The sequence below is a fragment of the uncultured Roseibium sp. genome, assembly GCF_947499295.1.
Lineage (GTDB): Bacteria > Pseudomonadota > Alphaproteobacteria > Rhizobiales > Stappiaceae > Roseibium.
On sequence record NZ_CANMNP010000007.1, the window covers coordinates 171,064 to 227,089 of the forward strand.

General features: G+C 54.7%; 58 protein-coding genes, 1 tRNA gene, 1 pseudogene and 1 riboswitch (2 of these 61 running past the window's edge). Of the genes and pseudogenes, 16 read left to right on the plus strand and 44 right to left on the minus strand.

Annotated elements, in window-relative coordinates; all coding sequences use genetic code 11:
- Positions 1-233 carry the end of a MarR family transcriptional regulator gene (locus tag Q0835_RS13280; RefSeq protein ID WP_298961896.1) on the plus strand. Its footprint begins 496 nt before the window's first position, so 233 of the gene's 729 nt are visible here — the last part of the coding sequence; the start codon falls outside the window, past its left edge; it ends in the stop codon at positions 231-233.
- A 29-nt stretch (positions 234-262) separates the two neighbouring features.
- Here the strand turns inward: Q0835_RS13280 and Q0835_RS13285 are convergent, their stop codons facing one another.
- Entirely contained in the window at positions 263-868 is a 606-nt protein-coding gene (locus Q0835_RS13285; RefSeq protein ID WP_298961899.1) for a TetR/AcrR family transcriptional regulator, read from the minus strand.
- 49 nt (positions 869-917) lie between these two features.
- Between Q0835_RS13285 and Q0835_RS13290 the strand changes: the two genes are divergently transcribed.
- Positions 918-1,358 (plus strand): DUF1330 domain-containing protein, encoded by a 441-nt coding sequence (locus tag Q0835_RS13290; protein WP_298961902.1) that lies wholly within the window; start codon positions 918-920, stop codon positions 1,356-1,358.
- 75 nt (positions 1,359-1,433) lie between these two features.
- Here the strand turns inward: Q0835_RS13290 and mgtE (Q0835_RS13295) are convergent, their stop codons facing one another.
- The 9 genes from mgtE (Q0835_RS13295) to Q0835_RS13335 all read right to left on the minus strand — a co-directional run bounded on the left by mgtE (Q0835_RS13295) (position 1,434) and on the right by Q0835_RS13335 (position 9,255).
- Positions 1,434-2,849: a magnesium transporter gene (gene mgtE, locus Q0835_RS13295; protein WP_298961905.1), complete on the minus strand. Its 1,416-nt coding sequence runs from the start codon at positions 2,847-2,849 to the stop codon at positions 1,434-1,436.
- A 180-nt stretch (positions 2,850-3,029) separates the two neighbouring features.
- Positions 3,030-3,338 carry a hypothetical protein gene (locus Q0835_RS13300; RefSeq protein WP_298961908.1) on the minus strand — a complete coding sequence of 103 codons (309 nt, stop codon included), beginning with the start codon at positions 3,336-3,338 and terminating at the stop codon, positions 3,030-3,032.
- A 69-nt stretch (positions 3,339-3,407) separates the two neighbouring features.
- Positions 3,408-3,986, minus strand: a complete 579-nt coding sequence (locus Q0835_RS13305) for a hypothetical protein (RefSeq protein ID WP_298961910.1) — start codon at positions 3,984-3,986, stop codon at positions 3,408-3,410.
- Between the two features lie 195 nt (positions 3,987-4,181).
- A complete protein-coding gene (locus Q0835_RS13310) occupies positions 4,182-4,598 on the minus strand; it encodes an ankyrin repeat domain-containing protein (protein ID WP_298961913.1) in 417 nt (138 codons plus the stop codon).
- A gap of 263 nt (positions 4,599-4,861) precedes the next feature.
- Positions 4,862-5,443 carry a cupin domain-containing protein gene (locus Q0835_RS13315; RefSeq protein WP_298820302.1) on the minus strand — a complete coding sequence of 194 codons (582 nt, stop codon included), beginning with the start codon at positions 5,441-5,443 and terminating at the stop codon, positions 4,862-4,864.
- Complete coding sequence (locus Q0835_RS13320) at positions 5,443-7,332, minus strand: TRAP transporter fused permease subunit (protein ID WP_298961916.1); 1,890 nt, start codon at positions 7,330-7,332, stop codon at positions 5,443-5,445. The genes Q0835_RS13315 and Q0835_RS13320 overlap by 1 nt, the downstream gene beginning before the upstream one ends.
- Before the next feature lie 50 nt (positions 7,333-7,382).
- Complete coding sequence (locus Q0835_RS13325) at positions 7,383-8,315, minus strand: TAXI family TRAP transporter solute-binding subunit (RefSeq protein WP_298961917.1); 933 nt, start codon at positions 8,313-8,315, stop codon at positions 7,383-7,385.
- A gap of 456 nt (positions 8,316-8,771) precedes the next feature.
- Positions 8,772-8,858: transfer RNA gene (locus tag Q0835_RS13330), tRNA-Leu, on the minus strand.
- Positions 8,859-8,988: 130 nt separating this feature from the next.
- Positions 8,989-9,255 carry a FliM/FliN family flagellar motor switch protein gene (locus Q0835_RS13335; RefSeq protein WP_152501420.1) on the minus strand — a complete coding sequence of 89 codons (267 nt, stop codon included), beginning with the start codon at positions 9,253-9,255 and terminating at the stop codon, positions 8,989-8,991.
- Between the two features lie 96 nt (positions 9,256-9,351).
- Here Q0835_RS13335 and lipB point away from each other — a divergent pair, with 96 nt between their 5' ends.
- On the plus strand, positions 9,352-10,053 hold the full coding sequence (gene lipB / locus Q0835_RS13340; protein ID WP_298961920.1) for a lipoyl(octanoyl) transferase LipB: 702 nt from the start codon (positions 9,352-9,354) through the stop codon (positions 10,051-10,053).
- Between the two features lie 20 nt (positions 10,054-10,073).
- Here lipB and Q0835_RS13345 read toward each other — a convergent pair whose 3' ends face one another.
- The 4 genes from Q0835_RS13345 to Q0835_RS13360 all read right to left on the minus strand — a co-directional run bounded on the left by Q0835_RS13345 (position 10,074) and on the right by Q0835_RS13360 (position 13,540).
- Complete coding sequence (locus Q0835_RS13345) at positions 10,074-10,940, minus strand: SDR family oxidoreductase (protein WP_298961923.1); 867 nt, start codon at positions 10,938-10,940, stop codon at positions 10,074-10,076.
- A gap of 12 nt (positions 10,941-10,952) precedes the next feature.
- Positions 10,953-11,807 carry a glycosyltransferase gene (locus Q0835_RS13350; RefSeq protein ID WP_298961926.1) on the minus strand — a complete coding sequence of 285 codons (855 nt, stop codon included), beginning with the start codon at positions 11,805-11,807 and terminating at the stop codon, positions 10,953-10,955.
- Between the two features lie 8 nt (positions 11,808-11,815).
- Complete coding sequence (locus Q0835_RS13355; protein WP_298961929.1) at positions 11,816-13,036, minus strand: NAD-dependent epimerase/dehydratase family protein; 1,221 nt, start codon at positions 13,034-13,036, stop codon at positions 11,816-11,818.
- 216 nt (positions 13,037-13,252) lie between these two features.
- Positions 13,253-13,540 (minus strand): acylphosphatase, encoded by a 288-nt coding sequence (locus Q0835_RS13360; protein ID WP_298820289.1) that lies wholly within the window; start codon positions 13,538-13,540, stop codon positions 13,253-13,255.
- A gap of 391 nt (positions 13,541-13,931) precedes the next feature.
- On the opposite strand from Q0835_RS13360, the gene Q0835_RS13365 reads away from it, so the two are divergent.
- Entirely contained in the window at positions 13,932-15,500 is a 1,569-nt protein-coding gene (locus Q0835_RS13365) for a bifunctional diguanylate cyclase/phosphodiesterase (RefSeq protein WP_298961931.1), read from the plus strand.
- Between the two features lie 56 nt (positions 15,501-15,556).
- On the opposite strand, the gene Q0835_RS13370 is transcribed toward Q0835_RS13365, so the two are convergent.
- The 3 genes from Q0835_RS13370 to Q0835_RS13380 all read right to left on the minus strand — a co-directional run bounded on the left by Q0835_RS13370 (position 15,557) and on the right by Q0835_RS13380 (position 19,585).
- Positions 15,557-16,462, minus strand: coding sequence for a DMT family transporter (locus Q0835_RS13370; protein ID WP_298820285.1), 906 nt, complete (start codon positions 16,460-16,462; stop codon positions 15,557-15,559).
- An 82-nt stretch (positions 16,463-16,544) separates the two neighbouring features.
- Positions 16,545-16,693, minus strand: a riboswitch (FMN riboswitch).
- Between the two features lie 115 nt (positions 16,694-16,808).
- On the minus strand, positions 16,809-17,474 hold the full coding sequence (locus tag Q0835_RS13375) for an HAD family hydrolase (RefSeq protein WP_298820283.1): 666 nt from the start codon (positions 17,472-17,474) through the stop codon (positions 16,809-16,811).
- Between the two features lie 98 nt (positions 17,475-17,572).
- On the minus strand, positions 17,573-19,585 hold the full coding sequence (locus tag Q0835_RS13380; protein WP_298820281.1) for an acetyl/propionyl/methylcrotonyl-CoA carboxylase subunit alpha: 2,013 nt from the start codon (positions 19,583-19,585) through the stop codon (positions 17,573-17,575).
- A 250-nt stretch (positions 19,586-19,835) separates the two neighbouring features.
- Here Q0835_RS13380 and Q0835_RS13385 point away from each other — a divergent pair, with 250 nt between their 5' ends.
- Positions 19,836-20,306 (plus strand): hypothetical protein, encoded by a 471-nt coding sequence (locus Q0835_RS13385; protein WP_298961934.1) that lies wholly within the window; start codon positions 19,836-19,838, stop codon positions 20,304-20,306.
- 401 nt (positions 20,307-20,707) lie between these two features.
- Positions 20,708-21,022, plus strand: coding sequence for a hypothetical protein (locus Q0835_RS13390; protein ID WP_298961937.1), 315 nt, complete (start codon positions 20,708-20,710; stop codon positions 21,020-21,022).
- A 75-nt stretch (positions 21,023-21,097) separates the two neighbouring features.
- On the opposite strand, the gene Q0835_RS13395 is transcribed toward Q0835_RS13390, so the two are convergent.
- Complete coding sequence (locus Q0835_RS13395; protein WP_298961941.1) at positions 21,098-22,630, minus strand: acyl-CoA carboxylase subunit beta; 1,533 nt, start codon at positions 22,628-22,630, stop codon at positions 21,098-21,100.
- 272 nt (positions 22,631-22,902) lie between these two features.
- Between Q0835_RS13395 and Q0835_RS13400 the strand changes: the two genes are divergently transcribed.
- From Q0835_RS13400 to mgtE (Q0835_RS13425), 6 genes are all read left to right on the plus strand, one after another.
- Positions 22,903-23,904 carry a hypothetical protein gene (locus tag Q0835_RS13400; RefSeq protein WP_298820272.1) on the plus strand — a complete coding sequence of 334 codons (1,002 nt, stop codon included), beginning with the start codon at positions 22,903-22,905 and terminating at the stop codon, positions 23,902-23,904.
- 110 nt (positions 23,905-24,014) lie between these two features.
- Entirely contained in the window at positions 24,015-25,439 is a 1,425-nt protein-coding gene (locus Q0835_RS13405) for a circularly permuted type 2 ATP-grasp protein (RefSeq protein WP_298961944.1), read from the plus strand.
- Entirely contained in the window at positions 25,440-26,390 is a 951-nt protein-coding gene (locus Q0835_RS13410; protein ID WP_298820269.1) for an alpha-E domain-containing protein, read from the plus strand. It begins immediately after the preceding gene.
- A 21-nt stretch (positions 26,391-26,411) separates the two neighbouring features.
- Positions 26,412-27,230 carry a transglutaminase family protein gene (locus tag Q0835_RS13415; RefSeq protein ID WP_298961947.1) on the plus strand — a complete coding sequence of 273 codons (819 nt, stop codon included), beginning with the start codon at positions 26,412-26,414 and terminating at the stop codon, positions 27,228-27,230.
- A 68-nt stretch (positions 27,231-27,298) separates the two neighbouring features.
- Positions 27,299-28,030, plus strand: coding sequence for a proteasome-type protease (locus Q0835_RS13420; protein WP_298820265.1), 732 nt, complete (start codon positions 27,299-27,301; stop codon positions 28,028-28,030).
- A 74-nt stretch (positions 28,031-28,104) separates the two neighbouring features.
- Positions 28,105-29,529, plus strand: coding sequence for a magnesium transporter (gene mgtE / locus Q0835_RS13425; RefSeq protein ID WP_298961950.1), 1,425 nt, complete (start codon positions 28,105-28,107; stop codon positions 29,527-29,529).
- A 3-nt stretch (positions 29,530-29,532) separates the two neighbouring features.
- On the opposite strand, the gene Q0835_RS13430 is transcribed toward mgtE (Q0835_RS13425), so the two are convergent.
- Positions 29,533-30,306, minus strand: coding sequence for an ATP12 family protein (locus Q0835_RS13430; RefSeq protein WP_298961953.1), 774 nt, complete (start codon positions 30,304-30,306; stop codon positions 29,533-29,535).
- Positions 30,306-30,986, minus strand: coding sequence for an HAD-IA family hydrolase (locus Q0835_RS13435; RefSeq protein ID WP_298961956.1), 681 nt, complete (start codon positions 30,984-30,986; stop codon positions 30,306-30,308). Before Q0835_RS13435 ends, Q0835_RS13430 begins: the two co-directional genes overlap by 1 nt.
- 416 nt (positions 30,987-31,402) lie before the next feature.
- Between Q0835_RS13435 and Q0835_RS13440 the strand changes: the two genes are divergently transcribed.
- The 3 genes from Q0835_RS13440 (at position 31,403) to Q0835_RS13450 (ending at position 33,428) form a co-directional block, all read left to right on the plus strand.
- On the plus strand, positions 31,403-32,638 hold the full coding sequence (locus Q0835_RS13440; RefSeq protein ID WP_298961958.1) for a tlde1 domain-containing protein: 1,236 nt from the start codon (positions 31,403-31,405) through the stop codon (positions 32,636-32,638).
- A gap of 73 nt (positions 32,639-32,711) precedes the next feature.
- Positions 32,712-32,882 (plus strand): hypothetical protein, encoded by a 171-nt coding sequence (locus Q0835_RS13445; RefSeq protein WP_298820255.1) that lies wholly within the window; start codon positions 32,712-32,714, stop codon positions 32,880-32,882.
- Positions 32,883-32,936: 54 nt separating this feature from the next.
- Entirely contained in the window at positions 32,937-33,428 is a 492-nt protein-coding gene (locus Q0835_RS13450) for an ATP-binding protein (protein ID WP_298961961.1), read from the plus strand.
- Positions 33,429-33,638: 210 nt separating this feature from the next.
- On the opposite strand, the gene Q0835_RS13455 is transcribed toward Q0835_RS13450, so the two are convergent.
- The 7 genes from Q0835_RS13455 to Q0835_RS13485 form a co-directional block, all read right to left on the minus strand.
- Complete coding sequence (locus tag Q0835_RS13455) at positions 33,639-34,484, minus strand: hypothetical protein (protein WP_298961963.1); 846 nt, start codon at positions 34,482-34,484, stop codon at positions 33,639-33,641.
- Positions 34,485-34,719: 235 nt separating this feature from the next.
- Positions 34,720-35,739, minus strand: coding sequence for an RluA family pseudouridine synthase (locus Q0835_RS13460; protein WP_298961966.1), 1,020 nt, complete (start codon positions 35,737-35,739; stop codon positions 34,720-34,722).
- Between the two features lie 117 nt (positions 35,740-35,856).
- Entirely contained in the window at positions 35,857-36,240 is a 384-nt protein-coding gene (gene crcB / locus Q0835_RS13465) for a fluoride efflux transporter CrcB (RefSeq protein ID WP_298820247.1), read from the minus strand.
- Positions 36,241-36,382: 142 nt separating this feature from the next.
- Positions 36,383-37,171 carry a sterol desaturase family protein gene (locus tag Q0835_RS13470; RefSeq protein ID WP_298820245.1) on the minus strand — a complete coding sequence of 263 codons (789 nt, stop codon included), beginning with the start codon at positions 37,169-37,171 and terminating at the stop codon, positions 36,383-36,385.
- 57 nt (positions 37,172-37,228) lie between these two features.
- Positions 37,229-38,008, minus strand: a complete 780-nt coding sequence (locus Q0835_RS13475) for a sterol desaturase family protein (RefSeq protein ID WP_298961969.1) — start codon at positions 38,006-38,008, stop codon at positions 37,229-37,231.
- Positions 38,005-38,787: a sterol desaturase family protein gene (locus Q0835_RS13480; protein WP_298820242.1), complete on the minus strand. Its 783-nt coding sequence runs from the start codon at positions 38,785-38,787 to the stop codon at positions 38,005-38,007. The genes Q0835_RS13475 and Q0835_RS13480 overlap by 4 nt, the downstream gene beginning before the upstream one ends.
- A gap of 100 nt (positions 38,788-38,887) precedes the next feature.
- A complete protein-coding gene (locus tag Q0835_RS13485; protein ID WP_298961971.1) occupies positions 38,888-41,278 on the minus strand; it encodes a patatin-like protein in 2,391 nt (796 codons plus the stop codon).
- Positions 41,279-41,767: 489 nt separating this feature from the next.
- Between Q0835_RS13485 and Q0835_RS13490 the strand changes: the two are divergent.
- Positions 41,768-42,610: pseudogene (locus Q0835_RS13490) on the plus strand (adenylate/guanylate cyclase domain-containing protein); the annotation flags it as partial.
- A 25-nt stretch (positions 42,611-42,635) separates the two neighbouring features.
- Here the strand turns inward: Q0835_RS13490 and Q0835_RS13495 are convergent.
- From Q0835_RS13495 to rplE, 17 genes are all read right to left on the minus strand, one after another.
- Complete coding sequence (locus Q0835_RS13495) at positions 42,636-43,940, minus strand: replication-associated recombination protein A (protein ID WP_298820238.1); 1,305 nt, start codon at positions 43,938-43,940, stop codon at positions 42,636-42,638.
- Positions 43,941-43,948: 8 nt separating this feature from the next.
- Positions 43,949-45,334 (minus strand): Do family serine endopeptidase, encoded by a 1,386-nt coding sequence (locus Q0835_RS13500; protein WP_363324514.1) that lies wholly within the window; start codon positions 45,332-45,334, stop codon positions 43,949-43,951.
- A gap of 204 nt (positions 45,335-45,538) precedes the next feature.
- Positions 45,539-47,716, minus strand: coding sequence for a methyl-accepting chemotaxis protein (locus tag Q0835_RS13505; RefSeq protein ID WP_298961974.1), 2,178 nt, complete (start codon positions 47,714-47,716; stop codon positions 45,539-45,541).
- A gap of 185 nt (positions 47,717-47,901) precedes the next feature.
- Positions 47,902-48,327 (minus strand): 50S ribosomal protein L17, encoded by a 426-nt coding sequence (gene rplQ, locus Q0835_RS13510; protein WP_298820233.1) that lies wholly within the window; start codon positions 48,325-48,327, stop codon positions 47,902-47,904.
- A gap of 85 nt (positions 48,328-48,412) precedes the next feature.
- Positions 48,413-49,435: a DNA-directed RNA polymerase subunit alpha gene (locus Q0835_RS13515; RefSeq protein WP_148632511.1), complete on the minus strand. Its 1,023-nt coding sequence runs from the start codon at positions 49,433-49,435 to the stop codon at positions 48,413-48,415.
- A gap of 89 nt (positions 49,436-49,524) precedes the next feature.
- Positions 49,525-49,914, minus strand: a complete 390-nt coding sequence (gene rpsK / locus Q0835_RS13520; RefSeq protein ID WP_006936427.1) for a 30S ribosomal protein S11 — start codon at positions 49,912-49,914, stop codon at positions 49,525-49,527.
- 71 nt (positions 49,915-49,985) lie between these two features.
- Positions 49,986-50,354 carry a 30S ribosomal protein S13 gene (rpsM, locus tag Q0835_RS13525; protein WP_152501386.1) on the minus strand — a complete coding sequence of 123 codons (369 nt, stop codon included), beginning with the start codon at positions 50,352-50,354 and terminating at the stop codon, positions 49,986-49,988.
- Positions 50,355-50,534: 180 nt separating this feature from the next.
- Positions 50,535-51,131 carry an adenylate kinase gene (locus tag Q0835_RS13530; protein WP_298820225.1) on the minus strand — a complete coding sequence of 199 codons (597 nt, stop codon included), beginning with the start codon at positions 51,129-51,131 and terminating at the stop codon, positions 50,535-50,537.
- A complete protein-coding gene (secY, locus tag Q0835_RS13535) occupies positions 51,128-52,459 on the minus strand; it encodes a preprotein translocase subunit SecY (protein ID WP_298820223.1) in 1,332 nt (443 codons plus the stop codon). The genes Q0835_RS13530 and secY overlap by 4 nt, the downstream gene beginning before the upstream one ends.
- A 49-nt stretch (positions 52,460-52,508) precedes the next feature.
- A complete protein-coding gene (gene rplO, locus Q0835_RS13540; protein WP_298820221.1) occupies positions 52,509-52,976 on the minus strand; it encodes a 50S ribosomal protein L15 in 468 nt (155 codons plus the stop codon).
- 22 nt (positions 52,977-52,998) lie between these two features.
- The gene (gene rpmD / locus Q0835_RS13545; protein ID WP_006936433.1) at positions 52,999-53,196 is read right to left on the minus strand and encodes a 50S ribosomal protein L30; all 198 of its coding nucleotides are present in this window, start codon (positions 53,194-53,196) and stop codon (positions 52,999-53,001) included.
- A 41-nt stretch (positions 53,197-53,237) separates the two neighbouring features.
- Positions 53,238-53,804, minus strand: coding sequence for a 30S ribosomal protein S5 (gene rpsE, locus Q0835_RS13550; RefSeq protein WP_298820219.1), 567 nt, complete (start codon positions 53,802-53,804; stop codon positions 53,238-53,240).
- Positions 53,805-53,845: 41 nt separating this feature from the next.
- On the minus strand, positions 53,846-54,208 hold the full coding sequence (gene rplR / locus Q0835_RS13555; RefSeq protein ID WP_152501381.1) for a 50S ribosomal protein L18: 363 nt from the start codon (positions 54,206-54,208) through the stop codon (positions 53,846-53,848).
- Between the two features lie 12 nt (positions 54,209-54,220).
- Positions 54,221-54,754: a 50S ribosomal protein L6 gene (gene rplF, locus Q0835_RS13560; RefSeq protein ID WP_298820216.1), complete on the minus strand. Its 534-nt coding sequence runs from the start codon at positions 54,752-54,754 to the stop codon at positions 54,221-54,223.
- A 41-nt stretch (positions 54,755-54,795) separates the two neighbouring features.
- Positions 54,796-55,194 carry a 30S ribosomal protein S8 gene (gene rpsH, locus Q0835_RS13565; protein ID WP_152501379.1) on the minus strand — a complete coding sequence of 133 codons (399 nt, stop codon included), beginning with the start codon at positions 55,192-55,194 and terminating at the stop codon, positions 54,796-54,798.
- A gap of 12 nt (positions 55,195-55,206) precedes the next feature.
- Positions 55,207-55,512, minus strand: coding sequence for a 30S ribosomal protein S14 (rpsN, locus tag Q0835_RS13570; protein ID WP_298820213.1), 306 nt, complete (start codon positions 55,510-55,512; stop codon positions 55,207-55,209).
- A 21-nt stretch (positions 55,513-55,533) separates the two neighbouring features.
- Positions 55,534-56,026, minus strand: partial view of a 50S ribosomal protein L5 gene (rplE, locus tag Q0835_RS13575; RefSeq protein WP_298820211.1) — the 3' portion only. 65 nt of this gene lie beyond the right edge of the window; only the last 493 of its 558 coding nucleotides appear in the window; its start codon lies off the right edge, out of view — the gene reads right to left on this strand; it ends in the stop codon at positions 55,534-55,536.

A 56,026-nucleotide genomic window follows, 5' to 3' on the forward strand; every position in this document is an offset into this window, starting at 1 on the left:
TGCTGAAACGGCTGGAAGCCATGGGGCTGGTCACCCGGACACGTAACGTCAAAGACGAACGTCAGGTCATCCTCAAACTGACACGCAAGGGACGCGCCCTTGAGAAGAAAACCGAACATTTCGGCTCCTGCATTTTTGCATCAACCGGATTGAACCTTGAAGAAATTACAGATCTCCAGTCCAGGATCATGAGGCTTCGGGACAATTTAAGGGATAAAGATGCAGGCACCTGACATCGTTCAAAAAGTCTGATTTCGGAAAACTAGTCAGGTCTTGTTGTGGGGCGCAACAAGGCTTGACAAATCGTACGTGTCAGAACGTCCTGAGCAGCCTCCCTTTGCCAGCCGCAATCCTGCGTCAGCAGTCCCCACATCTGAACGCTGAAGGACGCCCACAAATATTCTGAGGCTTCTTTCGAAGACCATGCCGGTTGCAAAGCCTTGTCTTCTTCCAGGGTTCGCGTGAGTTCAAGCAGCCATTCACGCAGTTCCGACATTCTGTCTTCCCAGGCAAGAGAGGCGTCTTCGTCGGTCGCTCTCAGCCGTATCAGATCGGTCGCTACGGGAAAAATCTCCTGAACGAAGTGGATCCAGACACTGACGGTTGCCTTCAGGCGATCTTCCGGATCTTCGGTCTTAAACGCTGAAAACAGTTTCGCTTCAATATCAAGCCGCTCATCGGCCCTGCGCACCAATGCCAGGATCAACCCTCCTCTCGATCCGAAATGGTCGTAGACGGACTGCCGACTGTTGCCTGAAGCCTTGGCAATTTCAGCAATTGAGACCTCTGTTCCCCTCTTTGAAATCAGGGTCCAGGCACTGTCGAGAATTTCTGCGCGTGTTCGCTGTAACCTAGCTTGACTTGACACGTGTAAAGTTTCCTGCAATTTGACACATGTAAAGTTATGGAGATTGCTCATGAACGTCAACCAACAGGTTACCCAATTCACGTCTTGGTATGGATCCGGCAGCGATGGTGCCTGCCCGACCGAAAGCCAATGGTCTCAACTCCTGCAAAGGCCTGCTGATCAACCAATAACCCTGATCAACTTCTTCAAGTTGCGGGCGAACGCCGAATACTCCGAGGGCCACGCCGCTCCGACCGGCCAAGAGGCCTTCTCGGACTATGCATCCGTCAGCATGCCCGCCATGGAACAGGCTGGCGGGAGTTTCCTTTATGTTGGCCCCTATCAGGGGATGTTCATGGGTGAAGACGAAGACTGGGACCTGATCGCAATCGGGTCCTATCCGAACCTTGATGCGTTGATCGCCCTATATTCCGACGAAACCTACCGCGGTGCGTTTCACCACCGCACAGCCGCCTGCGAACGCCAAAAGGTGCTGGTGTGCGGCAACTGATAAAGAAAGGCTGCGTTCACCAGAGCGCAGCCTTTTCCATTGATCGCACCAGTGCATAAGCAACGTGAATGATGGCTAAAGCGGCAATCCAAACCACAGCGCCGCAATTCCGAGAAAAGCAAAGAAGCCGACAACATCCGTCACGGTGGTGACGAAAACGCTGGACGCAATTGCCGGATCGACCTTCATCCGGTCAAGCACAATCGGGATCAACAGTCCGGAGAAACCGGCAAACAACATGTTTATGATGATGGCACCGGCGATCACGACCCCAAGACCGGGACTGGCAAACCAGAGCCATGCAGTGATGCCAATGAGGAAGGCCAATGCCAGCCCATTGACCGCGCTCACAAGGATTTCGCGATTGAGAACGCGCAGAAGATTTCGCGCGCTGAGTTCCTGGGTGGCAATACCACGCACTGCGACAGTCATGGTCTGCGTTCCAGCGTTCCCGCCCATGGACGCCACAATCGGCATCAGAACGGCAAGAGCGACCATGGCTTCGATCGTTTCCTCAAACAACGCAATAACCACAGACGCCAGGACGGCGGTTCCAAGATTGACAACCAGCCAGGCAAGGCGAGAGCGCGCAATCGTGACCACGTCGTCGGATATTTCCTCATCACCGACACCCGCGAGCGCTCGAAGGTCTTCTTCTGCCTCCTCTTGAATGACGTCGACAATGTCATCGACCGTCAGCACCCCGACCAGGCGGTCGTTTTCATCCACCACAGCTGAAGAAACAAGATTGTAACGCTCGAACCGCCTGGCAACTTCCTCCTGATCCTCTGTCGCGAGAACCGCCTGACGGTTCTCTTCCATGATATCTGTCACCTTCCGCGCCCGTTTGGTGCGCAGGATCTTGTCCAGATGAACCGATCCAAGCATTTTGAAAGCAGGATCAACGACATAGATTTCATAAAAGCTGTCCGGAAGATCCCTGGCTTCGCGCATGTAGTCGATGGTCTGACCGACGGTCCAGAACTGTGCAACCGCGATGAATTCGCTTTGCATGCGTCGGCCCGCACTGTCTTCAGGATAATCCAGCGCCTTTTTCAGCTGGGCTCTGTCGGCGTAAGGCAGTTCTTCCAGAATTGCCGCCTGATCGTCCTCATCGAGGTCTTCCAGAATGTAGACGGCGTCATCTGAATCGAGATCTTCCAGACCTTCTGCGATAACCTCGTGCGGCAGGTCCTCCAATACCTGCAAGCGAACGGCTTCATCGGTTTCCGTCAGCGCAGTGTAGTCGAAATTATCTCCGAGCAGTTGAATGAATTCCGCCCGGTCGTCGCCGTTTAGCGTCTCCAGCAGGTCGCCGGTATCAGCCTCATGCAAATCGCCTGCAAGCTGTCTCAGGTCATTGGCATCACGCGCCTTGATGGCTGCTTCGACGGCAACGATAAAATCAGGATTAAGGCGCTCGTCCCCGTCGCGAACAGGAATGGCAGGAACGGGTGAGGTTCGAACGTCAAGCTCAGCTGCGTCACTCATCCAGCGCCTCCCACTCCTTAGACGAACTGCCCGCAGCGCCCAGCGCCGCACTGCCGTCAAGAACTAGCGTCAGACGGCACGAAGCGCCACCGCAAAAACTCAACCGGTCCACAGACTTGGACAGAAATTCATGAACGGCTCGGCGTGAAACGGCACTTTCAGCAACAGATCTTTTCAGCTTTAAAAGCCGCGGCAACTCTTGCCTCGCGCCAAACTTCTGAGGTTCTCCAGATAGTCTCGCGCTTTAGTCGGCAAGATGTCCTCATCATTTGAAATACAACGCTCGGCCCGGCTGAATGCGCGTCGCGCCCTTTGCGTTTTCAGACACACGCGCCCTTCAGCCAGAACTTCCTGCTCCACGTACCAGAGCTGCTGACAGGTCATTGCACCGAAACGCCCTGGATTGGTCGACAGGCTCTGGGCAATCGCCGACGAGCCTGCTGCGAGACCTGTCAACAGGACAAGGGACCGTGCCAGAGACCGCCGCATCCGCTTTGCCTGCATTGGGCTTCTTCTTTCAAAGATTGTGGACCTCAATCTGTCGCTGGAAGCAGAACCTTAGTTTTCGTTACATTCAGGCGGCCTGGTGTCCATCGTCCACTCTTCAACCGGCAGGGCTTTCAAACTCGTTCGAAAGGTCTTGTCATTCAACTCGCCTTTGCCTGTCAGCAAATTGACATCGCAAATGCCGTTACTTTCCGGATCCAGCGTATCGTAATACGTATAGGTGTAGCCGGCGACCAGAAACCGGCCTTTGCGATAGGCGATGGTCAGGATCTGTTCCCAGCGGTTGCGCCCAATTGAACTGTTCTCCGAATAGACCTTGAGTGCACCTTTCTCGGTCGTCTCGATCCAGGGTTCTTGCCCGATGCCACCGCGCCATACGATGTCCTTTGCGTAGACATCCTGCGTCCATCCATCCCCTGCATCCGTGAAGATATAGAGATCAGCTCCCTCTTCACTGTCTGCCAGCACTGCCTTGTAGCGATAAATGTCACCATCCACGGGAGCCGTTTCCATGCCCGAAACAGCACTTGGAGCGATCGCCCCGGTCTCAGCACCAGCGTGCGAAGCAAACGCAAATGAGGAAACAGCAAGCACAACGGACAGAACCGTCCAAGAAACAGAGTTGGGCATAACGACCTCCTAAAAAAACGCACCTTCAAGTGGCTTTGAAGTCCCTATTGCAGGGCGATACTAAACACAAGAAAGCCTCGCACCAAAACCCGGCAAGAATGAAGCTGCACTGGTCATTCGCCACGTCGCCGTTTTCAAGGCAACCGTCCCGTTCGCATTGACGGAAATGCGTGGCATGCCAAAGGAGCCAAACCACTATTCCCCTTGGCCGACAGACCCGGCACCGGCTTTTTGCCTCATCAAGGCTCTAAACTCGCCACCGAGATCATTTGCGATACTCAGAGGTGATTGGTCGAACTCCGAGACCAACGAGACGACTGCGCCTGCATTCAGAAGCAATTCAACCGCAACAAGGTTTTTCTGATGCAAGGCGACATGCAGTGGCGTCTCAGACATGTCACCGATCGCATTGACGTCGGCACCTGCCTCAATAAGCCTTTCAAGGCCGTAGTTGTTTCCACGCCGAGCCAGTACATGAAGGGGTGTATCCCCATCGGCATCGCGGCTGTCGACCGTCACCGGCGCAGCGCCAAGATCCGCGGGAAAGAGTGTATCGGAACAAGACGCCAGGATTTCTTCCAGGGACTGCCTCCGCTTCAATTTCTTGCTCACAGAACCCACCTCGTTATTTTGACTGTTTCAAGCCTTAAGCAGGCAGTCCTTTTCACAACGTGAATCTTGTTATCTCAATTCTAGGAAAGCGGCACTGGAATTGGAACTTGAGTTTGCTGAAACTTGATGGTGGCCGCGCAAATCATTGAGGAAGTCAGGAACGCTGTGTGCTTGACGGCTATCGCTCCCGCAACTGACATTCAAGGAAACATCAGCGTCCAGAATGGCCTCTCCCAGTGAAAGGCAACTCGCATCTTGACCATTCAACGCGGCGGAATACCCTTTCCCTCACCGGCTTTGGTGACACCATCGATCAGGATGAACATGATCGTGCACGGCTCCGTCCCGCGGTTGGCCCAGGCGTGATTGGTTCCACGCTGCACAACGACATCACCGGCCTTGAGAAGAACATCCTCTTTTTCCTCATCCATCAGCATCCAGATCTCACCGGACAGAACGATCCCGTAGTCCACTGAATCGGTGCGATGCATCCATGGATGACGCCCTCCTTGCACAACATTGGCGCCTGCACCCATCTCCGCAAAGGCCGCTGCACCATCCTCGCTGGAGAGCCTTGCCATAACCTCCGGGTCTTCCGGCATGAACTCAACACAACGAAAAACCGTGCCGTCCTTGGGTGGGTGCAGAATGAACGGTCCCGTACACGTCTCGGTCGACCCGTCATATTCTGCCGGTGTCTGATCGGTCAGCCAGAAGTTGGTCAGACGCACGCCAGGGCGATTTGGCCGCTCAAGGATCTGTGTGGCGATCTCGTCGCTCTCAATGACGGCAGTACCATTGGCATCATGCCCGGTGACAACGCGTCGAAACTCTCTGTGCTGCATCAGGTTCTCTTCGGATTTGAGGTTGCAGGATGAGCGCGGTCTATTGCGACAACCGCAAGGAACAGAACAATACCGATGGCGGCGCTGAGCCACCCCTGGAACAAAAGGCAAAGCCCTGCAACGGCAGCCAATGCGCGAACCGAAGCTGATAGTGGCCGACTGAGTGTGCCTATGATGGCAACCGCAATAGCAAAGGTTCCGATCGCTGCAGTGACGACTGCGATTGCATTGGCACCCAATGAACCGTTCATCAGGAGCCCTGGGCCATAGACAAACGCAAACGGCAGAACAAAGGAAGTCGCAGCGTAGCTTGCCGCGGTCCAGCCAACCTTGTTGACGTCCGCTCCGGCGATACCGCCTGCCACGTACGAAGCAAGGGCCACAGGTGGCGTGATGGTTGAAATGCAGCCGTAGTAGAACACAAAGAAATGGGCCGTCAGGACCGGCACACCAAGTTTCACCAGGGCTGGCGCGACAACTGTCGCCAGGATCAGGTATGCCGCCGTCGTCGGCAACCCCATCCCGAGAATGATGGACGTCACCATGGTGAAGAACAATGCCAGAAGGAGATACCCGCCGGACGCAAGATCGATCAGCGTGGCGATCTTCGATCCAAGCCCTGTCACGCCCAGCACTCCGGCAATGATTCCAGCAGCGGCACAGGCAGCCGAAATGGTGACCACCGAGCGTGCGCCTTCGGAAATGGAGGTGACGACCTTCCAGGCAAAGACCTTGTCGATCCGGCGATTGCGAACGATATCGCCGGTAACCAGGACAAGCATCGCCCAAAGAGAGGCCATGAACGGCGAAAAGCCCATCAGCATCATTGTGATCAGCGTACCAAAGGCTGCGATGAACGGCGCGCCCTTCAACACCACGTTCAACAGTGGCTCTTCACTCGCTGTTGTGCCCGTGTTCGGTGCTATCCCGGACTTTACCGCCTGTAGGTGTACAACCACAAAGGCCGATCCAAAGAACAAAAGCGCCGGTAAGATCGCAGCTGCCATTACTGAGGTGTATGGCACTCCCACGATCTCAGCCATGATGAATGCCGCCGCCCCCATCACCGGTGGCATGATCTGCCCGCCCGTGGAAGCAACAGCTTCGATCGATGCTGCCTGATGGGGCGCATAGCCTTCGCGTTTCATGATTGGGATCGTTACGGTACCCGTCACTGCAACATTGCCCGCAGCCGACCCGCTGACCATGCCAATGAGCGTCGAGAATAATACAGCGGCCTTGGCGGACGCTGCTCGAAGGCCGCGTGTGCAGCGCACCGACAATTGAAAGAAGAAGTCGCCCGCGCCAAAATTCGACAGAAGCGCACCAAAGATCGTGAAGACGATGATATAGGTCGCCGCCACACCGACCGGAATGCCATAGATGCCGGCCGTATCGGTCGTCAGGACCACAACGATCCGTTCCAGTGTCGACCCGCGCCCTTCCAGCACTCCCGGCAAATACGGCGCGGCAAAGGGATAAAGGAAAAAAATGAAAGTGATCGCGGCCAGGATCAGCCCGATCCCGCGCCGGGCAGCCTCGAAGACAATGATCAGAAGCACCACACCGGCAGCAAAATCAGCGTCGGTGGTTATGCCACCGCTGAAAGCAATCGCTTTCCAGCGGGCCAACATCCATAGACTTGCCCCGATCGCTGCAACAACCAGTACCGCAGTGAAAACGGCATTGACCTTGGTCCCTGCCAGTTTCCGGCTAGCTGGTTTGATGACGAACAGCAATGACAGGGCGAGCATCACATGCGTCACGCGCATCGGCATGGTCGAGATCGCAATCACGCCCGAGACGACGAGCAAATGATAGGCCCCAAGCGCGAAGCCAGCGGCAAAGACGCCGTTCTGCACGGTCAAATAGCGGGATAGCCAAGTCAAAGCTGGATCCTGACTGGTTGGGGGCACTTCCCCCAACCATTGATGAGAGACTACTTGCTGTCGAAATAAGCTTTGGCACCCGGATGCAGCGGGATTGCCAGGTTCAACGACATTGCCGGATCAATCTGACGTGCGTTGGCGTTTTCAGCCTTCAGTTCATCAAGATTTTCGAAAATCGCCGAGGTCACTGCCTGAACGGTCGCGGCATCCATGTCGTTGGGTGCGATCAGCATATTGTTGACACCGATCACGGTTCCCGGCTCAGCTGTACCGTAGACATCCGTCGGCACTTCAACCTCCACAAATGCTCCGTTTGCTTCAAGCGCCTTGTCGAGCATTCCTTCAGAGAACGAAATGAAACGGAGATCTGCACCGGCTGTAGCCTGCATTACCGCGCCTGCCGGAAAGCCGGAAAGAGCCAGTGTGGCATCTACCGTGCCATCGGTGAGTTGGCTGAAACCGTCGGAATAAGAGACGAAGCTTGGCGTAATGTCATCGATGGACATGCCATGCAGCGGGAACAGAAAGTTCACAAATCCTAGCGTGCCACCACCGGCCGGACCAACTGCAACGCGCTTGCCCTTCAGGTCCTCAAGCGTCTGAATGTCGCTGTCGGCAAGAACCATCATGTGCAGAACAGACGGGTGAAGCGCAGCCACCGCGCCGATGTCGATCGGTCCGGCCGCCTTGTAGGGTCCAGCCCCTTTCGTCGCAAGGACCGCCAGATTGTTGTTCGTGATGGCAATCTCGACTTCACCGGAAGCGATCAGATTGGGGTTCTGCACCGAACCGCCAGTCACGATCGGAACCATCGAAATCCCCTCGCCGGCATGCTTGTTGACGACGTTGGAGATGGCTTGCCCCATAGGATAAAACGCACCGCCCAGCGACGCAGTGCCAATGCGCAACTCTTCGGCCACCGATGCCGAGCCTATGAGCGATACCGCAGCAGCGGCTGCGACTGTCTTCAGTGATTTGATCATGGAATCCTCCCTGGTACCGAAACCATTATTACGGTATTTTAGCAAAGAATCCAAAAAAATCGATATTATAAGTATAAATTAAAAAAAACGGGTTTTCGCACTTCCTTGGCTTCCGACCATTCAAGGCAATGCATGCAGGTTAAAGTAGGCACTTGAGATATGGATCGGTTGAGAGAGTTGGCGCGCTTTCCGTGCACAATTGAGGAATCGGAAAACTTTGTCGCCCCCCAATCGGAGACCAAGAGGAGCTTGCACGTAGCATGACGCATTCCCAATGCCTGCTCGCCCGATCGCTGTGACATCACATCACCGGCTGTTGCACAGTGACTGGCAATAATTGTCCTGACATTGCTTCTGAGAGACTTGGTCTGAAAATAGTGTGCCTGAAACCGGCGTAACAACCAAAAAAGGCGCCCCGAGGGACGCCTATTCATCAATCAGTAGCCTGATTGTCTTTGGTGCGGTCGAGAAGACTCGAACTTCCACGGGTTTTACCCCACAGCGACCTCAACGCTGCGCGTCTACCAATTCCGCCACGACCGCATATTCGATTGTTTTCGGCGCCTGTCAGCGTCGAGGCGCTCCATGTAGCAAAAGGGCTTTGGGCGCGCAAGGGCCGAAGTGACATTAATTCACAAGGGCATGGAAATATTCTTGAGGCCTGTCCGGAAGCCTAAAGCGGACCGTCGGTCCTCATCGGACGGACTTCAGGCGGACGCATCAGAACCTCGGTGATTGAGATCCCGATCCTTTCGCCCAAAAGCACCACCTGCCCCTTGGCGACAAGCGTGTTGTTGGCGTAAATCTTGACGTCGTCATCTTCAGCAACGTCGAGATCGATGACCGCGCCACGGCCCATGCGCAACAGCTGATGGACAGGCATCTCGGACTCGCCGAGAACAACGGATATATCGACTTTGATCTCATCAAAGGTGGTCATCAGACACATCGATCCTTAAATAGGGCGAACGCCGCCAGCGCTTAACCATACCACGGCACGGCCAGCCAGCTCAAAAAACAAAGAAGTGTCATCCACATGTCACCTGCCGACCGCGACAGCCTCGCATTGAAATTTCTGCCAGAATCGGGCTCAGCACCCGTCGAATGGACAATCTCCGACAAGCTCGTCGACTACGAAACCGCGCTCGCCGCGATGAACGAACGTGTTGAGAGAATCATTTCAGGCGACGCACCCGAACAAGTATGGCTGCTCGAACACCCGCCGCTTTACACCGCCGGTACCAGCGCGGACGACGGCGACCTCGTTTCGCCCGACCGGTTTCCTGTTTACCGCACCGGTCGTGGCGGCCAGCACACTTATCACGGGCCGGGCCAAAGGGTCGCCTATGTCTTGCTGGACCTGAAAAGGCGGCAACAGGACGTCAGAGCCTTTGTCGCGGCCTTGGAAGCCTGGCTGATCAACAGCCTGTGGCACTATCATATTCGCGGCGAAAGGCGCGAAGACCGGGTCGGTGTCTGGGTGCGCCGGCCGGACCGCGGTGCGCAGGTCGAGGACAAGATCGCTGCCATTGGCATTCGCGTGCGCAAATGGGTGACTTTTCACGGCGTCAGCTTCAACGTCGAGCCGGACCTGGAGCATTTTTCCGGCATCATTCCCTGCGGCGTGGAGGAGCATGGCGTCACCAGCCTCGTAGACCTCGGTATCCCTGTTGGCCTTGCAGAAAACGACAGCGTGTTGCGGGCGGAATTTGAAAAGATCTTCGGTGACACCAGGTAGCTGCGCTGACTTGAAACCTTTCAGCTGAGCGAACCGATAAACGCCTGAAGGCGCTCCTTGCCGCCCGGTGTCCAGCCGAGTGCTTTCAGCTTGCCAGGCTCCATCACACCTACGGGTCCCTCAGCACGCGGCGGCAAGGCTGCTCCTTTCACTCCCTTGTGCTCGGCATAGAGTTTTATGAGGTCCTGACGGTCGAGCAGCAGGTCGGAAACATTGTAGACCTCAAAGGGTCTTTTCCTTTGAGAACCATTGTCCAGAATTCTGGCAAGGCCGTCGGCAAGGTCTTCACCGTAGACTTCCGTTCCTAGCCTTGGACCGATGCTTTCGCCGCGTTCAAACGCCGCGAAAAGGTCAGACCATTTGTGCCGTTGGGTTCCTGGCGCCTTCCCGTAGACACCCGTCGCTCGCAAGGATGTGCCCTTGAAACGGTCATCGCACAGAGATTGAAGCGCCTGTTCACAGACCAGTTTCACCTGGCCATAAAGGGTGTTCGGTTCTGTTTCAGCTGTTTCGCCAAGCACAGCCCAGTTGACAACCTCGGAGTAGACAGCCCTGCTCGACAAGAACACAAAGTGAGAAATTCCAGCCGCCTTTGACCTTTCCAACAGGCGCACAGTTCCTTCCGCGTTGCGTTCGATGAAGCCATGCGGGTCATCACCCTCACCGTCCCTGTACTTGCCGGGTGCATGTGACAAGGCGCAATGGATCAGGACATCGGCTTGTGGCACCACAAACTGCGTCTCTGAAAGGCTCCAGGATTGGTAACCTGCCTGAAGCCAATCTAGCGGCTGACGGCCCAGCGCAGTCAGTTGATGGCCGTCGCGGTGAAGACGATCAGCGATGAAACGGCCGACAAGACCGCTTCCACCGGTTATCAGAACGTGCATTTAAACAGCCTGTCAGGTTGCAAGTACCGCAGGCCCGCGCAAACACCCAATGTCTTCCGGTATTCCCGTCCCGCTCGCAAAGGCCTGCCACAGATCAATGAGCGGACGCAACAACTCAGCCTTGGGATGATCGGTTTGCCACGGTTTTTCATACTGGAAATGCAGAACGTGAATTTGGTTCCAGTCCCATAGCTCAGGCAGGTTGAACCAGACATATTGCAGCATGTTGTAGAAAACCGGCAGGCCGTGCCAGTCAGGAAAATAGCTTTCCAGGAACGTCTGGTCGGTCCGCCGCCAAAACACATCCGGCCGGTCCAGCGCAGCTGCCATTGCGGAAAAGGTCGCGGCGCTCGGCGTGGCCGTGAAAACCCCACTGTTCAGGCGATGAAAATCTGCAAGACTCTCATAGACATTTGGCGCGGCGCAGAACTCCGGATACTCGAACAGCTTGTCACAGTTTTTCAAGACCAATGCATCCGCGTCGATAAAAACAATTTTTTCATAGTCGCGCAGTTGCCAGAGCCGCAGTTTGACGAAATTGTCCAGCGGCGTGTGAAACTGGGGTTTGCCGCCCTTTGAAAACGGTGCTGCCTTGTGAAGGCGTCCCCTTTCGTGGCGTTCGTTGAAGGCTGCAGAGGTTGCAAGCCTTTCACAGCGGCCAAGCCTTGGTTTAAAGTTTTCAAGCTCGGCGAGATCCGCCTCGTCGACACCAGGTGTGTGAAGCACCACCAGGTCGGCTTCGGTCCCGGTTCGGCGAAGCGAGCGCAACAAGGCGCCCGCTCCCAGAATGTAGTCCTGATTGGTCACCAAAGTGACATAGGCAACTCTGGCTGAGGGCGCCCGGTTGAACGCAGGAGCATCGTCCATCGGTCTGGTCAGGAAACTGACTTCAGCCGAGGATGTTCAGGATCATGCTCGACTTCATCGGCAATCTCCTTTGTCCAGGCAGAAACGGCAGGTACACGGCTGCGGTCGACCCGGTAGGCGTAAGCTTTGGCAACATCGACGACTTCATCGAGCAACCCCTCTTCCAGGGTAATCGGATCCAGGCCCAGTTCGAGAAACTGCTTGTTCTCGACAACAAGATCGTTCTCAGCTGCCTCCTTGCGCGGATTTGGCAGATAGGCAACCTTGGCCCCTGTCTGGCGCGAGATCATTTCCGCAAGATCGCGCACACGGTGGGTTTCAGTCATCTGGTTGAAGACCTTCACCCGATCGCCACGCACAGGCGGGTTCTTGAGAGCCAGTTCGATACAACGAACCGAATCTTGAATGTGAATGAAAGCTCTTGTCTGTCCACCCGTACCATGAACCGTGAGCGGGTAGCCGATAGCCGCCTGGATCAGAAACCTGTTCAGGACAGTGCCATAATCACCATCGTAATCGAACCGGTTGATCAGCTGTTTGTGGCGCAGTGTCTGCTGCGTGTGTGTGCCCCAGACGATCCCCTGATGCAGATCGGTGATCCTCATGCCGTCGTTCTTTGCGTAGAACTGGAAGAGTAACTGATCCAGACACTTGGTCATGTGATAGATGGAGCCCGGGTTTGCCGGATAAAGGATTTCCTGGTTAGCCTTGTACCCGGCAAGGGTGTCCACATCCACCGACAGATATCCTTCGGGGATTGCGGCACCGACATTGGAATAGCCGTAAACACCCATTGTGCCGAGATGAATAAGGTGCGCATCCAGATCCAGCTCCACCATGGCGTTGAGCAAGTGATGGGTGGCGTTGACGTTGTTGTTGACCGTGTAGTTCTTGTGCTGATCGGATTTCATCGAATACGGCGCTGCGCGCTGTTCGGCGAAATGAATGATTGCGTCAGGCCGGTTATCCGCAAGCCAGCCTTTGAACACCTCGTAGTCTTCGGCAATATCGATCAGATGAAAATTGATGGTATTGCCGGTTTCCTGTTTCCAGATACGTGTTCGTTCCTGAATGGAATCCATCGGCGTCAGTGACTGGACACCCAGCTCGGCGTCGATCCAGCGACGGCTGAGATTGTCGACAATGTGAACCTCGTGGCCTTTATCCGACAAATGCAAGGATGTAGGCCAGCCGACAAAACCGTCACCGCCAAGTATCGCAATTTTCAAAAGTCATCTCCCCGAGTTACACAATTCGGCACAAGAGTGTTTCACTCAAATTGTGCTATATGAGAGATCAGATCATTGCGATGTTTCCGTGACAATTCAACGGTGAATTTACAGATTGATACACTATACCGCAGCGCCATGGATTTCTCGGATGCATCCGATCCAAACGGGGGCGAAGACGGTCCAATGTGACCTTCGCAACATGTTTGACGGCAGTTAGGCCGTTTCACGCATTTCAAAACCGCCGCTACAGGGACTGACAGGCGCAAGGTCCTTGAGGGAGCGAACACGCGCTAAGGACGGACCTTTCCAAAGCGCATCCAGCATATCGACGACCGTATCCGAAGGGCCTGAAAAAACGGCTTCTACAGCGCCTGTTCTCAAGTTTCGCACCCAACCGGAAAGCTGACGTCGCTCAGCTTCGGCTGCGCACCACGCTCGATAGCCGACACCTTGCACCCTTCCCTCGACCAGAACATGAACGGTCAATGGATCACTCGTCATTCGAACCTCATTTCACCCGCAGTTGAATGAAGCACAATCATGACGGCGGTTCCACTGAAGGATCGAGGAATTCGTGGACAATCCAAAGGCCACGACCACAGCCGGTGCAATTGAAACTGATTCGAACGGACGAAGCCGCACTCTACCTTAAATTGAAGTGCGGTTGTATTTTATTCGACATAAACAAATAGTTCATCATAACCCGCCCAATAAAACCAAATAAAATAGAAAAGTTGATCAATTAGCTAGATCCTACAATGCAACTAATAATTTAGTAACATTTGCCAATAAGATTTACTGTCAAGTAATTCTAGGCGAGTCCTTCCAAATGCCTTTCAGACAAAGAGCCTTCGCGTCTAACATACGCAAAAGACTATTGCCGGAAGTTGCAATGACACTGGCTGGTCTTGCAGCTTTGACGCTCATTCTTGCGGAGCTGGATGCATTTGAGCGGATTTACGGTTTTTCGCGGGCACATGAAGACTACGAACTTGATGAGATCATTACGGCGCTGTTTGCGTCTCCCGTCATCTTGCTGGTCTTCACTTTCCGGCGCCTAAATGACCTTAAGAAAGAAATTAAACGCCGTGTAACCGCAGAAGCCGATTTAAGGCATCTTGCACAGACAGATTTGCTGACAGGATTGCCGAACCGCCACTTCTTCTTCGATGCGCTTCAAAAGCGATTAAACCCGCAAACACGTTCAAGCCTCCCGTTTGCACTCATTCAAGTGGATCTGGATCGCTTCAAACACGTCAATGACAGGTTGGGCCCTGCCTTCGGTGATCACATTCTCAAACAAGTAGCGCATCTACTTGCTGAAAACACTTCGAAGGACTGGATGCTCGCGCGTATCGGCGGGGACGAATTTGTTATCGCCGCAGACGTGCAACAAGAAGCCGACGCCAAGGCGATCGCCACAGAGCTCGCTACAACCCTCAAAAGGTCCTTCATTTATCAAAACACCGAGTGCACGATCGGCGTCAGCATTGGTGTGGCTGTTCACGACATCAATTCGCGCGGCGATGTTACCGACCCGGAAACCCAGCTCATGAATGCCGATATCGCGCTCCATAGAGCCAAAGTCGGTGGGCGCAACCGGATCGAAGTGTTTGAACCTTCTTTCCGGTCCGATTTCGAAAAGAACACGGTTCTCTCCAACGATCTGCTGCGGGCCATTGCAAACAAGGAATTTTTTCCTGTTTACCAACCGCTGGTGGACTCATCGACGAAAAAAATCGTTGGAGCTGAAGCGCTTGTGCGATGGAGACACCCAACACGCGGCGTGCTGCCGCCTGCCGTTTTCATGGATCTGGCTCAAACTCTTGGTGTGCTTGCCGATATCGACCAGGCCATGTTCGAAGAAGCTGTAAAGAAGAGAAAGACCTGGGAGCGGATGCTGCAAAATCCGCCGCGCATTTCGGTCAATATTTCAGCGGAGAGACTAAAGTCGCCAAGTTTCCTGAGTACGGTTCAAGCCGCGGGCGTTCAACCGAACACAATCATTTTTGAAATAAGCGAAGCGGTGACGTTTGAAGAACTCGACGACGTTTCGAAATACAATTTGGATGCCCTGGAAGGGCTTGGTGTTGAAGTTGAGATCGATGATTTCGGGTCCGGACGCGCCTCTATCCTGAGCCTTTTGGAAATGAAACCTCGCCGATTGAAAATCGACAGAAATCTGACAGCGCCGGTTGTCGAGTCGGAGCAGGCACGAAGCCTCGTCGCCAGCATTCTCGATATCGCCCGAACCCTTTCTATAGAAGTGGTAGCAGAGGGCGTGGAAACCAGCCAGCATGCAGACATCCTCACAGAGCAAGGCTGCACGCTGCTTCAAGGATACTATTTTTCCCGTCCGATTGAAGAAGCTGCCTTTGAAGCGCTGCTCCAATCGGACGAAGCGCGCAACACGACCTTGCCAGCACATGGAAATGTCCATCTCACCGCTTCGGCAGGTTGAACACCGCATACTTCTGTGAACCAGCGCTCATTTGGCACCCTTGAGCGAGCGCGTACTCACGCTGCGCGGGACATGGCCGCACTTCGCTTTTGTTCATCCAGCATGACCAGCAGCGATGCACCGACAATGACGAGTGCACCGGGCCAGAAGGCTCCGGAAGGTGCAAATCCAAATGCCAGAAAACCAACGGCAATATTGAGTGGCAGCTTCAAGTGATCAAACGGTTGCACAAAAGTAGCATCGGCATGTTTATAAGCCAGCGTCAGAAGATAGTTTGCCACGACGGTCAGAACACCGGCGCCGATCAACAACCAAAGAGCATTCCCAGACGGCACAATTCCACCATCACCAAGAGCAAGCAGGGCATTGACCGGTGTCAGCAGCAGCAGCAGATATACCGTAATGGAATCTGCTTGTTCGGTCGCGGTCAGCTTCTTGGTGACGAGAGACGTACCCGCCCAGAAAGCTGCAGCGGCAACGGGCAACACAGCCCCCCAATGAAATGCCTCCGTCCATGGCTGGAGGATAATCATACCACCCGAGAAACCTGCGATGGTCGCCAGCCAGCGGACCACGCCTACTTTCTCGGAGAAAAACAGTTTCGCACCGATGATGACGAAGAACGGGGACGTCATTACGAGAGCAATCGCCTGCCAAATTTCCACTCTGGCAAGACCGGCCACCCATAACTGAATGCCGACGACAGCCAGCGCTGCGCGTAACAGATGCCAACCGAGCTGGCGCGTTTTCAGGGATGACAGTCCGCGCCGCAATACCCAGGGCAAGGCAATGAGCAAGCCAAGGGCGTATTGCCAGAAAGCAGCCGATGTTGAAGGCACACCCAATTGCATTGTAGAGGCCTGGAGGGCCCCATTGACCAGGGCAAAACATGCCCCTGCCCCAACCATCGCAAGGGCGGCAAACAAGGGGCCGGAAAAGGCTCCGCTGGAAGATGAAGTCATTTCGTTTGATCCTGTCCGGTTCGTCCAATCCAGAACAGTCTCAAAAGACACGCGCCCGCAGGCCTGAGTGTCAGACCAGCGTCCAAGTTCTCTCTCATCCGGACTGTAACCGTCGGCTCCGGCCTCTCACCGGATCTGCTGACCCTTGAAACGGCTGTTTCAAGGCGCTCGCGGGCTCCAGGTTTCCCTGATACCGCCGGTGGGGAATTGCACCCCGCCCCGAGAACTGTTCTCTGTCGGTTTATCTAGCCGGTGCTTTCGGCCTTGGCAACGCCTTAGCGGCCAAAAATTCAGTGTCACTGAAAGATTGTAAGTCATTTGTGCCGACCTGACAGCAAAAAACGCTTCAGACGCGCACGAACCTGCTTTCAAGGAACTGGACAATTTCCGTAGGCTTTCGAGCAATCAGCACCGGGTCTGCCTTGTGGAGCTCATCGTGGCTGCCGTATCCCCAAAGAACCCCGATACTGTCAACACCATTCGCCTTTGCGCCAATCAGATCATGTTCGCGGTCGCCAATCATAACGACTTGCGTGGGTGTGATGCCTTCTTCATCGAGAATATGAGAGATCAGGTCGGCTTTCGCAGAACGTCTGCCGTCAAGTTCCGAACCGTACACCTTGCCGAAATACGGCATCAGTTCGAAGTGTTCGACTATTTTTCCCGCATAGGCATGAGGTTTGGACGTGCAGACATGCAATTCAAAACCCAATCTGCGCAACTCACTCAGCGCCTGGGGTATCCCCTCGATCAACGTATTCTCGTAAAGACCAACGTCAGTGAAACGCTCTCTATAAAGAGCAACGGCCCGGTCGAGCTCTGCCTTTTCATCAGTGTCAAGAAGAACGCGGAAGCTGTCCCAGAGCGAGGGGCCGATACACCAATGGAGATCTTTTGCGTCTGGAACCTTCGATGACATCCCTTCAAGGGCGTATTGGATCGAACGAGTAATGCCCTCAAAAGGGTCTGTAAGCGTCCCATCCAGGTCAAACAATACGGTTGTAACGGACATCCGGCTTTCCTGTTAAACAATCAAAACGACCCATGGCATAAATGCCATGGGCCGCAGCACTAGCGTTTGTCCGCTCAAGGTGTCAATCAAGCTTCAAATCACGAGAACTCCATGATCACCGCGTCTACGGCGAGGCTGTCACCTGGAGCTGCCTTGATAGCTGAAATCGTGCAGTCCCTCTCAGCTCTCAGGACATTCTCCATCTTCATGGCTTCAACAACCGCAAGCTGTTCACCAGCCTTCACCTCTTGCCCTTCGTCAACGGCTATCGAGACAACGAGCCCCGGCATTGGACACAACAACATCTTGGACGTGTCCGGCGGCAGCTTTTCAGGCATCAGTTCGTCAAGTTCGGCAACCCTCGGTGTCATTACTTTTGCAACGACGGAATAACCTTGCCAGTCCAGTCGATGGCCACCGGTTACCTTTCGGATCTGCACTGTTACCGGCTGATCGCCGACTTTACCTGACCAAAGCGGGGCTCCAGGGGCCCAGTCCGATTCAACATTCATCAAAGGACCATCACCGACGGCAACATCGAGTTCGACAGGTGTCCCGGGATAACCTGCGGCAAGACGTATCGGCACATAAGTCTTGTCGAGCCGGACCACCCAGTCTTCCCGAACAGCGCCTGAATGAGGCCGCAAACGACCTGGCAGATGGTCCAGACGTTCACGCTCCAGGGCTCCCATGGAAAGAGCGACAGCCGCAAGCACGGAATAGGCAGCTTCGTCTGGAACGGCAGGTGAGAACCCGTCCGGGTATTCGTCGGCAATGAAACTCGTTGCCAATTCCCCGGATCGCCAACGCGGATGGTTCATCAGCGCGGTCAGGAATGGAACGTTGTGCTGGATCCCATCGACATAAAATGCATCTAGCGCCGTGCTCATTGCGTCGATGGCTTGTTCGCGGGTTGGAGCATGGGTAATCAGCTTGGCAATCATGGGATCGTAGAACATGGAGATCTCCGACCCTTCGACAACACCGGTGTCGTTCCGGATCGTCAAACCGTCAGCAGAGACCTCTTCTGGCGGCTGATAGCGCACCAAACGTCCGATCGACGGCAGAAAATTCCGATAGGGATCTTCAGCATAGATCCGGCTTTCGACCGACCAGCCTTTCAACTTCACATCATCCTGTTCAAGAGACAGTTCTTCACCCGCTGCAACGCGGATCATCTGCTCAACCAGGTCAACACCGGTAATCAGTTCCGTGACCGGGTGTTCGACTTGAAGACGGGTGTTCATTTCCAGAAAATAAAAGCTCTTGTCTTGACCGGCAACGAACTCAACCGTACCCGCGCTGTCATAATCGACGGCTTGCGCAAGTGCGACGGCTTGCTCGCCCATCTTGCGACGCGTTTCCTCGTCAAGCAGCGGCGACGGAGCTTCTTCGATGACCTTCTGATTGCGGCGCTGGATCGAGCATTCGCGCTCTCCCAGGTAAATCGCGTTTCCGTGCTTGTCACCAAGAACCTGTATTTCAATGTGACGGGGGTTTTCGATGAACTTTTCGATAAAGACGCGGTCGTCGCCAAATGAAGATGCCGCTTCGGACTTGGAACGGGTGTAACCGTCCCTGGCCTCTTCCCCATTCCAGGCGATACGCATTCCTTTGCCGCCACCGCCGGCAGAGGCCTTGATCATCACCGGGTAGCCAATATCACCTGCTATCTCGACTGCCTGATCTGCCGATTCAATCACACCGAGATACCCGGGAACCGTGCTGACATTGGCGTTGTTTGCGAACTTTTTGGATTCGATCTTGTCACCCATAGCCTCGATAGCGCGAGAGTTCGGGCCGATCCAGACAATACCTTCTTTGGCCAGTGCCTCTGGAAAGCTCGAGCGTTCGGACAAGAACCCGTATCCCGGGTGAACAGCCTCGGCACCCGTTTCCTTGCACGCAGCTATGATCTTGTCAGCCAGCAGATAGGACTCAGCAGCGGCAGCCGGTCCGATATGAACCGCTTCGTCAGCCATCTCAACATGCAGCGCGTCCCGGTCTGCGTCTGAATAGACTGCAACCGTCTTGATGCCCATGCGGCGTGCCGTCTTGATAACCCGGCAAGCGATCTCGCCCCGGTTGGCGACAAGAATTTTCGAGAACATTGAATTCCACCCAGCTGGATCGTTTCCAGAGTTGTAGGCTGGGCCACTGCCCTGCGCAACTTATCCAAAGGGCGAGAGGAGTATTGCGGACACCTTGCATCGCTCTCCATCTGGCTCTTGATACATCAACGGAATGCCCCTGACAGAAATGTGATGCTTTTCAGCCGGTTCCGGCAGAAAATTGCAAGCCGCTTTTATCTCAATCTTAAGAAAACTATTGCAGTAAATACTAATGCTTGGAGGAGAACCCATGGCAAAGCTTTTTGCTTTTGCACTCGTTGCAGTCACATTGTTGTCTCAGACCGGGAACGCAGAGACGTTCGCCAAGTGGAGCCGAGGCGACGTCGACGGTTTCACCCGTTACTGGACCACAAACAATGTCGGCGCCAACTTCATCATTTGGTGCCATCCGGCGCGCAAGGTCAACGGAACCGTTCTCCATATCGAAATCGATGGTCAAACACCAAAGCCGAACAGCCACGTTAAGCTGATCCTGGACCGTGAGATCCTTGATCTGCCGGTCAACAAACAGGGATATATCGGCAGCGATTGCGCCGCTTGTTCCGACAGTTTCAGCTATGTCTGGCATCGCCTGCGCGCGGCCAGCACTTTGGCGGTCAAATTCGAAGACAACCGTTACGCTGGATTTTCGCTCAAAGGCGTCCAACAGATCCTGCCCGGCCCCGTCTGCCCGACGGATTTCGGGAAGATACATTCCTGATCAGTGTTTGGGAGCCCGTCCCTCAACACCATTTTCCCATGGATTGCGATTGAGCCAACTCAGCCTGCTGATTGTTGCTTCAGGTAATCTGTCGACACGTGCGTTTCAGCCATTCAAGCTATTTAGGCAATCTGCCGTTCGCACCCGGAACTTCAGGCAACTTCGCTACACAATTCTATGATGGAAGCTCTTCTTGGGCCCGACTTCTTAAAATATGACCTATTCGCAAAACGGGAGCTAAGCTGAATTTAAGTGTCCGGCGTCACATCTCCGCAAGGCGAATTGATACAGACTTCGTCAAGCTCTTACCCAAGGTTAAGTTCAAGAGTCACTCTTTAAACTATTGCTTCTCGCCGGATTTCAAACGCAACAAAGTTTTCCGGCATCGCAAGGAGATATCAATGCGTAAAGGCAAACTCTTCAGCGCAACGCTCGCTCTTGCCGGTATTTGCATGGCCACCGCCGCAGAGGCGCGCCCGGACCTTCGTCAAATGACCTGCGCACAAGCACAGAACATGGTGGTTCGGCATGGCGCCGTCGTCTTCACGACAGGCCAGCACACCTATTCCATGTTCGTTTCAAACAGAAGCTATTGCGATTGGAACCAGGAGCTGTTCGTGCAGTACGGCCCGACGCGCGACAACCGCAAATGTCCTGTGGCCTACCAGTGCAAAGAACCACTATTCGGACGCGGCGGCTTTAATCGCTGGAATTGATCACCAATTCCAGATCCAAATAAGGGCCGGAAAACCGGCCCTTTGTCGTCTCGCAACCTAGCATTCCGTCTCTGTTCACAGCGGGATGTTGTCGTGCTTCTTCCATGGCATCTCAACATTCTTCGTCCGCAGCAAAGCAAGTGCTTTGGCAACCCTGCGACGGGTTGAATGAGGTCGGATCACATCGTCGATATACCCACGTTCGGCAGCAACAAACGGGTTTGCAAACCTGTCTTCGTAGTCCTTGGTGCGCTGTGCAATCTTGTCCGCATCGCCAAGTTCTGACCGATAAAGGATCTCAACGGCACCCTTTGCCCCCATGACCGCAATTTCGGCAGACGGCCAGGCATAATTGATGTCGCCACCGATATGCTTCGAACTCATGACGTCATAAGCGCCACCATAGGCTTTGCGCGTAATCACGGTCACTTTCGGTACTGTCGCTTCCGTGTAGGCAAACAACAGCTTCGCTCCATGTTTGATGAGGCCACCATATTCCTGCGACGTCCCAGGCAAGAATCCAGGTACATCGACAAAGGTAACGATCGGAATGCCGAAACAGTCGCAAAACCGCACGAACCGTGCGGCCTTGCGGCTGGCATCAGAATCCAGAACCCCGGCAAGCACCATCGGTTGATTGGCAATAATACCGACCGTCCGCCCTTCGATACGCCCGAGCCCGGTAATAATGTTTCCCGCAAAACTGGCTTGCAGTTCGTAGAAGTCGCCCTCATCGACTGTTTTGAGAACGAGTTCCTTCATGTCGTAAGGCTTGTTCGGATTGTCCGGAATAAGGGTATCCAGGCTGTTGTCGATACGCTCCGGATCGTCGTAATTCGTCAGTTCAGGTAAATCGGCCTGATTGTTCATGGGTAGAAAATCGATCAGACGCCGCATTTCATCCAGCGCCTCAACATCGTTGTCGAACGCCCCGTCCGCGATGGAAGACTTTGTCGTATGGATCGACGCGCCGCCGAGTTCTTCTGCTGTCACGGTTTCGTTGGTGACCGTCTTCACAACATCAGGTCCGGTAACGAACATGTAGGACGTGTCCCTGACCATGAAGATAAAATCGGTTATGGCCGGACAATAGACATCTCCTCCGGCACAAGGTCCCATAATCAACGATATTTGGGGAATAACACCTGATGCAAGCACGTTGCGCTTGAACACTTCGCCGTATCCGCCCAGCGCGGCGACACCTTCCTGAATACGGGCCCCACCGGCGTCGAAGAGACCAATGACTGGCGCGCGATTTTGCAGTGCCATGTCCTGCAGCTTGGTTATTTTTTCAGCATGGGCTTCCGACAGGGAGCCTCCGAAAACCGTGAAGTCTTTCGAAAACACATAGACTGTTCGACCGTTGACAGTACCCCAACCGGTCACAACACCGTCGCCGGGAATGTGCTGTTCTTCCATGCCGAAATCGGTGCACCGATGCTGCTTGAACATGTCAAACTCTTCAAAGGAGCCTTCGTCCAAAAGGATCTCGATCCGCTCACGCGCCGTCAGCTTGCCTTTCGAGTGCTGCGCATCGATGCGACGCTGCCCGCCACCAAGCCGGGCCGTTTCCCGGCGGGTTTCCAATTCGGCCAGAACTTCTTTCATCCGGTCCTCCAAAAATACGTCAGCTGAGGCTCTAACATGCCCCCCAGTCGCGGCATAGTCAGCACTTGGGATTATGGGGAAGTACGCGGACGGCACCCACAAAACGGCAAAAATATGATTTGCGACACATCCCCTAACGTTATTTCATACTAAGTTCGGCGATTGTGAACGGGCCGTTTTTTTGTTTGGGTCCGGGCACCGAAGGGATTTTGCCCTGAAATCAAAATGCATTTTTATGGCTTAATAGTGCAAGCCGGCTGGGAGCATTTGCGATGACTTTATACAGTCCCGAAACAACATGGATTGCCATCTTAGGCGGCGGTTTCTCCGGTTCGATACTCGCCGGTGGAAGCGTTTTTCAGTTTGATCTCTGGAATATGGGATCGAAGAAACTACCCATACAGGTACTGGTGACCGGCAAACGCGCAGGTTTGATGGCGGAAGCCGGCACTGCCATGGCGGTTCTTCTGGTCACAGGGTGCCGCACCGCAAGAGAGATGGACGGCATTACATCTTCCGGTCTTGACTGGGAACTGTCCTTTGGCGGTGATGCCGATGCGGTCGTCAAGTCCGGAGCAAGCGTTTTCAAGGAAGTCATGAAAGCCGCTGGTAAGCAAACCGGCGAATGGGCACTGCATGAATCCGGTAAACGTCTCGCACAGTATATTGTTGGCGACCTCGGGGTTGTTCAGCAGGGACGACAATTCAACCTCCTTCCCACACCAATATCGGCATCCATCGGTGCCGGGATCTTCTATGAATGGCAAAAACTTCACGTTCTGGATGGTGAAATCGGCTGGAACTACATTTCGCCGGAGTACTCAGTCGAGAACCGTTCCGGAAACGTTTATATGCGTATGAAAAACATCCCGGTCAAAGACGGTACGACTATTCATCTCGGTTTTGGGGTGGACGAATGGGGGATCGACGGCAACATCAAGTGGGCTCCGACTTCTTCAGGGCCGCGGATCGGTCGCAGCAAACTGCATATTGACTGTGCAGTTTATGGTGGTGAGCTTTATCAGAGCTTCAACCGCAATGAGCAGCCTGGCATCAATCTCAGTCAGTTGCAGCCGGCAGGGCGAAGTGAAGCCGGCATGCTGACGGTCTCCAACACTAAGGAAGTCGCGAAAAACGGCAAACTCAAGATCTACCCGCGCATCTTCAAATTCACCAACTATCCCTACTGGTCCGCAGATGACACCATGACCGTTCATGTTGACGGCAAGGGACGCTTCACAAAGGTGGATGGAACGACTTCCTATAGAGACTAGAATGTGAAGTTGCCTAAAGAGTGAGCAAGAGCGCCGCCAGTTTGTACTTTGACAGCCTTCAGAAATTTGCAATGATTGCTTAACAACGAAGCACACGCAAAGGGGAGGCAATGGCGGACGCTCGCACTTTCTTCAATGAAATGCTCGACGAGACCGGGAACCCTCGCACTCCATATGCCAGGCTCTCAAATTGGCTTGAAGACAAGCCCGCCAACTTCCTTTCCAAAAAGAGCCGAGATGCCGAAACGATCTTTAGACGTCTCGGCATCACTTTTGCGGTCTATGGTGCCGAAGAGGCAACCGAGCGCCTGATTCCCTTCGACCCGATCCCCCGTGTGATATCGGCTAGGGAATGGCGGCGCCTGTCAGCCGGCATCGATCAGCGTGTACGAGCGCTGAATGCGTTCATGCATGATATCTATCACCGGCAGGAGATCCTGAGAGCCGGCAGAATACCTGCCGATCTGATCTTGCAGAACGAGGCGTTTCTTCCGGAAATGGCCGGGTTCACACCCGCGCGCAAAGTCTACGCGCACATCATCGGTACAGACCTCGTCAGGGTGTCAGAGAACGAATTCTACGTTCTTGAAGACAACACCCGCACACCGTCCGGCGTCTCCTACATGATGGAGAACCGGGAAACCATGATGCGCCTGTTTCCCGAACTCTTCCAGATGCATCGTGTCGCCCCGGTCGAGCAATATCCGGAAAGCCTTCGCCGCACCTTGGAAAGCGTCGCTCCGGACTTGTCCAAGTCAACCCAGACTGTGGTCGTCCTGACACCGGGCATTTATAATTCCGCTTATTTTGAACACGCGTTTTTGGCAGACTCAATGGGCGTTGAACTTGTCGAGGGCCGAGATCTCTTTGTCGATGCAGGCAAGGTGTTCATGCGTACGACGCGTCAACCGAAGCAGGTCGATGTCATTTACCGGCGCATAGACGATGCGTTTCTGGACCCCCTCACCTTCAATCCGAACAGCATGCTAGGCGTACCGGGATTGTTTGACGCCTATCGGGCCGGCAATGTCACGATCTGCAATGCACCCGGAACCGGCATCGCGGACGACAAGGCGATCTATGCATATGTGCCCGACATCATCGAGTTCTATACAGGTCAAAAGCCTATTTTGAACAACGTGCCGACCTGGAACTGTTCCCGCCCCGACGACCTTGCCTATGTTTTGGACAATCTTGAAGAGATTGTGGTGAAGGAAGTTCACGGATCCGGCGGCTATGGGATGCTGATAGGTCCAACTGCGTCGAAGCGGGAAATTGCCGAATTCCGGAAGGTTTTGGAATCCAATCCGTCCAACTACATTGCGCAGCCAACCTTGGCCTTGTCGGCCTGCCCGACACATGTGGCATCGGGCGTTGCCCCGCGCCATGTGGACCTGCGCCCGTTTGTCCTGATCGGAGACAGGGTTCGCATCACTCCCGGCGGCCTGACCCGAGTTGCACTGAAAAGGGGGTCGCTTGTCGTGAACTCCAGTCAGGGCGGCGGCACCAAAGACACCTGGGTACTTGAGGATTAGATGCTCGGAAGAACCGCTTCTTCGCTGTTTTGGATGTCGCGTTATCAAGAGCGCGCGCTAAACGTCACACGCCTGCTGGAAGTGGGCTACCGTGGCGCCATCATGTCTCACATGGGCCAGGAGCACGGCACACATTGGACTTTCGCACTTACCTGCGCCGGCTGTGAAAGCGGTTTTCAGGCCAAATACGACGAACTGGCTCTTCGAAATGTCACCAACTATCTGATCTTTTCCAAAGACAATCCGGCAAGTGTCAGGAACAGCCTGGAACATGCGCGCAATAATGCCCGCGCTGTGCGTACCAGCATCACGGCTGAGCTTTGGGAGGCAATCAACACAACCTGGATCGAGTTTGCCGAAGTCAATCCGCAATCGATAACGCAGGAAAAACTCCCCGACTTCATGGCCTGGGTGATCCATCGCGAACATCTCTGCCGGGGAGCCTTCCTGAACACAGTACTGCGGGATGACGGTTATTGCTTCAGCCAGATGGGCAACTTCGTCGAGCGTGCCGACAACACCGCCCGCATCTTGAACACACAATATTGGGTACTTCTGCCGGACAACGATATTATCGAAGACGGTTCGACGGACCGTTTCCAGTGGTCCGCGATCCTCAGGGCGCTTTCCGGTCGCAGAAGCTACCGATTCGCCTATTCAAATGGCCACCTGAAGGCTTTCAATATCACCGAGTTTCTCGTGCTCAGGAAAGAAATGCCACGGTCTCTGGCGCACTGTTACGATTGGATAAGCGATACCGCGGAAGACCTGGAACAATTCTATGGCTCAAGCGAGCCGAGCCTACAGCTTGCAACCGACATCGCAAAAGAATTACGGCAAAAGCAAATGCGGGAAATCTATCAGGAAGGCCTCCATGAATTCCTGACCGATTTCATCGGCAAGAACAACCAGTTCGCCCAACAGCTTTCCGAAGACTACAACTTTGCCTGACCTGAGCCCCGGACCGACCCCATGAGACTGACTGTCCGACACACGACCCGATACCGCTACGACACGCCATTGGCCAATGCCATGCAGCAACTCAGGCTGACACCTGAAGATGGTCCCTCACAGACGATCGTGGAATGGTCCATCGACGCTCCCGGCATTGAGCGTGCCACCACTTACAAGGACGCCTTCGAGAACCGGGTGCATATGGTCTCCAGAAGCGAGCCGGTGGAGACGGTCGAGATAACGGCGTCGGGCACCGTCGACACCATCGATACGAATGGTGTCATCGGGCACGAACCGGATGCAGGTGCTCCCACCCGCCTCTATACGCGCGTGACACCGTTGACCCAGACCAATCAAGCGATCCGCAAACTTGCAACACTTGCCGAAAGCCATGACAAGATCGCAGGCTTTCACGCCCTCATGCATGCCATTCGCGATAAGGTGGAATACAGGATCGGCGTCACTGAGACCCATGCATCCGCCACCGCTGCACTGGCTGCTGGCGAAGGCGTGTGCCAGGATCACGCGCATATATTCATAGCGGCCGCTCGCTCGATCGGCATTCCAGCCAGATACGTCTCTGGATATTTGCTTCTGGAAGAAGAACAGGCCTCCGAAGCACATCATGCCTGGGCCGAGGTTCTGATCAATGGCCTGGGATGGACCGGATTCGACATCTCCAATGCCATGTGCCCGACCGACCGCTACATTCGCCTCACGACCGGGCTCGATTCGCGATCCGCAGCGCCCATCAAAGGACTTCGTTTCGGCGGTCTTGAAGAAAATCTTCAAGTAGAAGTGGATGTCGCACAGGCTGCTTTGCAACAGCAGCAATAGCTGTCATAAGGCAAAGACCTAAGCCGGGTTTCTGAAGCCCGGAATTGAAGCATGGGCGGGGCTTTGGAATGACCTATTGTGTCGGTTTGAAATTGGACCGTGGGCTGCTGTTTGCATCGGACACCCGAACCAATGCCGGTGTCGACAACATAGCCACATTCAAGAAGCTGCACACCTGGGAAGAACCCAACGAACGCGTCATAACGTTGTTGTCGGCTGGCAATCTGGCCATTACTCAGGCTGTCGTCTCACTGCTGAGCGAACACATCACATCTGTTGAAGACAGTCGGGCCACGCTTATGACGGCCAAGACAATGTTTCAGGTTGCGCGCCTGGTCGGCAGTGCTGTGCGCGAGGTCAAGGAAATCGACGGCGAAGCGCTGGCGACCAGTGCTGAAAGCTTTTTCGTAACCTTCATTCTGGGCGGGCAGATCAGGGGCGAAGAGCCGCGCATGTTCCAGATCTATGCTGCCGGAAACTTCATCGAAGTCTCTGAGGACACGCCGTTTTTGCAGATCGGTGAGCACAAGTATGGAAAACCTATTCTGGACCGGGTGACCCGCTCTGACATGCGCCTCGGCGAAGCGGCAAAGCTTGTCCTTTTGTCTTTCGACTCAACCTTGCGTTCCAACCTGTCCGTCGGCATGCCGATCGACATGCTTCTCTACAATACCGATACCTTCTCGACCGAGCGTCAGGTTCGCATTGAGCAGAACGACCCTTATTTCCGGAAGCTTTCTCAAAGCTGGTCAGACAAGTTGCGGGAAGCGTTCAGCGATATCGATGAGTTTGAGGTCTAGCCTCCATTCAGCCTGTCAGGCTGCCGTCATAAATCCGCAGTAGATGCGTACCGGAAATTCCGGAGTTCATGTCCATGAGCAATGCCAGCACAACATCGGATCTCAAACCTGTTTCCTGGACCAGGGAACCGGCGCAAGAGCCGCTTGAGGAAAACGACGACGCCTTGAGAGCCGTGCGCGAGATGATCAAAGCCGGTGAGCGGATCCAATTGGTGGATCTCCTGAAAAAATGGGACCCACTGGACGTGATGCAGTTGCTCGTTCGCCTCCGGCTTAAACACGCTCGAAAACTCTTTCAATGGCTTCCGGCCAATCCATCGATCAAGGTCGTTGCAGAGCTTCGCCCCGAGTTTCGTTCCATATTGATGGAGGAAAGCACGCTCGAACAGTTTCGCGACATTCTTGCAGGTCTTGACCCGGAAGACGCGGTGGAAATTCTAAACGAATTTCCAGATGACGCCGCCGAAGAGCTGATCGCAAGATTGCCCGACATCGAAGATATCGGGACGCGCGGGTCCTATGCCGACGACACGGCCGGGCGCGTGATGGCGAGAAAGTTTGTTGCCCTACCGGAGGAGTGTACTGCAGGCGACGCCGTCGCCCAGATGCGAGCGGAAGCAAGCGGGATCCGCAAGGTGTTCACGGTCTATGTAACAGATGCGAAAGGCCGGCTGACGGGCACTGTCGAGGTCGGCAAGCTGCTATTGGCCCCCAATCAGACGCAGCTCAAGAAGATCATGAACAAGGACGTGATCGCTGTTTCGGCCGACACGGACCAGGAAGAAGTCCTCAGACTCGCGCGCAAACGCGACATGCGCACCGTCCCGGTGGTGTCCGGGGATGGTCAACTGATTGGCCGGATTACCCCGAAACAGCTGACCCGGATTGCGGCAGACGAAGCCAACGAGGATATGCTGCTTATGAGTGGTGTGTCAGGTGAAGCCCGCTCGGATGATACCGTTTTGCGGATCGTCAAGGGGCGCCTGCCCTGGCTTCTTGCCGGCCTTGTCGGTGCGAGCGTTGCTGCAACCGTGGTCGGTTCATATGAAGATCAGCTGGCGGAAGCCGCCATTCTTGCAGCTTTCATCCCCGTAACAATGTCCATGGCCGGAAATGCCGGTCTACAGGCATCGGCTGTTGCGGTTCAAGGCATCGCTACCGGCGCACTTTGGTCCGGCGACATCTTTTTCCGGCTCATGAAGGAATTTGTTGCAGCGCTATTCAACGGCGCCATTGCCGGAACGTTGCTCGGCTGTCTGGTCTTGGGCGCATCAATGATCGTACCTCTTGAAGATCCGGTGCGACTTGCGCTCGCCACATCGCTTTCACTCTTGTGCGTGACCACGCTTGCGGCAATGGTCGGAGCAACGGTCCCCATTGTGCTGGACAAGATCGGCATTGATCCTGCCATGGCAATCGGTGTCTTCATTACGTCATCAAACGATGTGCTGGGAGTGTTGATCTTTTTCCTTATGGCAACGACTTTTTATCTGGCCTGAGGACTAGCCCTCTTTGAGGACCAAAACGGCGGCATCAAACTCTGCTCGCTTGTAGGTCCGAATTTGCGCAGCTTCCGCGTCCTCGCCCCAACGCTCGATATTGAAGTCTTCTTCCACATGCGCCGCAGTCCATGCGCTTTCTGCATCCAGCTGCCCTTCTTTTAGGGCAAGTGCCAACAACGCGGACCCTGTCACACTGGTAATTGTGTGAAGGGCTGCAAGCTGCAAGGGTGTAACTGCATCAATATGATTTCGATATGCCGAAAGCAGATCGTCAGCTTGTGGTGCATGAACAATGCCTTCGATCAAGACAAACCTGCCACCCAGGAGCCCATCTGCCCAATTGACGACCGGATCCCAGATGGTCCGCTGCGTTTCTACAAGGCTTTCGGGTTCGTCTGCCCTATAGCAAAGCGCATCATTGCCTGCGAACCGGGTGATATCGTCAGCAACTTCACCGAACCGGACACGCACTGCGTCTTGCGCCGAATTGGCAATCCGTGTGAGAGGCATGTTCGCAGGATTGATTTCCTTCTCCTGGGCGTTCCATTCAGCAGCAACAGCCGCGCCAAGGGCGTCTGACGGCAAGACCAGTGTCTCACGACCCGGTGTTTTGACCGGCCGGCCATCGAGGTGAATTTCAAATCCGCTATCACCCGCAACGTGCTTTGCATCCTTGTAAAACCGCTTGGGCAACTCCCGCCTGGAGAGTTCACGCGCACGCTGCTCCGGATCCTTGACCGCTTCTTCTTGTAAGGCTTCAAGAAAGTCACGCATCACATTGTTTCCTTGTGAATTTTCATAACCTCTGACACGGCAAATTTGAGTTCTTCAAAGTTTTGAATAATTTGATCCGCCCCCTCTTCGACGAGACGGGAATGGTCATGATAGCCCCATGTGACGCCAATGGCATGCGCACCGGCCGCCTTGGCCATAGCCATGTCGAATCCGGTATCGCCAAGCATGACGGTGTTCTCAGGCTCGACTCCCGTTTCTGCAATTGCGCGAAGCACCATGTCCGGATGTGGTTTTGAGGGAGATGTATCGGCAGTCTGGATCGTCACAAACCGTCCATGAAGGTCATGACTGTCAAACATATGCCGAACGCCACGCATCGCCTTTCCTGTTGCAATCCCGAGCAAGAAGTCTTCACGTGCATGAAGCTGGTCAATCGCCTTGCGAGCGCCCGGATAGAGCGGATCGAGATCCAGACCTTGACTGCGTCTTGAAACCTTCGCCTCTCTGTACGCTGCGGCCATCGCGGGAACTTTGTCAGCATGCGTTGTGCCAACCAGATCCAGAAACGCTTCTTCAAGCGACCGACCAACAATTGACAACGCCGTCTTTCGATCGGGCATAGGAAGGTCAACTGCGGCGAAACCTACCTTTAGTCCATGAAAGATGGTGTTTTGACTGTCCACCAATGTGCCGTCGACATCAAAAAGGATCAGATACATAGGGCCCCAAAAGGAAGACTTGCCGGCGCCGGAGGGAACCGGAAATCGAAGATGAGTTTGCTCTCCCGCATGTGCAGCGTTTTGGCTTTGCGGTCAAGAGCAGCACCGGGGAACCGCGCATGCTGGCAGGAATACCGATCGGCAAAAGCTGCCCAATCCCCTTCTTTCCAACTTCTTGTTTTGGATATCGCCGAATTTAGCTGAGCGCCTGAAAATTGCCTCTTTATCTTGGTTATCGCACACCCGGACACACTTAACGTTCGGTTAACCACGTTTCTAAACGCCCTGGTTACCATGAACGGTAATAATCGTCAGGCCGGGTGGGCATGACTATTTGGGGCAGCTTTGTCACCAAAGAACACGGATTTTGGGACGCAGCTTGAAAAAGCTGCGCGAACGAGAGTGGTTTTGTCTGAATGCCTCAGAACAAACAATGCACCAGCCGCCGTAGGCATGTGACACCCAAGACAATCCAGCGCACTTTTTTGACGGCACTTGGTGGTGCAACGCTGCTTATCGCCGGATTTGCCGCCATTGCCGCCTTTATGAACCCTGCAATGGCACCCGCTCAATTTGCCAAACTCCTTGGTTCTGTTGACGAACTGGCCTCCGCGCAGCATTCAGGGTTTGCTTCGTTGGATAAAGACGCTCAACACCCAGCTGCGCAGATTTCAGATCAAGCAACAATTGGCATCACTCTGACAGGGCAAGCTGGCACGGTCGCTGTTTCATCGGCGACGGCCTCTTTCGATGTCGCAGCCGAACGCGAAGCGTCCGCAAAAAAGATCGCCAAAGAAGCTTTGGCAGCAAAACTCGCGCACATGAAGCTGGCACGCAGCCTGTTGGCCGCTCAAAAGGCTTCTCAACTGGCAGAAGCGTTGCCTGCACCGACAGTCACAGTCGCGGCGAACCAAAGCGTTGGCACTTTGGCCGAAGCATTGGTGACGACAAGTGCAGAGGCCCCAGTTAGCGTCGTCGCCTCAATTGCCACATCTTCCCCTATCAAACCGGGCGCAATCCTTCCCCCTGCCCCAGCTGTAAAGCCAAATCCGCCGCGACGCGCAAAACCGGCTTCTCGCGCTACTGCGGACGACAGTGTGAAACCACGTAACACTGCGCCCGCCCTTGCATATGCGGCGCCCGGCGATCCTAAGAACGAGGAAGCTGGTGTTTTCAGTGGAATTGGCAAACTCTTCAACGGCGCTCGAGGCGGATTGCCTGGTCGAGGAAGCGGTATCGCCGTTTACGACATCAGCGCCGCAACAGTTCATATGCCAGACGGCACCAAGCTTGAAGCACATTCCGGGATCGGTCATCGCATGGACAATCCCAAATACGCATATGTGAAGAACCTCGGGCCGACACCCCCGAATGTCTACAAATTGCGCATGCGCGAACGCCGTTTTCACGGTGTAGAGGCAATACGCATGCTGCCGCTCGACAAGTCTGCCATGAAAGGCCGGGACGGTATGCTGACCCATACCCGCCTCCTGAGGAACAGCATCGGGTCTCATGGCTGTGTCGCCTTCAAGGATTACAACAAGTTTCTGCGTGCCTATAAGAGCGGCAAGGTCAAAACTCTGATCGTTGTTCCATCCATGAACAAGCTGCCGACCTATATGGCGAAACTTCAGAGGCAAAGCGGCGCTTGAGATCTCTTGCGAGTGTCTTCCCGATTGGCTATGCCCTAGAGTATAGCCACTCCCGTTCGGCCAGGAGCCTCCCGTGACAAAAATACTTGCGCTGTTTTTGATCCTGATTGCTGCAATCCAGGTGATAAAGCCGCTCGGCTGGCCTGGTCTCAAAAAACGTTCTGATGCCTGGAAACTTGTTGCCGGTGTTGCAGCAGTCACTGTGGCATCCGTTATTTTGAGTGCATTGTTTCAGGGGCTCTGATCCAAAGGCCGCGGTCAGAAATTCAACAAACCCAGGGGAACGGTGGGACAGTCCATGCCCGTTGCAACAACGCTTCACATGCTCTGCGGAAAGATCGCCTCCGGAAAATCAACTTTTGCAAAAACCTTGTCGGCTGATCCGAAAACAATCATGATCAGCGAGGATCTCTGGCTGTCCGGTCTTTACGGCGACGAGTTGGTCAGCATTGCAGACTATGTACGATGTTCCGAGCGTTTGAAGCAGACAATCGCGCCCCATATCGTCGCGCTTCTCAAGTCAGGTCTTTCTGTCGTGCTCGATTTTCCGGCCAATACCCGGGAACAGAGACTATGGATAAGACATCTTTTCGAGGAAGCTGGCTGTCATCACAAGCTGCATTATTTCGACGTTCCTGACCAGGTCTGCAAGGCACGCCTGAAAGCGCGCAATGCCTCGGGAACTCACAAGTTTTTGGTAAGTGAAGACGTCTTCGACAAGATCAGCAGCTACTTCCAGCCCCCTCAGCCAGACGAGGCCTTTGATCTGGAAATTCGCCCCGTTAGGTAAAGCTCTGCAGGCCGCCTACGACCAAGAAAACACCATAAAAATCCTCGATTTTGAAATTGGTCGTCAGCACGATCTCGTGCGCCCAATCGCAATATCGCCTGTGGAGTTAGACTTTCAAATTACCGTATGGACGGACTGGTTGCTGCCACCCGAAATATGTTGTTCTGCATCTGCAAATGAGGTTTTCGGATACAAAAAGCATTTGTGTCCTCAATCGAATAAACTCTCATGCAGGAACTCAAGAACATCCTGTTGCGCGGATTGGAATTCCAGCAATCCGTGCTTATTCGACAACACGCCAGTATCATAAACAATTGATTTACTGCCGTTTTCCGTATTCAGAAACGGTGCGCATTCCCCTTTGGTCCACTTATTTTGATGCCACGGGTCTCCTGCGCCAAGGAGGGTCAAAACCGGTTCGTCGGCCGCCGCGTTAACGCCTCGGTACTCGGTCCAAGGCGCGTGGCAAGTCCAGCCTTCCGCAATCCTGGCTCTGACATGCTGTTGAGGGTTTTGTGCCTGAAAGGTTACCGCAGCCAGAGCGCCTTCGCTGAACCCCATTAGAACAATCTTCTCATCATCAACAATCTTGATTTCACGCGCCCTTTCAATGGCGTAACCGGCATCATTGTTTCGCAACACCAAAGTGCCGCGAAACAGGCCGCCCTCACGTGTTTCCACGTTGCAGGAACGAGGATAGGTTTTTCTCGCCAAGCTCGCGGGTGCAATAACAAGAAATCCATTGTCTGAAAGGAATTTAATTCGTTCAAAGGTACCCGGCCAAAATCCGCTACAGCCATGAAGATAGATGACAGTGGGGAGTTTGCGTTCGATCGCAATTGTTCCCTGTTGCAGATCTTCGATCGTCACTTGTTTTGAGTGTCCAGGCCCGACAGGCACGCGAACAATGGCCGCGCGCCATGTTCGCTCCAGTTCCTCCGGAGCATCCCAGTCCTGCCATGAGAGGTCAGCGGGTGCCGAGAACACCTTGGAACTGTTGTGCAGACCGTCATCCTGTGAAGTTGCGGGAAAGCAAAGCAGGATGGAACTCAGCAACGCGACGACAATTCCTGAACAGCAAACCTGTGCAAAGTGATTTGAAGTCAAAAAATGCGACCTCCGTATGTCTTACAGATAGGACAGGCCCTTTCGACGGCAGCACCATGCATTGCGCAGGTTCCTAATGCAGAAGGCGCAATGAGAATGCGAAACTTGAACACATAGGCAAAGACAGGTTGGCCGGTAAAAGAAGGCACACCAGTCAAATGATCCAACATTTGTTGGATGCACTCTAGCGCTTGATAACGCTTTCGTCCGGGTCGTCTGCCTCCGGATCGTAGTCCGTTGCATCAAAACCCAAAAGGTTCCAGGTTTGCTGCATATGAGGAGGCAAAGGCGCGGACACGTCAATCGTGCCATGACCGGAAGGATGCGGAATGACGATCCTGCGGGCTAAAAGGTGAAGTCTGTTCTGGATACCGCCGGGAAGTTCCCAGTTCTCGATGTTGAAATACTTGTCGTCACCGATGATCGGATGACCGATATGAGCTGCGTGAGCCCTCAACTGGTGCGTTCGGCCTGTCACTGGTTTCATTGTGACCCAGGACAGCTTCTGCGCTGATTGCTCGAACACCGAATAAAGCGACACCGCATGTTGCGCATCGTCATCGCCCTGCCGCACGACCTGCATGCGCTCCTCCCCCTCATTGCGAGCCAGGAAGGTTGAGATACGGCCCTGACGCGGCTTTGGAACACCGGCAAGCATCGTCCAATAGATCTTGCGCGTATTCCGATGCCGGAAGGCCTTGGTAAGCTCCTGTGCCGCCTGCCGGGTGCGAGCCACAAGAATGATCCCTGACGTTTCCCGGTCCAGGCGGTGCACGAGCCGCGGCTTGTTGCCCTTGCGGTCAGTGAAGGCGTCCAGCATGCCGTCCAGATGCCGTTTCAGGCCGGAACCTCCTTGTACGGCCAGCCCAGCCGGCTTGTTGAGAACCATCACCTGATTGTCCTCAAAAAGGAGCATGTCCTCGATCGCCTTGCGATCATCTGCGGTCAATTTCGTGGACTTCGGCTTAGCATTCTTCTTGTCGTTGGCCGGCAGTTCCACGCCCAATGGCGGAATGCGTACCGTCTGGCCCTTGGCTATCCGCGTGCTGGCTTCTACACGTTTTCCGTCAAGCCGCACCTGACCGGTGCGCAGCAGCTTTTGCAGGCGGCCAAAACCCAGCCCCGGATAGTGGGTCTTGAACCAACGGTCGAGGCGCATGCCCGCTTCATCGGCGGTCACTTGTTTCTGTTCAATTGCGGACATTTTGTTCTCAAGGTCAGCGCGCTTTCAGAGCCCACGCGGTCGTCGCCCTTTTTGCAAGCGGACGATAATTCGTTCCGGTGCGTATAGGCGGAATCGTCAGGGAAAGGAAGAAAAACCTTAAGATCCCATTTGGCGCATGATCATCAGACCAGCGAAGACAGCGCCAATGGAAAGAACAACAGAGGCGAGGATGTAGACCAACGCCAGATGGGTGTCCCCCCGTTCCCAAAGAACTGAGGTATCAAGGGAAAAGGCAGAAAACGTCGTAAAACCGCCAAGGACGCCTGTTGCAAAGAAGTAGCGAAGCGTCTGGATATTCGCGGTTTCGTGCTTGACCAGCCAACCGATGAGAAGCCCCATCGCCAGAGATCCGATGACATTTACGGTCAGAGTGCCGACAGGAAAACCCGGTCCAAAGAGACGCAATGTCACGAGCGACACAAGATGACGGCCTCCCGCCCCAAGTCCGCCACCAAGCATAACCAGTAGAAGATGTTTCAATTCTTTCGCCCCAGCGAACATGTTTCCCTGCCAAGCTTTCGCAGGCAGGAAACGGTCTTCTTGCGTTTATCACATAAATGCCCGGACCTGAATGAGACGCCGCACGTCTTTGCCGCTGAACTCGGGGGCTTTAGTCAATCAACTATTCACCAGGGGCTACTGGCTTTTGTTCAGCTTCCTGGCCCAGTTTCTCAAAGACCTTGACCTGGTCATCGTATTTGGGGTCGATGGTTCCGCACACCCGGTCCCAGAAGGAAAAGAAATTTGCGTAATTGTATTTGAAGCGCGAATGATGCTGATCGTGGAAGGTGACGCAAACCATGGGCGACGGCATGCGGGACATGGGGGATGCCCAAAATTCGTAACCCGAGTGCCCGATCGTGCCGTTGAAGTGATCCCAAAGCCTGTGAACGATCAACACAGGGATCGGGATCGGAAGCAAGATGACTGCCCACAAATAGTAGCTCTGCATGACGAAGGCATCGACCAGGTCATCGGAATAAGTGCTCCAGACCGTCGGGGCGACCGACCGATGGTGTTCGGCGTGAAAACGGTAAAGCCACTTGGTGTGCATCAGCCTGTGACCCCAATAAAACCAGGTGTCAAAGGCAATAATGGAGACGACAAACATCAAAATCGCGGACCACCAAGTCAGCTCCAGCGGTGCAACCAGCGTCCAGCCTTTCATTGACAGGAAAATACCACCGGCAAGGCATCCGGCTGTGACGGTCAGCGAGGAGACGCTGGCGCGAATTTCCTTCCACATGCGTTTCTCGCCGCGACGGTTCTGTTGAATCCGGCGCTCCGGGTGACGATTCTGAATCTGAATGAGCACCCAGCCAGTCGCGAAATACAAAAACACATTGATGGCATAACAAGCCGCATAGATCGGCAGAAATTCAAGCAATACTGTCAACGCTTGATCGAGCATATCGTCTATTTCATCCAGTTTGTCGGTTGGCTGACACAGCTGATCTGGTGTGCGGGCTTATCCGGTTGCCTTGACTTTGGTTTGTTCAGTGTCCGGGATCTCACCGGTTTCTTCCATCGCGCGCACCAGATCATCATATTTCGGATGAACTGTTCCACAAACACGATCCCAGAATGAGAAGAAGTTACCGTAGTTGTAGTGAAACTGCGAATGATGCAGATCATGGAACGTCGTACAAATCAGCGGCGACGGGTAGCGCGACGATTTGGAAGCAAAATACTCGAACCCGGAATGCCCGACCATTCCCGAAATCTGATCAAACAGGCGCAGTGCAAAAACGCTCAGTGCAGGAACCGGCAGCACAAACCACACAATAAAATAGAAGAAATGCTCAATGAGCGTATCAACGAAGGTGGAGCTGTCGTTACTCCAGGCCGTCGGGGCTATCGAGCGGTGGTGTGGCACATGGAACTTGTAGAGTGCCGGAACATGCAGCAGCCGGTGCCCCCAATAGAACCAGGCGTCGAACAGAACAAAACAGACCGCAAACATCAGCGGGAACGACCACCAGGAAAGCGTCAGTGGTGAAAACAAGGTCCAGCCCTGCGTCTGAGCGAAGTATCCGGCGGACATCAAGACTGAAGATGTCGCAAGCGCCTTCATAGACGAGCGAATTTCTTCCGCCTGGCGTTTCAATCCGTCGCGGTGTTTTTGAATGCGTCTATCGGGAAAACGGGCGTTGATCGCCATCAAGGCGAAACCGGTCGCAAAGTAGACAGCCACCATGACGGCGTAGATGGCAGCAAAAACAGTGATGTACTCAAGCAGAAGTGTCATTGGGATTGATCCTGCTTGCCGGCATATAGTGCCTCAAAGCCTTCCACACGCTTGTCGTAGGTCGGATGAATGGTTCCGCACAGCCGATCCCAGAATGAGAAGTAGTTGGCGTAATTATAGACGAAGTACTGGTGATGCTGGTCGTGATAGAGCGTGCACAGCAGCGGCCAGGGTTTGCGCGCACTCGGGCTGGCGAAATGTTCATATCCACAATGACCGATGGCAGCAGACACCTGATCGAACAGCCGATGGCCCAGGAAGACAAGTGGCGGCATCGGCACGACCAGAAGCACCAGTGCATAGTAGGAATGAGCAAAAAACGTGTCGACGCTGGAACCGGCATCGTTTGACCAGACCGTGGGCGTCACAGTCATGTGGTGCGGCTTGTGGAACCGGTAGAACAGTTTTGTGTGCAGGATCCGGTGGCCCCAGTAGAACCAGGTGTCGTGCAGCATCAGTGAAATGACAAAAAACAACGGCACTGACCACCAGGACAGCGCAACCGGTGCAAAAAGCGTCCACCCGCGCATCTGGAAATAAAGACCGACGGACAGACAGCAACTGGTGATCAGCAGTTGGACTGTCGACGACTTGATATCCCGGATTGCGTCATGGGTCGGCTGGCGCTTTTGAATCTTGCGGTCAGGATGCCTGCCATTGAGCGCTGTCATTGCAAGACCTGTGGTAAACAGCACGACAAGGCTCGCCAGATACAGTCCGGCAAACATTGCCACCAGCGCGCCAATCCCAGTTCCAAACGTGTCGGTTACGAAGCTCATAAAGCAATATCCATCCGTGAGGCCTTCGCTATAGCAGTGCGTAGCGAAAGTTGAAACGCCGCGTCAAGAAAACACGGGCAGAATTTATGGACAGAAAGGCCTAGACCTCTTCCTCAACATGAGCAAAGTCGGGATAAATGGACCTGACCAATGCATCGATACGGTCAATTTCATCAGGTATTTCAGTGAGTTTTCCGCGTTCTTCTTCCAAGACTGCCAGAAAAATTCGTGCGCGGGCCTGATTGACCTGCGGCTGCGGCAAAGTGCCCTCATGAGCCGCAGACAAGACTATGCTCACCAGCCTGTCAGCTGCGTTCAAGCGTCCCCAGAGATAATCATGTTCCCGCCAGCCTCGATTGAAGAAAGCGCCAAAGGTGTTGAGCTGTTTGCCCTTCAGGTCAAACCCTTGTGTGAAAAGGCTCGTTGCGTCCCGCGGGCTGATCCGGTCGACCAGTATCTCGGTGACCTCTGAGAAATCGTTTCGTTGCAGGACTGGAAACGTAATGAGGTCGTAAAACGCAAAGCCAATATAGGTTCGCATCAGGGTAGCGTGTCGTTCCTTGTCGAGCAGCTCAAGTGCCGTTTCAGCAAACAGCTCGTCCTGCAATCTGTCGAGATCTGCGAGCCCCATCATGCCGATGAGGTTGTCCAGGAGAGTAGCAACATGATCACCTGCAGTTGACGCGCCAACCGAAACGTCCTGAACGAATTTCCGTGTTATTGACTGGCTTCTGCCGCCAAAAAATCGGCGGGTCCAGCGCCAGCTCAAATGGTCGATTTGCTCATAAAGCAAACCTTTCAGGCGATCGAGCGCAGCTGTATCCGGCGGCGGCAAATTGCTTTCGGGCTGATAGTGGTAAAACCCGTTGAGCTTGCGAATGACGAAGCGCAGCCGCCTCACCCGATAGTCGACATCAAGACCACGTAGCAGAGCGACGATCTCCGGGTCGGTGCGGCCAAGAACATCCTTGCTGTTTTTCGTGAGATCCGCGAAATGGTTGGCAAAAAGAGCCAACATGGCCTCTTCGTGCGCCCGTGCGCCCTCATCTTCACTCAATAATGCCGCTAAACCGGCAACCCGTTCAGCAAGTGCATGTAGTTTCAGCGATTGATAATTCAGGAAAGCAAAGCCTGCCTGCTGGAATGCGGCAACCGTCGCATCCTGGCGGCACTTGGCCAGCAACGCAGCATTCACCTTGCGCCGCTTCGGTAGCAGTCCTGAAACCGCCTGCTCCACCATGGGTCCCGCTGCATCGATCAGCTGCGACAACCACCGGCTTCGCCTGTTGTTCTGCTCCAGTTCCCGCAGATCATCGCCAATCGGTTCATTTCGAGGAATATGCGCAAGTGAAGCCAGAATAACCCGAAAGAACCCGGGCAACTCGACGGGGCCGCTGCCCGATTCTTGCGGTTCCACCGGTGCGGGATCGACATAAATCAGACGCCTTGCAACTTCACGAGCTGCCGGGCGACCCTGAATGACCTCAATTACCGGCGCAAATGGCTTGTTCATCACGACACTGCCATCGACGAAGCAGTGATTGCCGAAGGTTTCGGATCTTAGATCAAGCCCCTGAGCCAGAAACGAATCTCGATTGCTCCAGTCCAGCTCCTTCCTTGAAAGCACCCTCTCCATCTCCGCCACGGTGGCAGGAGGAAAGGCGCCCGGGAAAGAAGAGGTTGCGCGGGCCGCAAAGACAATGTCCGGGATGTTATCCGTGTCGAGTTGGCTGTCGACAAAACCTGGTGCCCGATGGACCGCATGAAAATTCAGGATCCGGCGATGATCCCACTCTTCCACAAAGGCCGGGTCATCCAGATGTATTCGGCGTTTCATACCGTTGTAATCGGTTATGGTGACGAATAGGTCGAGCGTCTGCCCCCGCGGTATCAGCGTCCGTCCGGTGCCGTCCCCGTTTTCCATTTTCTGGCACGCATCGAGCATCCAGCCGATAAAACGTTCGCCTGAAAATGGCGGCGAAAACCAGCGCGACTGCATGAATTGACGCAGCTTTTCACGCGTCTCAGAACTCTCGATCTGCTTGTTGAGTCTTGAGGAAATGAGGCGGTCCAAAACTGGCGAAACCGAAAGCTTCAAATAGCGCGAAAGACCCGACTGAGGTCTTGCAAGCCGCGTGACATCCGCATTTTGAAGCCACATCTCGCTATGGCTGTCGAGCGGCAGGTCATGGGCAATGGCTCGAGCCAGCATGATCCCGTTTACACCACCGGCCGAAGCGCCGGCGATTGCATCGACGACTACTCTAATGTCGGCGACAGAAGAAATCAGATCGAGAAGGTCACGAAACGCGGTTTGCACCGGTGGCAGCTCTGACGGCTCATTCCCAGCAGCCTTGCCCGCATTGCGATCCAAGCGAAAATTCGAAGCACGGACAAGGTTCAGAACTTCACGGCTCACGCCATGCATGTAGATGGCCAGGGATACCCCCCCGTAGAGCACAAGAGCCAATCTGAGTTCGATTTCCTTCATGGGCTGCCGCCAGCTTCCGGTTTGGGACTCAACGAACCATTCGCGAGTCTAGCACGATAAAAGGTTTCAAATGTTTATGTGGCGATCGCCCCTCCATACCGAAGAGCTTCGCAATTACAATGTGATCATACCAACTCACGTCTGGGCGTTCGGTGCGTGATCAAGATTTGACATCGCTCCTGGTTCTGGAAAGCTGCGCTTCACTTTTTAGCGCGTGCTGAAGACCTCTTACGCTAAGATAAAACACCCGCCGAAGGTGATTCTTGGGCGGAAGCCCAAACAGCAACAGCAGAGACCTCCGTCAACTCGATCAAAATGGCACTCAGCTTGGAAAAAGAAACGCAGCCCTCCTCCGAGATCAAAAACGAAAAAGAGGACCTTCCCCTTCGCTCGTTCGAAGAGGAAAACAAGGACTTGCGTGCAGAACTGGAAGACCTTCGCGTTCTTTATGAAGCGACGATTGAGCATAGCGAGGCTATTGAAGACCAGCTTTCCGAGCAGTCAGAAAAACTCGAAGAGCTCTCCAGACAGCTGGCAAAATATTTGTCTCCTCAAGTCTATCAGTCCATTTTCGAGGGTCGCCAGGAAGTCAAAATCGCCTCCACGCGCAAAAAACTGACTGTCTTTTTCTCCGATATCGCAGACTTTACTGAAACCGCTGACCGATTGGAGAGCGAAGAGCTCACAAGTGTCCTCAATCAATACCTGACCGAGATGTCCAGGATCGCGTTGAAGCATGGCGCGACGATCGACAAATATGTAGGTGACGCCATCGTTATCTTCTTCGGTGATCCGGAAACGCGTGGGGTGACGGAAGACGCGCTTGCCTGCGTGAAGATGGCAATCGAGATGCGCGAACGCATGTCTGAGCTGCAGGATGTCTGGCGGCAAGCTGGGATTTCCAATCCGCTCAAATGCCGGATGGGTATCCACACCGACTACTGTACCGTAGGCAACTTCGGCAGCGATGATCGCCTGGACTATACGATCATTGGTAGAGGCGTAAACATTGCATCAAGACTGGAAGCCCTGTCTGACCCAGGTTCAATCCTGATTTCCTTTGAAACCTACTCGCAAGTGAAACAACATGTTGCCTGTACAGGCCATGGCGACGTCACGGTTAAAGGCATTGCCTACCCGGTGAACACTTTCCAGGTGGTGGGATTGAAAGACAAATCAGCTGACACGCTTGGCGCAGATCTTTCGAAAATTTCCGAAAAGCTGAATGAGCTCGCATTTGACCTGCCGGAGGAATTGGAGCCGGGCGAGCGGGAAAAACTGATCAGGACACTGCAAAACGCAGTGGATCGGCTGAAGTCATCTGGCGAATGATCTGACCGCCACGGAGGTTGACAAATCAACCACGGTCTTTTCTCAATTTGTCCCAGTATTCCAAACGCTTTTTGAGCTCACGTTCGAATCCACGTTGCGGCGGATCGTAGTAAGTCTGCCGCCCAATTTTTTCAGGAAAGTAGTCCTGGCCGGAAAATCCATCTGGGGCGTCATGATCGTAGCTGTACCCCTCACCGTAGCCTTCTTCCTTCATCAGCTTGGTGGGTGCATTGAGGATGTGTTTGGGCGGAAGCAGCGAGCCGCTGGATTTGGCTGAACGCATTGCAGCTTTATAGGCGACATAAGCGCCGTTGGACTTTGGCGCTGTGGCGAGGTAGATGACAGCCTGTGCGAGAGCCAGTTCACCTTCTGGAGATCCCAGCATCTGATAGGCATCGCGGGCCGCATTCGCCTGTACCAGCGCATTGGGGTCTGCAAGACCGATGTCCTCCACCGCCATGCGGATCAAGCGCCGGGCAAGATACATGGGATCTTCGCCACCATCGAGCATACGGCAGAACCAGTAAAGCGAGGCGTCTGGATCCGACCCGCGCACCGATTTATGCAGCGCTGAGATCAGATTGTAGTGACCGTCCGCACTCTTGTCGTAGATCGGTGCGCGACGTTGCACAATCTGCTGCAAACGTTCCGCGTCGAAGACTTCATCTATATCGGCGGCCCGCCATACATCCTCAGCCAGGGTCAGTGCGGATCGGCCATCACCATCGGCCATGCGGATGAGCACTTGCCGGGCCTCTGCATCAAGCGGCAGGTCCTTATCTTCAGTCTCCTCCGCCCTGGTCAGAAGTTTTTCAATAGCATCGCCCGACAGGGACTGAAACGTCATGACATGCGAGCGCGACAGGAGCGCTGCGTTCAACTCAAATGAAGGGTTCTCGGTGGTGGCTCCGACCAGCGTAATCGTACCGTCTTCCATGACAGGCAGAAAACTGTCCTGTTGGGCACGATTGAAGCGATGGATCTCGTCCACGAACAAAAGCGTCGCGCGTCCGCCCATGCGCCGTGCCCTGGCAGCCTCGAAGACTTTCTTCAGTTCAGAAACACCGGAGAAGATCGCAGAGATCTGTTCAAAGGCAAGATCAGTCTCGTTGGCCAACAGGCGTGCAATTGTGGTTTTGCCTGTCCCTGGAGGTCCCCAGAATATCAGTGACCCAAGCGTGCGCGTCTTGAGCATCCTGGACAACGTGCCCTCAGGACCCAGCAAGTGATCCTGGCCGACAACATCTGCCAGCTTTGCTGGACGCATTCTGTCGGCCAAAGGGCGTGGGCCGGACTGTGCCAGACCCGAAGCTTCGAACAGATCGCTCAATAGGACGTTTACCTCAAGATAAGCTGGGACACCTTGCCATCGCGTTCGATCTCAAGCCGCCAAACCCGCGGGGGTGTTTTGGTCACGGTTTCCAGCATCCGCGTGCTTTCAACAACCTGCTCGTTGATGCCGCGAACGACATCTCCGGGACGCAAGCCCACCTGATTTGCTGTGCTTCCCCGCCGCACGGCGGTGATCACCACACCCTCAAAGACACCTTCCAAGCCGATTTCAGTCGAGACGGCTGGGGAAAGGTTCATGACTGTTGCCCCTTCGAACGGCGAAAACTCGACGAGCTCTCGCGTATCCCGCGGCACTGTCTCCGGAGCCGGCACAAGGGATATTGGCAAGGCTATTTCCTTGCCGCCACGGATAATCATGAACTCGGTTTCATCACCAATCATCTTGGTCGCAAAGCGATAGCCGAAGGAATTCGGATCGGTGACCTCCTTGCCGCCAATGGCGACAACGAGGTCACTCACTTGCAGCCCTGCATCCTGTGCCGGCGACTCGTCGAAAACGGCGGTCACCAATACTCCGCGCGGACGATCGAGTGACAGAGCTTCGGCAATCTCCGAATTGACCATCTGTACGGTCGCGCCGAGCCAGGGCCGTTGGACCTTGCCGCCTTGATCAGCTGCACGCGCAACGAACCTTGCCATATGGGCAGGGATCGCAAAACCAATTCCGTTGGAACCGCCAGAGCGGGAGAAAATAGCGGTGTTGATCCCGACAAGCTTCCCTTCCATATCCACCAGCGCTCCACCGGAATTGCCCGGATTGATCGCGGCATCCGTCTGGATGAAAAACTGGAAATCTGTAACACCGACCTGGGTGCGGGCCGTCGCAGACACGATGCCCTGTGTCACGGTCTGCCCGACCCCGAAAGGGTTGCCGATGGCAAGCACAATATCTCCAACCTCGAGACTGTCGGACTCGGCAAAGGTCGTATGATCAAAGGGGCCCTCGCCCTTTATCTTTAAAACTGCAAGATCGGTTCGTTCATCCAGCAAAACGATTTCCGCATCGAATTCGCGCCTGTCACTAAGTGCGACGCGGACTTCATCTGCATCCTTGATGACATGATGATTGGTGATGACGGTTCCGTCCCGGCTGATGATCACGCCGGACCCGAGGGAGGATTCCACACGCTCGCGCGGACGATCAAAACCACCACCGCCCGGCTGGCCGAAAAATCGCCTGAAAAAAGGGTCGTCAAAGAACGGTGATACACGCCGCTGCTGTACGACCTTGCGACTGGCATAGACGTTGACGACGGCCGGAGCGACGTTTTTCACAATCGGTGCGAAAGACAGCTTTATCTGCGTTTCGCTTTGTGGAACCAGCCTGAGGTCAGCGGGTGTTGTCGGTGTGGTCTGGGCGAATGCGCTCACAGACCAAAGGCCCAAAAACCCTGTCAGAACTAAGCACAACAGTCTTGTCGTTTTAAAGGTTTGTGCCAGGCGCATGCCATGCCCTCATTTCGAATCTCGTCAGGTTGAATGCCGATACATGGCAGATAGGGTGGAACAGAGGCAAATACAAAAGCAAAAAGCCGCCGGAAATCCGGCGGCTTTCGATCAAAATACAGTGTTTGATCAGGCAGAACGAACCTGATCAAGGAAGCTGCGGACTTCGGTGTCCAGCTGCTCAGCCTCCGAGGCCATGTCGCCAGCTTCATCTGTGAAGTTCTGAGCGGCCATGTTTGTGTCGTTGGAGAGTGAGGCAACGTTTCGAATGTCCTCAACCACCTTGGATGTTCCACCAGCTGCACGTTGCGTATTCTCTGCAATGCCTTGCGTCGCATAGCTTTGCTCGGTCACCGCAGCCGCAACTTCACTGACTGATTGCGTGATGTCGTCAATCGTTTTTTGAATATCGCCGATTGCTCCAACGGCATCATCCGTCGCTCCGCGGATCGCATCGATCTGCTGCTGGATTTCACCGGTCGCCTTGCCTGTCTGGGCGGCAAGGTCCTTGACTTCGGATGCCACGACCGCAAAGCCCTTGCCCGCCTCACCGGCGCGCGCGGCCTCGATAGTCGCGTTCAGAGCCAGCAGGTTGGTTTGGTCTGCGATGTCAGAGATGAGCGTGACCACTTCTCCAATCCGATTCGCAGCTTCGGCAAGCGACCTAACGGTCTCGTTGGTGGTCTCCGCGCGCTTTGTCGCTTCAGCAGCCACACCGGACGACCGTTCAATCAGAGTGGAGATTTCCTGGATCGAACTGGAAAGCTGATCGGATGCAGCTGCAATCGATTCCACTTCGGCGAGCGTGCCTTCTGACATCTCCGCAGCATTGGTGGAAGTTTCTCCGGCGCTATCAGTCATGCTGCGCATGTTGTTGGCACTTTCACGGAGCTTCGTTGCAGAACGGGCAACCTTGTCGACCACAGTGCCGACAGTCGCTTCGAAGTCACCAGCCAGACTTGCAAGCATTTCCTGGCGCTGCGCTGCCTGACGTTGAGCTTCGTCGGCTTCTTCTGAAGCCCTCCGTTCGTTTTCGTCTGCTGCATTCTGACGGATTTGCAGGACGGCTCGGCCGATATCGCCAATTTCGTCCTTGCGTTTCGCTGCCTTGATTTCAGCACCAAGATCACCGGAGGCAATCGCATTGAGAGCACCAACCAGTGTGGTCAGCGGTCCAGTGATCGAACGGGAGAAGAACAGTGCGATGACGGCGGCAACCGCAATGGTCACCAAGGACCAAATGAACATTTGATCGCGCATGTTGGTGACTGCAGAAAGCGTCTCTTCAACGCTCTTTTCTGCAACGATTGCCCAGTTCTGGCCCTGGAAGGACAGCGGCCGTGCGACCATAAGATCCGCAACGCCGTCAGCACCGGTTACGATATCGGCAGCTTCCGAGCCGTTTGCCGCTTCACGAGCCGGAGCTGCATCCACAGTTGCGCTCAAAGCAGTCGGCGAACCGGCAAGTGGCATATCACTGAGAACCAGCCCGTCCTCATCGATGACGTAAACCTGGCCTGTGTTGCCAAGATCTTCGCGCCCTGCAACGATCTTGTTCAAGAACTTGGTGTTCAACCGGACGACAGCCACGCCGTTCAGACTGACGGACCCGAAGGAATTCATATAGACCGGAGAAGCAAGAAACAGCGTCCCTTCGCTACCAGCAGGGCCATAAGCTTCAAACCCCGTTGCGGCGACTTTGCCCTCTTCAAGCTCTTTTGCAGCGTTGAAGACAGCTTCAAGACCCGTTCCGTCGGCAGCACTTCCTTCGCCCAGTTTTGAAAGGAATTCATCCCCTTTGGTGACGGAGTAAAGAATGAGGCCTGAAGGATCAATCAGATAGACATCTGCATATCCGCCGTTTTTCCAGACATTGTAAAAGGCCGGATGCGCTTCCGAGTGACGCCAGGCATACATGGTCTTTTGCTCGGCACCGGTCAGCTGGGCACGCTCTTCAGCTGACTGCGGAGCGTGGAAAAGGCTCAGAATCTCTTCTTTTTCCTTTTCAAGGTTCATGGTCGCATTGCCAAGGTTGCTGATGGGGTCAGCGACGCTGGAGGCAAGATTGACAATTTCCGCATCGACGGTGTCCAGCTTCGCGTCGAGCAGTGCTGACCTGGCTGTGATAACCATTCCAAGTTCAGCTTCAGCTGCTTTCTGCAGACCGTCTTTACCGGTCATATAACCGATCACACCAACCGCTGCACAGGCAGCGACAGTGATCACAATCATCAATGCAGGAATGACAAAGGAAAGACGAAGAGAAGGCCCAGCCTTCTTCGATCCCGATTTCTTGTTGCCGATCACAATAATTCTCCCCAGCCCCGAATCCATCTCCAGGAGGCTGAGGAAAGATAGGCTTGAGTTTCTTAAATCATTGATAATCGGCAATTATACTATTTGCAGGCTGCAGAAAAGTATTTGAAGATGTTTCATTTAAAGAAAAAGGCGGGCCAATGCCCGCCTTTCAGTATTCGCCATGAAAACCCAACTTACGCTGCGTTTTCAGTTGCTTCTTCTGCTTCAGCGCGAGCACGGTCGTCTGCACCGCGCGCTTCCGGATCCCGGTCGACGAGCTCGATGACTGCCATCGGAGCATTGTCACCATAGCGGAAACCGGCTTTCAAAACGCGGGAATACCCCCCGTTGCGATCCTTGTAACGCTCGCCAAGCGTCTCAAACAGCTTGGCAACCATGGCTGTATCGCGGATCTGCGAGATAGCCTGGCGGCGTGCATGAAGATCACCGCGCTTGCCCAGGGTGATGAGCTTGTCGATAATCGGCTTCATTTCTTTGGCCTTCGGCAGGGTCGTGACGATCTGCTCGTGCTTGATCAGCGACGCTGCCATGTTTGCGAACATAGCCTTGCGGTGGCTAGAAGTCCGATTGAGCTTGCGGCCGGCTTTACCGTGGCGCATGGCCCTCTCCTTTTTCTATCGGGAAGTCTGCTCTGTTTCTGTCAAGAGCACTTGCCCGGTGGTTCCCTAAAGGACGCTTGCGCCCTTAATACTGATGGTCTTCGTAGCGCTTGGCGAGATCGTCGATGTTCTCAGGCGGCCAGTTGGCAACTTCCATGCCGAGATGGAGACCCATCTGAGCGAGAACTTCTTTGATTTCGTTGAGCGACTTGCGGCCGAAATTCGGTGTCCGCAGCATTTCCGCTTCGGTCTTCTGAATGAGATCGCCAATATACACGATATTGTCGTTCTTCAGGCAGTTTGCAGACCGGACAGACAGCTCCAGCTCGTCGACTTTCTTCAATAGCGCCGGGTTGAAAGCCAGTTCCGGGACAGTGTCCTCGGCGACTTCGCGTTGCGGCTCTTCAAAGTTGACGAAGATGGAAAGCTGATCCTGCAGAATACGCGCTGCGAAAGCCACGGCATCATCCGGCTTGACGGAACCATCGGTTTCGACGGTCAGGGTCAGCTTGTCATAGTCAAGAACCTGGCCTTCACGGGTGTTTTCCACCTTGTAGGAGACCTTCTTGACCGGTGAGTAAAGACTGTCGACCGGGATCAATCCGATCGGAGCATCTTCCGGCCGGTTGCGGTCGGAAGAATGGTAGCCTTTACCGGTGTTGACGGTGAATTCCATGCGGATTTCAGCGCCTTCGTCGAGTGTGCAGAGAACCAGTTCCGGGTTGAGCACTTCTACGTCGCCGACTGTCTGAATATCACCAGCTGTCACAACACCTGGACCCTGCTTGCGCACAACCATGCGCTTGGGACCTTCGCCTTCCATGCGGATGGCGATTTCCTTGATGTTGAGTACGATGTCGGTGACATCTTCCCGGACACCCGGGATCGACGAGAACTCATGCAGAACGCCGTCGATCTGAACCGCTGTTACCGCCGCCCCTTGCAGGGAAGACAGAAGAATACGGCGCAGGGCGTTGCCCAGTGTCAGGCCGTAGCCACGCTCGAGCGGCTCGGCAACAACCGTTGCCAAGAAGCGCGGATCATCACCCGGCTTGATCTCGAGTTTGGTCGGCTTGATCAGTTCCTGCCAATTTTTTTGAATGGTCACGTTTGCGTCCCTTCGGCTATCCCGCCCGGCTCTGCGGCCAGGCTATTCTTTGCCATTTGGAGAAACAGGTACCTAAGACTGAATAAGCCTTAGACGCGGCGGCGCTTGCGCGGACGGCAGCCATTGTGCGGTATCGGCGTCACGTCACGGATGGACGTGATCAGGAAACCGGCGGCTTGCAGTGCACGCAGAGCGGATTCACGGCCGGAACCCGGACCGCGCACTTCAACTTCGAGAGTGCGCATGCCGTGCTCGGCAGCTTTCTTCGCAGCATCTTCAGCAGCAACCTGAGCCGCATACGGCGTGGACTTACGAGAGCCCTTGAAGCCAAGCGCACCAGCGGAAGACCAGGAAATAGCATTGCCCTGGGCGTCCGTGATCGTGATCATCGTGTTGTTGAATGTCGAGTTCACATGCGCAACGCCAGACGAGATGTTCTTGCGTTCGCGGCGACGCACGCGCGTCGTATCTTTAGCCATTTTGTTGTCCTTGTTTTGATCTCGTCACTGCCGTAATGCCGGCAGCTCCACCACCAATCGCGGAGTGTTGATTATTTCTTCTTACCTGCGATCGGTTTCGCCGGACCCTTGCGGGTACGTGCGTTTGTATGCGTCCGCTGACCGCGAACCGGCAGGCCGCGGCGGTGACGCAGGCCGCGGTAGCAGCCAAGATCCATCAGACGCTTGATGTTCATTGCAGTGTCACGGCGAAGGTCACCTTCAACCATGTAGTCACGGTCGATGGTTTCGCGGATCTGCAGAACTTCTGCGTCGGAGAGTTCATTCACACGGCGGGAAGCGTCGATGTTGTTTTTTTCAACGATTTCCTGGGCAAATTTTTTGCCAATGCCATGAATGTACTGAAGCGCGATGACAACGCGCTTGTTCGTCGGGATGTTAACGCCAGCAATACGTGCCACGTTTGTCTCCATGTTAAGCGGCAGAACCTGAGGCGCCGTCCGCAGTGGGTAGTGCCCGCGTCCGGTGGAGTCCGGCCCTTGCGGGTATGAAAATGCCGGGGTGGCCCCGGCACAGAGAATGCCGGTCCCACGTCCATGGAACCGGCTCAACTGTAAGATAGAGCGCGTCGTTTACCGGCTCTAAACCCTTTCGTCAAGACCTTGAAGTACGGAATCTATAGACGCTGCAACTTCTTCAATGGATTGCATTCCATCGATGACATGAAGAAGGCCTGTCTTCTCGTAATAAGGCACAACAACGGCGGTATCGCGGTTATATGCTTCGAGCCTTTGCTTGAAGACAATCGGATCATCATCCTTGCGAACCGGCTCGCCGGCTGCTTTGGCATCTTCAGCACGTTTTACGATACGATCAACGAGTTTGGTCTGGTCGACACGCAGCTCAATGACGGCATCCACTTTGTAGCTGCCTGCCTGGAGCATTTCATCAAGCGCCTCAGCCTGGGCGACGGTGCGCGGGAAGCCGTCAAGAATGAAACCATTCTTGGCATCGTCTTCTGCGATCCGGTCGCGGATAATTCCGACGACAATCTCGTCAGAGACGAGCCCGCCGGAATCCATCACTTCCTTGGCTTTGAGGCCGACCGGGGTCTGGGCAGCTACGGCGGCCCGAAGCATGTCTCCTGTGGAGAGCTGCGGTATGCCGTATTTTTCAACAAGCCGAATGGCCTGCGTTCCCTTCCCCGCTCCTGGCGGTCCTACCAGAATTAGCCTCATCTACGTTTCCCCCTGAGTTTCGCTTTCTTCACGAGCCCCTCGTACTGATGTGCAAGCAAGTGGCCCTGGATCTGCGATACGGTATCCATTGTCACGCTAACAACAATTAGCAAAGAGGTGCCCCCGAAGTAAAACGGAACGCCAGTGGCCGATATTAGGAATTCGGGTAATAGACAAACGACGGTGATGTAGAGCGCACCAACAACCGTGATGCGTGTGAGCACATGGTCGATATATTGCGCAGTGCGTTCGCCAGGACGAATACCTGGGATGAAACCGCCGTGTTTCTTCAGGTTGTCGGCCGTGTCACTCGGGTTGAACACGATCGCCGTATAGAAGAAACAGAAGAAAATGATCATGGCAGCATAAAACACCATGAACAGCGGCTGTCCGTGTCCAAGAGCCGCGGTGATGTATGTCAGCCATTCATTGCCGCTGCCTTGTCCAAAACCGGAGAGGGTTGCCGGTACGAGCAGCAGGGACGACGCGAAGATCGGCGGAATGACACCCGCGGTGTTCAACTTCAACGGCAGGAACGAGGTGTTGCCCTCGAACATGCGGTTGCCCATCTGCCGCTTCGGATATTGGATCAGAAGGCGACGCTGCGCACGCTCCATGAAGACGATGAACGCAATAACCACAACGGCCAGGATGATGACCGCCAGAATGATGCCGGTTGCCAGGGAGCCCTGACGTCCAAGCTCAAGTGTCTGTACGACCGCTGAAGGCAGACCGGCGACAATGCCGGCAAAGATGATCAGCGAAATACCGTTGCCGATGCCGCGCGACGTGATCTGTTCACCAAGCCACATCAGGAACATGGTGCCCCCGACAAGCGTGATCACGGTGGATGCACGGAAGAACCAGCCCGGATCGGTAACCACATTGGTTGCGCCTTCAAGCCCGACGGCAATGCCGTAGGCCTGAAACGCCGCCAGAATGACGGTTCCGTACCTGGTGTACTGGTTGATGACCTTCCGGCCCTGCTCGCCTTCCTTCTTCAGCTGCTCAAGCGTCGGTACGACCGTCGTCATCAGCTGCATGATAATGGAAGCGGAAATATACGGCATGATGCCGAGGGCGAAAATCGCCATCCGCTCGACCGCACCACCGGCGAACATGTTGAACATGCCGATAATGCCTTGCTGTGCCTGATCAAAGGCTTGCGCAAAGGCTACCGGATTGATGCCGGGCATCGGAATGTAAGTGCCCAGTCGATAAACCAAAAGCGCCCCTAGCGTGAACCAGATGCGCTTTTTGAGCTCTTCAGCCTTGGCGAAAGCTGAGAAATTTAGATTTGACGCCAGTTGCTCGGCGGCCGATGCCATGCCCTACTCCGGTCAGATGCTTGCCCAAAAATGGGAAAAGCCCAGGCTGTTAAGCCTGAGCTCCCAGAACGGCAACCTTGCCGCCCGCTTTTTCGATCGCAGCCACAGCGCCCTTGGAGGCACCGGCCACTTCAAATGTCACTGCAACGGTGAGTTCACCATTTGCAACGATGCGCACGCCATCACGGATCCGTTTGACGACGCCAGCTGCCTTGAGGGCTTCGGCGGTCACGGTTTCGGATGCGTTCAATTTGCCGGCATCAATCGCCTTCTGAACACGGCCAACGGACACAGTATTGAAGTCCTTGGCAAAAATGTTCGTGAAGCCGCGTTTCGGCAAACGGCGGTGAAGCGGCATCTGACCGCCTTCAAAGCCTTTGATAGCGACGCCGGAACGGGATTTCTGACCTTTGACACCACGGCCGCCGGTCTTGCCCTTGCCAGAACCGATACCGCGTCCAACGCGGGTGCGCTCTGGTGTTGCGCCTTCGTTGTCACGAAGTTCGTTGAGCTTCATGTTTTCTCTCCTCACCCCGTTCTTATGCGTTGTCTTCGACGACGCGAACGAGATGCTGGACCTTATTGATCATGCCGCGCACTTCAGGAGTATCCTTCAGCGTGGAACGGCGGTGCATCTTGTTCAGGCCAAGACCGACAAGCGTCGCGCGCTGGTCCTTAGGACGGCGCAGCGGGCTGCCGATCTGTTCGACCGTAACAGTCTTTTCGGTGTTCGCCATGGAACCTACCCTCTTTCAGCTGGGGACCGGAGCCGCTAAGGTCAAGCCTCAGCGGCAGCCGGAGCCGCCTCATCGTTGTTGTCACGACGCCGCGACTGCAGCACAGAGACCTTGAGGCCACGGCGAGCTGCGACGGAGCGCGGGCTGTCTTCTTTGGTCAGCGCAGCAAAAGTTGCACGAACCATGTTGTAGGGGTTGGATGTCCCCAGCGACTTTGCCACAACGTCCTGAACGCCAAGCGTTTCAAAGACAGCACGCATCGGGCCACCTGCGATGATACCCGTACCTGCCGGTGCAGCGCGCAGCAGAACCTTGCCTGCACCGTGACGGCCTTCCACATCGTGGTGAAGGGTCCGGCCTTCGCGCAGCGGCACACGGATCATCGTGCGCTTTGCAGCTTCAGTTGCTTTCCGGATGGCTTCCGGCACTTCACGCGCCTTGCCATGACCGAAGCCGACACGGCCCTTCTGATCACCAACCACTACCAGAGCGGCGAAGCCGAAACGACGGCCACCCTTGACCACTTTGGCAACGCGGTTGATGTGAACGAGCTTGTCGACGAATTCGCTGTCTCGCTCGTCGCGATCGCGATTTTCTTGTCTCGCCATTTTATACGTCTTCCGTTCTTAAGAGCGCCAACGGGCGCTGGTCAGAATTCAAGTCCACCTTCGCGGGCCGCATCGGCAAGCGCTTTGACACGCCCATGATACATGTACCCACCTCGGTCGAACACGACCTGCTTGATGCCGGCGGCGACTGCGCGCTCGGCCACAAGCTTGCCGACGGCAGCAGCTGCTGCGACATCGGCGCCCGTTTTCAGGCTGCCCTTGAGATCTGTTTCGATCGTTGATGCAGAGGCAATTGTATGCCCCTTCGCGTCGTCAATGATCTGGGCGTAGATCTGCTTCGACGAGCGGAAGATAGAAAGGCGCGGACGTCCGCCGGCGGCTTTCCTGATCGAACGACGCACGCGATCGCGGCGGCGCTCGAAAGCTTGTTTGCTGTTCGCCATGATCCAGGTCCGTTACTTCTTCTTGCCTTCTTTGCGGACGATGAACTCGTCTGCATAACGTACGCCTTTGCCTTTGTAAGGCTCCGGCGGGCGGAATTCACGGATTTCAGCAGCCACCTGGCCGACACGCTGTTTGTCGGTTCCGGTGATGTTGATTTCCGTCGGTTTCGGGCATTTGATATCGATGCCTTCCGGGATCGGATAGACGACGTCATGCGAGAAACCGAGCGCCAGCTGAAGGTTTTGACCCTGAACCTGTGCACGGTAACCGACACCGGTAATCGCGAGGTCCTTTTTGAAACCATCGGTTACACCGGTAATCAGGTTCGACACCATGGTACGGCTCATACCCCACATGGAGCGAGCCGGCTTGGTGTTGTTACGCGGATCGATTTTGATCCCGTCATCTGTCATTTCGGCCAGAACAAGATCATTGAGCACAAAAGACTTTTCGCCTTTCGGGCCCTTGATCGTAACCATCTGACCGTCGATCGATGCCGTTACCCCGCTTGGCACGGGGACTGGCTTTTTGCCAATACGAGACATGTGACCAACCTTGTCGTTGTTTTAACAATGAGGATGCCGCATCAGAAGACGCGACAAAGAACCTCACCACCTACGTTTTCTTCCCGCGCCTGATGGTCGCTCATGACACCGCGCGGAGTCGAAATAATCGACACGCCCAGCCCATTAGAGACATGCGGGATGTTTTTCACCGAGGAGTACACACGGCGGCCCGGTTTGGACACACGTTCAATCGTGCGGATAACCGGTTCACCGTCGAAATACTTCAGTTCGATTTCCAACTCGGACTTGCCGCCCTCGTAGTCAACCGATGTGTAGCCACGGATGTAACCCTCTTTTGCAAGCACATCAAGTACGTGTGCACGCAATTTGGATTTTGGTGAGCTGACCTTGCTCTTGCGGCGCAATTGCGCGTTACGGATGCGGGTCAGCATATCCCCCAACGGATCAGAAATTGCCATCGGAGTTTCTCCTTACCAGCTCGACTTGACCAGGCCCGGGATCTTACCCAGGGAACCCAGTTCACGAAGCGCAATACGCGACATCTTCAGCTTGCGGTAAAAACCGCGCGGACGGCCGGACACTTCGCAACGGTTGCGAACGCGGTTCGGCGCGGAGTTCCGCGGCAGTTTTGCCAGCTTCAGGCGGGCGTTGTAACGCTCTTCCAGAGACAGGCTATCATCTTTAGCCATTGCTTTCAGAGCGGTGCGCTTCTCAGCGTATTTCTTGACAAGCTTCTCGCGGCGCTTGTTTTTCTCGATTGCGCTTTTCTTCGCCATCGTCGTTCCCTTCCTTGCCCGTTACTTCGTGAACGGGAAGTTGAACGCGCGCAGAAGCTCGCGCGCCTCGTCATCCGTCGATGCGGTCGTGCAAACGATCACGTCCATGCCCCAAATCTGGTCGACCTTGTCGTACTCGATTTCCGGGAACACGATGTGCTCTTTGATGCCCATGGCATAGTTTCCGCGACCGTCGAAGCTCTTCGGGTTCAGACCACGGAAGTCACGAACGCGCGGAAGCGCGATGGTGATCAGACGGTCCATGAACTCGTACATCTGCTGGCGGCGCAGGGTCACCTTGGAACCAAGCGGCATGCCTTCACGCACTTTGAAAGTCGCGATGGATTTCTTTGCCTTGGTAATGACCGGCTTCTGACCGGCAATTGCTGCCAGGTCTTCTGCTGCGATGCGCGCTTTCTTGGAATCGCCAACTGCCTCACCGACACCGATGTTCAGGACGATTTTTTCCAGTTTCGGTACCTGCATAACGTTCTGGTACTGAAACTTTTCAAGA

Excerpts from the sequence above, each read along its gene's own strand:
- Q0835_RS13405 (WP_298961944.1), top strand. The coding sequence starts at position 24,015 with ATGGCGGACGCTCGCACTTTCTTCAATGAAATGCTCGACGAGACCGGG.
- rplF (WP_298820216.1), bottom strand. The coding sequence starts at position 54,754 with ATGTCTCGTATTGGCAAAAAGCCAGTCCCCGTGCCAAGCGGGGTAACG.
- Q0835_RS13370 (WP_298820285.1), bottom strand. The coding sequence starts at position 16,462 with ATGACTTCATCTTCCAGCGGAGCCTTTTCCGGCCCCTTGTTTGCCGCC.
- Q0835_RS13400 (WP_298820272.1), top strand. The coding sequence starts at position 22,903 with ATGACTTTATACAGTCCCGAAACAACATGGATTGCCATCTTAGGCGGC.
- Q0835_RS13360 (WP_298820289.1), bottom strand. The coding sequence starts at position 13,540 with ATGACGAGTGATCCATTGACCGTTCATGTTCTGGTCGAGGGAAGGGTG.
- Q0835_RS13395 (WP_298961941.1), bottom strand. The coding sequence starts at position 22,630 with ATGAAAGAAGTTCTGGCCGAATTGGAAACCCGCCGGGAAACGGCCCGG.
- Q0835_RS13350 (WP_298961926.1), bottom strand. The coding sequence starts at position 11,807 with ATGGACGATGCTCCTGCGTTCAACCGGGCGCCCTCAGCCAGAGTTGCC.
- Q0835_RS13390 (WP_298961937.1), top strand. The coding sequence starts at position 20,708 with ATGCGTAAAGGCAAACTCTTCAGCGCAACGCTCGCTCTTGCCGGTATT.
- Q0835_RS13385 (WP_298961934.1), top strand. The coding sequence starts at position 19,836 with ATGGCAAAGCTTTTTGCTTTTGCACTCGTTGCAGTCACATTGTTGTCT.
- Q0835_RS13380 (WP_298820281.1), bottom strand. The coding sequence starts at position 19,585 with ATGTTCTCGAAAATTCTTGTCGCCAACCGGGGCGAGATCGCTTGCCGG.
- Q0835_RS13335 (WP_152501420.1), bottom strand. The coding sequence starts at position 9,255 with ATGACCACCTTTGATGAGATCAAAGTCGATATATCCGTTGTTCTCGGC.
- rpsK (WP_006936427.1), bottom strand. The coding sequence starts at position 49,914 with ATGGCTAAAGATACGACGCGCGTGCGTCGCCGCGAACGCAAGAACATC.
- Q0835_RS13435 (WP_298961956.1), bottom strand. The coding sequence starts at position 30,986 with ATGTATCTGATCCTTTTTGATGTCGACGGCACATTGGTGGACAGTCAA.
- Q0835_RS13345 (WP_298961923.1), bottom strand. The coding sequence starts at position 10,940 with ATGCACGTTCTGATAACCGGTGGAAGCGGTCTTGTCGGCCGTTTCATC.
- Q0835_RS13460 (WP_298961966.1), bottom strand. The coding sequence starts at position 35,739 with ATGTCCGCAATTGAACAGAAACAAGTGACCGCCGATGAAGCGGGCATG.
- Q0835_RS13290 (WP_298961902.1), top strand. The coding sequence starts at position 918 with ATGAACGTCAACCAACAGGTTACCCAATTCACGTCTTGGTATGGATCC.
- Q0835_RS13530 (WP_298820225.1), bottom strand. The coding sequence starts at position 51,131 with ATGAGGCTAATTCTGGTAGGACCGCCAGGAGCGGGGAAGGGAACGCAG.
- Q0835_RS13485 (WP_298961971.1), bottom strand. The coding sequence starts at position 41,278 with ATGAAGGAAATCGAACTCAGATTGGCTCTTGTGCTCTACGGGGGGGTA.
- Q0835_RS13300 (WP_298961908.1), bottom strand. The coding sequence starts at position 3,338 with ATGCGGCGGTCTCTGGCACGGTCCCTTGTCCTGTTGACAGGTCTCGCA.
- mgtE (WP_298961905.1), bottom strand. The coding sequence starts at position 2,849 with ATGAGTGACGCAGCTGAGCTTGACGTTCGAACCTCACCCGTTCCTGCC.
- Q0835_RS13440 (WP_298961958.1), top strand. The coding sequence starts at position 31,403 with ATGCCTCAGAACAAACAATGCACCAGCCGCCGTAGGCATGTGACACCC.
- Q0835_RS13325 (WP_298961917.1), bottom strand. The coding sequence starts at position 8,315 with ATGATCAAATCACTGAAGACAGTCGCAGCCGCTGCTGCGGTATCGCTC.
- rpsE (WP_298820219.1), bottom strand. The coding sequence starts at position 53,804 with ATGGCGAGACAAGAAAATCGCGATCGCGACGAGCGAGACAGCGAATTC.
- rpsH (WP_152501379.1), bottom strand. The coding sequence starts at position 55,194 with ATGGCAATTTCTGATCCGTTGGGGGATATGCTGACCCGCATCCGTAAC.
- rpmD (WP_006936433.1), bottom strand. The coding sequence starts at position 53,196 with ATGGCGAACACCGAAAAGACTGTTACGGTCGAACAGATCGGCAGCCCG.
- Q0835_RS13305 (WP_298961910.1), bottom strand. The coding sequence starts at position 3,986 with ATGCCCAACTCTGTTTCTTGGACGGTTCTGTCCGTTGTGCTTGCTGTT.
- rplR (WP_152501381.1), bottom strand. The coding sequence starts at position 54,208 with ATGGCGAACAGCAAACAAGCTTTCGAGCGCCGCCGCGATCGCGTGCGT.
- rplO (WP_298820221.1), bottom strand. The coding sequence starts at position 52,976 with ATGAAGCTCAACGAACTTCGTGACAACGAAGGCGCAACACCAGAGCGC.
- Q0835_RS13420 (WP_298820265.1), top strand. The coding sequence starts at position 27,299 with ATGACCTATTGTGTCGGTTTGAAATTGGACCGTGGGCTGCTGTTTGCA.
- lipB (WP_298961920.1), top strand. The coding sequence starts at position 9,352 with ATGTCACCTGCCGACCGCGACAGCCTCGCATTGAAATTTCTGCCAGAA.
- Q0835_RS13410 (WP_298820269.1), top strand. The coding sequence starts at position 25,440 with ATGCTCGGAAGAACCGCTTCTTCGCTGTTTTGGATGTCGCGTTATCAA.
- rpsN (WP_298820213.1), bottom strand. The coding sequence starts at position 55,512 with ATGGCGAAGAAAAGCGCAATCGAGAAAAACAAGCGCCGCGAGAAGCTT.
- Q0835_RS13315 (WP_298820302.1), bottom strand. The coding sequence starts at position 5,443 with ATGCAGCACAGAGAGTTTCGACGCGTTGTCACCGGGCATGATGCCAAT.
- Q0835_RS13375 (WP_298820283.1), bottom strand. The coding sequence starts at position 17,474 with ATGTCCGTTACAACCGTATTGTTTGACCTGGATGGGACGCTTACAGAC.
- Q0835_RS13480 (WP_298820242.1), bottom strand. The coding sequence starts at position 38,787 with ATGAGCTTCGTAACCGACACGTTTGGAACTGGGATTGGCGCGCTGGTG.
- Q0835_RS13365 (WP_298961931.1), top strand. The coding sequence starts at position 13,932 with ATGACACTGGCTGGTCTTGCAGCTTTGACGCTCATTCTTGCGGAGCTG.
- secY (WP_298820223.1), bottom strand. The coding sequence starts at position 52,459 with ATGGCATCGGCCGCCGAGCAACTGGCGTCAAATCTAAATTTCTCAGCT.
- Q0835_RS13430 (WP_298961953.1), bottom strand. The coding sequence starts at position 30,306 with ATGCGTGACTTTCTTGAAGCCTTACAAGAAGAAGCGGTCAAGGATCCG.
- mgtE (WP_298961950.1), top strand. The coding sequence starts at position 28,105 with ATGAGCAATGCCAGCACAACATCGGATCTCAAACCTGTTTCCTGGACC.
- Q0835_RS13475 (WP_298961969.1), bottom strand. The coding sequence starts at position 38,008 with ATGACACTTCTGCTTGAGTACATCACTGTTTTTGCTGCCATCTACGCC.
- rplQ (WP_298820233.1), bottom strand. The coding sequence starts at position 48,327 with ATGCGCCACGGTAAAGCCGGCCGCAAGCTCAATCGGACTTCTAGCCAC.
- Q0835_RS13415 (WP_298961947.1), top strand. The coding sequence starts at position 26,412 with ATGAGACTGACTGTCCGACACACGACCCGATACCGCTACGACACGCCA.
- Q0835_RS13450 (WP_298961961.1), top strand. The coding sequence starts at position 32,937 with ATGCCCGTTGCAACAACGCTTCACATGCTCTGCGGAAAGATCGCCTCC.
- Q0835_RS13470 (WP_298820245.1), bottom strand. The coding sequence starts at position 37,171 with ATGCTCGATCAAGCGTTGACAGTATTGCTTGAATTTCTGCCGATCTAT.